Genomic DNA, 57671 nt, shown 5'->3' on the forward strand with positions numbered 1-57671 from the left:
CACTGATCTGCGGTGGACACACACACCGGCGTTGGACACAGGCCGTTGTAGGAGCGGGTTTACCCGCGAAGAGGCCCTAGAAGCTAGCACACCACTCACGCCACGCACCCTATTGGTGCGAGATGATCAAAAAACGCATCGTAAGGGTGCACTTTTACCCGCTAACCCAACGCCAAATGCCCGCAAACGCCCCCTTTTATCCCACCCTCGCCATTTTCGGGCACTGGCATGCAATTTGCTCCCTTGTGAGGCAGGTAAGCTTGGCCGACTATCCGCGCCCGGCAACACCCTTTTTCCAGGGCAGCGGCCCACCGCGCTCTAGACCATCCGGAGGACAACATGTCGAAGTCGGTTCAACTCATCAAAGATCATGACGTCAAGTGGATTGATCTGCGTTTCACGGACACCAAAGGCATTCAGCACCACGTGACCATGCCGTCGCGTGATGCGCTGGACGAAGACTTCTTCGAAGTCGGCAAGATGTTCGACGGTTCCTCCATCGCTGGCTGGAAAGGCATCGAAGCTTCCGACATGATCCTGATGCCGGTCGACGAAACCGCCGTTCTGGACCCGTTCACCGAAGAACCAACCCTGATCATCACCTGCGACATCGTCGACCCGTCGAGCATGCAGGGCTACGATCGCGACCCACGCGCCATCGCCAAGCGCGCTGAAGAGTACCTGAAGAGCACCGGCATCGGTGACACCGTATTCGCCGGCCCAGAGCCTGAGTTCTTCATCTTCGACGAAGTGAAGTTCCACTCGGACATCTCCGGTTCGATGTTCAAGATCTTCTCCGAGCAGGGCTCGTGGATGACCGGCGCTGACGTGGAAGGCGGCAACAAAGGCCACCGCCCGGGCGTGAAAGGCGGCTACTTCCCGGTTCCGCCGTTCGACCACGACCACGAAATCCGTACTGCCATGTGCAACGCTCTGGAAGAAATGGGCCAGACCGTTGAAGTTCACCACCACGAAGTGGCGACTGCCGGCCAGAACGAAATCGGCGTCAAGTTCAACACCCTGGTGAAGAAGGCTGACGAAGTACAAGCGCTGAAATACGTCGTGCACAACGTTGCCGACGCTTACGGCCGTACCGCCACCTTCATGCCGAAGCCACTTTACGGCGACAACGGCTCGGGCATGCACGTGCACATGTCGATCTGGAAAGACGGCAAGAACACCTTCTCGGGTGAAGGCTATGCCGGCCTGTCCGACACCGCCCTGTACTTCATTGGCGGTATCATCAAGCACGGTAAGGCCCTGAACGGCTTCACCAACCCGTCGACCAACTCGTACAAGCGTCTGGTCCCAGGCTTCGAAGCCCCGGTAATGCTGGCCTACTCGGCTCGCAACCGTTCCGCCTCGATCCGTATTCCTTACGTTGGCAGCCCGAAAGCCCGCCGTATCGAAGCACGCTTCCCGGACCCATCGGCCAACCCGTACCTGGCCTTCGCGGCCCTGCTGATGGCTGGCCTGGACGGCATCCAGAACAAGATCCACCCAGGCGACGCGGCCGACAAGAACCTGTACGACCTGCCGCCAGAAGAAGCCAAGAACATCCCGCAAGTGTGCGGCAGCCTGAAAGAAGCTCTGGAAGAGCTGGATAAAGGCCGTGCGTTCCTGACCAAGGGCGGCGTGTTCTCCGATGACTTCATCGATGCCTTCATCGAGCTGAAGAGCGAAGAAGAAATCAAGGTCCGTACCTTCGTACACCCGCTGGAATACGAGCTGTACTACAGCTGCTGATCTGATTGGCGCCTCGCGCCGATGACATGATCACAACGGCCTCCCTCGGGAGGCCGTTTTTGTTTTCATACATGCGAATCAGAACGCCCCTACAAGCAGCAGTTGGTCAACTGCGCACAATCCATTCTCCCTCTGTATGGAGAACACCATGCGCCTGGCCATCACGTCACTTTGCTTGCCGTTTGCCTTGATCGGCTGTATCGCTCCTGAAGCCTCCCAGCCTGAATTCAACCCACTCCTATCCAACATCGAGTACCGACTGGACCTGGCCAGCTCGGTTGCACTGCACAAGTGGGAACACAACCTTGCCGTAGCAGCGCCCGAGCGCGAGCGCGAAGTCCTTGCCCTGGTGCGCCAGCAGGCTGCCGACCATGACCTCAGCCCTGAACGCGCCGCAGCTTTCTTCAGCGACCAGATCGAGGCCAACAAGCTGATGCAATACACCTTGCTCGATCGCTGGGTCACGCTAGAGCAGAGGCCATCAGCAGCCGTCCTTGATTTGGTCGACCAACTGCGACCTCGTCTGGACAAGCTTCAGGCAACGCTTCTGTTCGAGTTGGGGCGCTTTGACCGGCACCCTCCAAAGGACTGCGCGCGTAAACTCGCCAACGCCCTGCACGCCCGCACCAATGACCCGATACGCCACCTTGTCCTGGTCCGGGCGACCGCACAGCTGTGCCCGAAACACTAGATGCGTCAATGCTCTATATTGGTGCATAACAACACCAAACGCTCCGCCATGCACCCCAAAACAGGTCGTGCGGAGCGCCCGCTCAGCACATTTTGATCCGATTAAGCGCAAATCCAGGCCTTTCTCAGCTATTTCCGCTTCTTTTCGGAGCCTTGGTTTGTTTCTTGCATTTTTTGCAGGAAGAGAGTCTCGCATCAGCGGATCCACAGCACGCCCGGTTCTGGCCCCAAGTGCCAGGCAAGCGCCAAACGAGGTCAACGACGCCTTATGACCATCAGCGATGCACAGCACCGTCTGCTTCTGGACAACCTGACCACCGCCACGTTGCTGCTCAACGCCGAGCTGCGCCTGGAGTACATGAACCCGGCCGCAGAAATGCTGCTGGCCGTCAGTGGCCAGCGCAGCCATGGGCAATTCATCAGCGAGCTGTTCACCGAATCGACCGAGGCGCTCAGTTCGCTGCGCCAGGCGGTCGAGCAGGCGCACCCGTTCACCAAGCGTGAAGCGCAGCTTACATCGCTGACCGGGCAGACCATCACCGTCGACTACGCGGTAACGCCGATACTGCATCAAGGCCAGACCCTGCTGTTGCTCGAGGTGCACCCGCGGGACCGTCTGCTGCGCATCACCAAGGAAGAGGCCCAACTGAGCAAGCAGGAAACCACCAAGATGCTGGTGCGCGGCCTGGCCCACGAAATCAAGAACCCCCTTGGCGGCATCCGCGGAGCGGCCCAGCTACTGGCCCGCGAACTGCCCGAGGAAGGGCTGCGCGACTACACCAATGTGATCATCGAAGAGGCCGACCGCTTGCGTAACCTGGTCGACCGCATGCTGGGCTCCAACAAGCTGCCGTCGCTGGCCATGACCAATATTCACGAAGTGCTGGAGCGGGTGTGCAGCCTGGTCGATGCCGAAAGCCAAGGGTGCATCACTTTGGTGCGCGATTACGACCCAAGCCTGCCGGACGTGCTGATCGACCGAGAACAGATGATTCAGGCCGTACTCAACATCGTGCGCAACGCCATGCAGGCGATCAGCTCACAGAATGAGCTGCGCCTGGGTCGCATCACCTTGCGCAGCCGTGCCCTGCGCCAGTTCACCATCGGTCACGTGCGTCACCGCCTGGTAGCGCGGGTAGAAATCATCGACAACGGCCCGGGCATCCCGCCGGAACTGCAGGACACCCTCTTCTATCCCATGGTCAGTGGCCGCCCGGACGGTACCGGGCTGGGCCTGGCCATTACCCAGAACATCATCAGCCAGCACCAGGGCCTGATCGAGTGTGAAAGCCACGCTGGCCATACCGCCTTCTCGATTTACCTGCCTCTGGAACAAGGAGCCACCGCCTCATGAGCCGAAGTGAAACCGTATGGATCGTCGACGATGATCGCTCCATCCGCTGGGTCCTGGAAAAAGCCCTGCAACAGGAAGGCATGACCACCCAGAGCTTCGACAGCGCAGACGGTGTCATGGGACGCCTGGCACGCCAGCAACCCGACGTGATCATTTCCGACATTCGCATGCCTGGCACCAGCGGCCTCGACCTGCTGGCGCAGATCCGCGAGCAACACCCGCGCCTGCCGGTCATCATCATGACCGCCCACTCCGACCTGGACAGCGCCGTGGCCTCGTACCAAGGCGGTGCCTTCGAGTACCTGCCCAAGCCATTCGACGTCGACGAAGCGGTATCGCTGGTCAAGCGCGCCAACCAGCACGCCCAGGAGCAGCAAGGCCTGGATGTGCCACAGAACCTGGCGCGCACCCCGGAAATCATTGGTGAAGCCCCGGCGATGCAGGAGGTGTTCCGCGCCATCGGCCGCCTCAGCCACTCCAACATCACCGTGCTGATCAATGGCGAGTCCGGCACCGGCAAAGAACTGGTGGCCCACGCCCTGCACCGGCACAGCCCACGCGCAGCATCGCCGTTCATTGCCCTGAACATGGCCGCCATCCCCAAGGACTTGATGGAGTCGGAGCTGTTCGGCCATGAGAAAGGCGCCTTCACAGGTGCTGCCAACTTGCGTCGCGGCCGTTTCGAGCAGGCCGATGGTGGCACGCTGTTCCTCGACGAAATCGGGGACATGCCTGCCGACACCCAGACCCGCCTGCTGCGTGTGCTGGCCGATGGCGAGTTCTACCGCGTGGGCGGCCATGTGCCGGTCAAGGTCGACGTGCGCATCATCGCCGCCACCCACCAGAACCTGGAGTCACTGGTGCAGGCCGGTAAGTTCCGTGAGGACTTGTTCCACCGCCTGAACGTGATCCGTATCCATATTCCGCGCCTGGCCGACCGCCGCGAGGATATCCCCGCCCTCGCCCGCCACTTCCTTGCCCGGGCGGCCCAGGAGCTGGCAGTCGAGCCGAAGATCCTCAAGCCGGAGACTGAAGAGTTCATCCGCAACCTGCCATGGCCGGGCAATGTGCGGCAGATGGAGAACACCTGCCGCTGGATCACCGTGATGGCCTCCAGCCGCGAAGTGCTGATCGGCGACCTGCCACCCGAACTGCTGAACCTGCCACAAGACGCCGCGCCGGTAACCAACTGGGAGCAGGCCCTGCGCCAGTGGGCCGACCAGGCATTGGCGCGCGGGCAGACCAGCCTGCTGGACAGTGCAGTGCCGAGCTTTGAACGGATCATGATCGAAACGGCACTCAAGCACACCGCCGGCCGCCGTCGCGATGCCGCGCTGTTGCTGGGTTGGGGGCGCAATACCCTGACGCGCAAGATCAAGGAGCTGGGGATGAATGTGGCCGGGGGGGATGATGAGGAAGGTGATGACCACTGAGCTCTGAATTAGCTTTTTAGATTGCTGGGGCTGCTTTGCAGCCCATCGCGACACAAGGCCGCTCCCACAGGATCACCTCTGCCCCCTGGCTGATGCGATCCTGTGGGAGCGGCCTTGTGTCGCGATGGGGCGCAAAGCGGCCCCAGTCATTTCAGCCTTCTGAATGCACCGTTCCTGTGCCGGCTGCACCTCTCGAAGGCACAAATCCCCTCAAAATCCGGCCAAATCACCCGCTAAGCCCAGTATTCACGGCTTTTGCAAAACTGGCACGCCCCCTGCAATAAGCAATACATCTCCAGTTTCGGGGGCCCTGGTACAGGCAGGCCGGGTGAACCCCTCTTTTATTTGCAGCACCGCCGCTTTTGGGGACCTCGGTACAGGCAGGCCGGGACATCCCCCCTTTATACGCAGCACCCCTTTTGGGGACCCTGGTACAGGCAGGCCGGGATATCCCCTCTTTTATTCGTGCAGTTTCACTTGCACCCGCCAGCGCCCAGCGTCCTCTGCACCGGCCCATTCGCCGTGCAGGGGGCGCGCGGCCACCACCGTCAACAACAAACCTTCCTTGCTGTGCTGTACCCGCCAGCTCACCGGCTTGCCCTGCAGGCTGAGCTGCCCTTGCTGAGCCTTGCCCTGGGCCTGAAACAGCAACGCCACCGTCCCTTCCACGTTCTCGCCATGCAGCTTGGGCTCTTCGTTGAACCACAGCTCCAGGCCATCCTGCGTCGCTTGCACCTGCTGCAGCTCACGCTCGTCCGGCGTAGTCAGGCGACCGATCATCAGCCCTACCATCAAGCCAACGATCGCCAACGACAGCATCACCCGTGGGAAGGCCTTCGAACGCACGTCCGGTTCAGGGGTAGAATGCCCGTCATCTTCACGTTTGGAGCCGTGCATGTTTCACGTCATCCTTTTTCAACCAGAAATTCCGCCGAATACCGGCAACATCATTCGTCTATGCGCCAACAGCGGCTGTGCCCTGCACCTGATCGAACCCATCAGTTTCGAACTGGATGACAAGCGCCTGCGCCGCGCAGGGCTGGACTACCACGAGTATGCCACGCTCAAGCGCCACGAGAGCTTGGCCGGATGCCTGGAAAGCCTTGGCAACCCACGGTTGTTCGCCTTTACCACCAAGGGCTCGCACCCGTTCCACGAAGTGGCCTTCCAGCCGGGCGACGCCTTCTTGTTCGGGCCAGAGAGCCGCGGGTTGCCGGCCGAGGTGCTGGATAGCCTGCCGGCCGAGCATCGCCTGCGCCTACCGATGCGGCCAGGGTGCCGTAGCCTGAACCTGTCCAATACCGTGGCGGTGACGGTGTATGAGGCGTGGCGGCAGAACGGGTTTGCCGGGAGCTGATGTGTTGCCTGTGCGGGCCTCTTCGCGGGTAAACCCGCTCCTACGCAGGCCGAGAGAACGGCGCAATCCCCTGTAGCGGGTTTACCCGCGAAGAGGCCCGCGCCGGCAACAAAAAAGCGCCCCGAGAGGCGCTTTCTTGATACCGGCAGTAATTACTGCACAGTAGGCGCTTCACCCGCTTCCTGCATACGCTGCATTTCTTGCGCGTACAGGGCGTCGAAGTTGACCGGCGACAGCATCAGCGCCGGGAACGAACCGCGGGTCACCAGGCTGTCCAGGGCCTCACGGGCATAAGGGAACAGGATGTTCGGGCAGAACGCACCCAGGGTGTGGCTCATCGAAGGCGCATCGAGGTTGGCGATCAGGAAGATACCGGCCTGCTGCACTTCAGCAATGAAGGCCACTTCATCACCGTTCTTGACGGTAACCGACAGGGTCAGCACGACCTCGTGGAAGTCACCTTCCAGGGATTTCTGCTTGGTGTTCAGGTCCAGGGCAACGCTCGGTTCCCAGGTCTGACGGAAGATCTGCGGGCTTTTCGGGGCCTCGAACGACAGGTCGCGCACATAGATGCGCTGCAGGGAGAACTGAGGGCTGTTGTCTTCTGCAGCAGCGCCGTTGGTCTGTTGGTCAGTCATGTCAGATCCTTATCCTAATGTTTTTGAATGCAGTGCAAATCAGGCCGCCAGCAACGCGTCGAGCTTGCCCGCGCGCTCCAGGGCATAGAGGTCATCGCATCCACCGACATGGGTACTGCCGATCCAGATCTGCGGCACCGACGTACGGCCGGCTTTCTGACTCATCTCGGCGCGAACCTGCGGTTTGCCGTCGACCTTGATTTCCTCGAAGGCCACGCCCTTGCTCTCGAGCAGGTACTTGGCACGCATGCAGTAGGGGCAGTAGTCGCTGGAATAGACGATGACAGGCTTCATATCACTTCACCAGGGGCAGGTTATCGGCTTTCCAGCTGGAAACGCCACCGCTCAGTTTGGCGGCGTTGTAACCAGCTTTGAGCAGCTCGCGGCAAATGGTGCCGGACTGCTGGCCCATCGCGTCGACGACGATCAAGGTCTTTTCTTTATGCTTGCCCAGCTCGGTCATGCGGTTGGCCAGCTTGTCCTGCGGGATGTTCACCGCGCCGACGATGTGACCGGCGGAGTATTCCTTGGCCGGGCGAATATCGATCACCAGGGCCTTCTCGGCATTGACCAGGGCTGTCAGTTGGCCATTAGTCAGGCTCTGGCCACCACGACGGATTTCATTGACGAGCAGCAGGACCAGCAGAATGAGGAAGATCGCAACCAGGATGTAGTGATCTGTCGCGAATTGAATCAGGTGAGCAACCATCAGCGGTGTTCCAGGCGATTGAAAATGCCGGCCAGTATACACAGCCCCTTGGTGCCACCAAAGCCCGACGGGCCGGCCACAAAACCACCTTCATGTTGCTACCACAGGTGCGCCGGTCGGTGGAATGGGACGAATTTTAGCCGCAGGTGGCGTATTTGCCCTAAAATGCGTGTCTTTATCATCTTTGAACAACCGTGAGTTTGATTGATGACGAGCACGCCCAAACCCCTGGTCCTGATTATCCTGGATGGCTTCGGCCATAGCGATATCCCCGAACACAACGCCATCTTTGCCGCCAATAAACCGGTCTATGACCGCCTGTGCGCCACCCAGCCGCACGGCCTCATTTCCGGCTCGGGCATGGATGTCGGCCTGCCGGACGGGCAAATGGGCAACTCGGAAGTCGGTCATATGAACCTCGGCGCAGGTCGCGTCGTGTATCAGGACTTCACGCGGGTGACCAAGGCCATCCGCGACGGCGAGTTCTTCGAAAACCCGGTACTGACCGGTGCTGTGGACAAGGCAGTCGGTGCTGGCAAAGCCGTGCACATCCTCGGCCTGCTGTCCGATGGTGGCGTACACAGCCACCAGGACCACTTGGTGGCCATGGCCAAACTGGCCGCCCAGCGTGGCGCTGAAAAGATCTACCTGCACGCCTTCCTCGATGGCCGGGACACCCCGCCACGCAGCGCGCAGTCGTCCATCGAACTGCTCGACGCCACCTTCGCCAAACTGGGCAAGGGCCGCATTGCCAGCCTGATCGGCCGCTACTACGCCATGGACCGCGACAATCGCTGGGACCGCGTCAGCGCCGCCTACAACCTCATCGTCGACAGCACTGCCGAGTACACCGCTGACACGGCCCTGGCAGGCCTTGAAGCGGCTTACGCCCGCGACGAAAGCGACGAGTTCGTCAAGGCCACGCGCATTGGCGAAGCCGTCAAGGTCGAAGATGGCGATGCCGTGATTTTCATGAACTTCCGCGCCGACCGCGCTCGCGAACTGTCGCGTGCATTCGTAGAGCCAGACTTTACGGAATTCGCCCGTGCGCGCCTGCCGAAGATGGCGGCGTACATCGGCCTGACCCAGTATTCGGCGAAGATCCCGGCACCGGCAGCCTTTGCCCCGTCCAGCCTGAACAACGTGCTGGGCGAATACCTGGCGAAAAACGGCAAGACCCAGCTGCGCATCGCCGAAACCGAGAAATACGCCCACGTCACCTTCTTCTTCTCGGGTGGCCGTGAAGAGCCGTTCGAAGGCGAAGAACGCATCCTGATCCCGTCGCCGAAGGTCGCCACCTATGACCTGCAACCGGAAATGAGCGCACCAGAGGTGACCGATCGCATCGTCGAAGCTATCGAACAGCAGCGCTTCGACGTCATCGTGGTCAACTACGCCAACGGCGACATGGTCGGCCACACCGGCGTGTTCGAGGCGGCGGTCAAGGCCGTCGAAGCACTGGATACCTGTGTAGGGCGCATTGTCGATGCACTGGACAAGGTCGGCGGCGAGGCCCTGATCACCGCTGACCACGGCAACGTCGAGCAGATGGAAGACGAGTGCACCGGCCAGGCGCACACCGCGCACACGACCGAGCCGGTACCGTTCATCTATGTGGGCAAGCGCAACGTGAAAGTGCGTGAAGGCGGCGTGCTGGCAGACGTGGCGCCGACCATGCTGAAGCTGCTTGGGCTGGAAAAGCCGGTGGAAATGACCGGTACCTCGATTCTGGACGACGCCTGAATGTCGAAAGGGGCTGCGTTGCAGCCCCAATTGCACATGAATTCCAGACAAACGCCCCCCTGCATCCGCAGCGAGGCGTTTTTTTTGCCTGCCCAGGCGGGCATACTAGGCCAGTCTCCATCCTTGGTACGCCAAACCCCATGCTTCGCGCCCTGATCCTCCTAGCCCTGTCTTGCCTGCTCAGCCCGGCCTTCGCCGATGAGCGTGCGCAGACCCAGCAGCAACTGGATGCCACCCGCCAGGACATTGCCGAGCTCAAGAAAACGCTGAGCAAGCTCCAGGAAGAAAAGGCAGGTGTGCAAAAAGACCTCAAAGCCACCGAAACCGACATCGGCAACCTCGAAAAGCAGGTGGAGGCCCTGCAGCAAGAACTAAAAAAGACTGAAGGCGAGCTGGAGCGCCTTGATACCGAGAAAAAAAAACTCCAGAGCGCCCGCGTTGAACAACAACGACTGATCGCCATTCAGGCCCGTTCGGCTTACCAGAACAACGGTCGCGAGGAATACCTCAAGCTGCTGCTCAACCAGCAGAACCCCGAGAAATTCGCCCGCACCCTCACCTATTACGACTACCTGAGCAAGGCGCGCCTGGAGCAATTGCGCACCTTCAACGAGACCTTGCGCCAACTGGCCAACGTCGAACAGGAAATTTCCAGCCAGCAACAACAACTGCTGGCCCAACGCACCGACCTCGACAGCCGCCGCCAGGCCCTGGAAACCGAGCGCGCCAAGCGCCAGCAGGTACTGGCAAAGCTCAACAGCGATGTAAAAGACCGCGATCAGAAGCTGCAAGCGCGCGAACAGGACCAGGCCGACCTGGCCAAAGTCCTGAAGACCATCGAGGAAACCCTCGCCCGCCAGGCGCGTGAAGCTGAAGAGGCACGCAAGAAGGCCCTGCTGGCACAGCAGGAAGCAGAAAAACGCCGCCAGCAGGAAGCGCTGGCCGCCGCCGCTGCCCGCGACCGGGCCCGTGAGCCCGCAGAGCCAGTGGAACCGCCGAAAAAGGCCCGCACCACCCTCGGGCCGATGGTTTCCAGCGATGGCGCGAACTACGGCGGCGCATTTTCTGCTGCGCGGGGCAAACTTCCATGGCCAGTCAATGGTCGATTGCTGGCACGCTTCGGTGATGCCCGCGGTAGCGACGCTCGTGCCAAGTGGGACGGGGTTATGATTAGCGCCAACCCAGGCACCCAGGTACGTGCCGTGCACGGCGGGCGTGTGGTATTCGCGGACTGGTTGCGCGGCGCCGGGCTTCTGGTCATTCTCGACCATGGCAACGGTTACCTGAGCCTGTACGGCCACAACCAGAGCCTGCTCAAGAATGCCGGTGATATCGTCAAGGCCGGTGAAGCCATTTCCACCGTTGGCGACAGCGGTGGCCAGGACGCGGCAGGCTTGTATTTCGCTATCCGCCAGCAAGGCCGGCCTGCCGACCCTTCGCAGTGGTGCCGGGGCTAGGCTCTGTACGAAAAGTCTTGAGACGCAGGTCAGGCAAGGCGAAAACAGCCGAGGAACGGCCGGGGTCGCGCCCGACTGTACTGGAGTACATGAGCATTCCGAGGCTGTTTTCAACGCAGCATGAACAAGTATCAAGGCTTTTCGTACAAAGCCTAGTCACATTTCTACGGCGCAGCCTGAGTGCTGCGCCGATGCTCCCCAGGGAGCGCTTACAGGATCAGGAGTTCGTTCGACATGCTGCACTCGCCTCGTCTCACCCAGCTGGCCCTGTCCATCGCCCTGGCGGTCGGCGCGCCCCTGGCCACCGCCGCAGAGCCGGCCAAGGCCGCCGCAGTGCCAGCCACCGAGGTGACCGCCAAGGCGCCACTGCCGCTGGAAGAACTGCGCACCTTCGCCGAGGTCCTGGACCGCATCAAGGCCGCCTACGTCGAACCCGTAGACGACAAGACCCTGCTGGAAAACGCCATCAAGGGCATGCTCAGCAACCTTGACCCGCATTCGGCCTACCTTGGCCCCGAGGACTTCCAGGAGCTGCAGGAAAGCACCAGCGGCGAGTTCGGCGGGCTGGGTATTGAAGTAGGCCAGGAAGACGGCTTCATCAAGGTGGTTTCGCCAATCGACGACACCCCAGCCTCGCGGGCCGGCGTGCAGGCTGGTGACTTGATCGTCAAGATCAACGGCGCCCCGACCCGCGGCCAGACCATGACCGAGGCGGTCGACAAGATGCGCGGCAAGGTCGGCGAGAAAATCACCCTGACCTTGGTACGCGACGGCGGCAACCCGTTCGACGTGAACCTGACCCGTGCAGTCATTCAGGTCAAGAGCGTGAAGAGCCAGCTGCTGGAGAACGATTACGGCTACATCCGTATCACCCAGTTCCAGGTCAAGACCGGTGACGAAGTGGGCAAGGCCCTGGCCAAGCTGCGCAAGGACAACGGCAAGAAGCTGCGCGGGGTGGTGCTGGACCTGCGCAACAACCCAGGCGGCGTGTTGCAGTCGGCAGTGGAAGTGGCCGACCACTTCCTGACCAAAGGTCTGATCGTCTACACCAAGGGCCGCATCGCCAACTCCGAGCTGCGTTTCTCGGCCGACCCGGCCGATGCCAGCGCAGGCGTGCCGCTGGTGGTACTGATCAACGGTGGCAGTGCATCGGCATCGGAAATTGTCGCCGGCGCCCTGCAGGACCAGAAGCGCGCCGTGCTGATGGGCACCGACAGTTTCGGCAAAGGCTCGGTGCAGACCGTGCTGCCACTGGCCAACGACCGCGCCCTGAAGCTCACCACTGCGCTGTACTACACCCCCAACGGCCGCTCGATCCAGGCTCAGGGCATTGTCCCGGACATCGAGGTGCGCCCGGCCAAGCTCACCGCCGAAGCCGACACTGAAAACTTCAAGGAAGCCGACCTGCAGGGCCACCTGGGCAACGGCAACGGCGGCGCCGACCGCCCGACCGGCAGCAGCAAGCGCAAGGAGCGCCCGCAGGATGACGACTTCCAGCTGAGCCAGGCACTGAGCCTGCTCAAGGGCCTGAACATCACCAAGGGCGACTGATCCACCCTATGCGTTATCTGCTGTGTCTGTTGTTTTGCCTGATGGCCGGAATCGCGCAAGCGGCGCCGGCCAACAAGGCCTACATGAGCATCATCATCGACGACCTGGGCCAGAGCCCCGAGCGTGACAGCCGTACCCTGGCCCTGCCCGGGCCGGTGACCATGGCGATCATGCCCGACACCCCGCATGCCACCGACTTTGCCCGCCAGGCGCACAAGGCCGGCAAGACGGTGATCCTGCACATGCCCATGGACCCGGCCACCGGGCCCTATGCCTGGCACCCGGGCATCGCCATCGAAGAACTGGCGCGGCGCCTGGACGCAGCATTGGTCAAGGTGCCCTACGCCGCCGGCATCAACAACCACATGGGCAGCCGCATGACCGCACAGCGTGAACCCATGGCGTGGTTGATGGGCGAGCTGCAGCGGCGCCATCTGTTCTTTGTCGACAGCCGCACCAGTGCCGCCACGGTCGCCGCAGCCGAGGCTCAAGCACACGATGTCGCGCATGTGTCACGGGATGTATTTCTGGATGACGTGCGCACGCCGGAAGCCATCGACGCTCAGCTGCAACAGGGTATTGCACTGGCCCGCAAGCAAGGCTCGGCCGTATTGATCGGCCACCCCTACCCGCAGACACTAGCGGTACTGGAAAGTCAAATTCCACGGCTCAAGCAATTGGGGATCGAACTGGTCACGCTGCAACAGATGATCGCCACACGTGGCAACCAGGCCATGCCTGCACACGGCAAACATGGCCGTTACAGCAACCGCTAACATTCGCTGATCGCGGCGCTGGGCCACCCGGGCGAATGTTCAGAGGTTGAACGGAATGACATCCTTGGCCTGTGCATAGGTCAGGTTACCCCGATAAATGCTCAGTACCTGCCCCTCGCTCGCCGCCTTCATTTGCTCGCGATACCCCATCTTGCGCTGGCTCCACAGCTTGAGATGGCCTTTGCCAAACGCCGTCGGCGCCGCCTGCGAGTCGGCAAAATGGAAATGCGCGGCCCACAAGGGTTTACCTCGACTCTCACCGGGCGCACGCAACAGGCTGATCCGGTACTCGTCCAGATAGCCATCGGAAACCACCTGCCGAGGCCCGACATATTCCACGGCGAGCAGCCCCTGTTGATGGAGAAAATTGAGCCCTCTGGAACCTGGATAGCGCGTCTTGCTGTAAAGCGCTACCAAACAGTCGCGGCGGGCCTGACGCAACTGAATCAGCGCATCGTCCATGCCCGCCAGCAGCGCGTGCTCGGCGTTGGCATCGCTGAGCTGTTCACGCAGCTCGGCCACTTCGTTGATCTGGCCGTCCAGCATCGACATCAGGCCCATGTCGTCAGCATCCTTGGCAACCAGGGCTCTGGCTTGAGCGATGACATTTTCGTTCTGTGCCAGCATGGCCTCGGCCAGCTCCCGGTTGTTCCTTTCGGACTCCGGCGTAGAAGTCCGCGATGGCTGTTCCGGTTCGCCCGCGGCTACCTCTTCAACCCAGGTGTTTCCCTGTTTCTGGAAGCGATGCAGCGCGCTCTTGTTGAAAGCCGCTACAACTTGCAGCACAGCCTGCCCCTCGACCACCGATTCGCTGCCAATGACTATCTGACCAGCCCGCGTATGGGCCACCTGCAGGCTCTTTCGTGAATAAACCGCACGACGTGTGCCACGGACCTGCCCGTCCGCCTGCTCGCGCATGGCCTCGACCAACGCCTCACCGGCTATGGTTTTCAGTTCCACCATCTGTTGCTTGTAGGCCTCAAGGCGCTGGACATCGATGAGCTTGCTGCCGAGTGTCTTGATCCGTTCGGCGTTGAGAATCGCCGCGAGGTATTCGTCCCACGCACTTTGCAGCACCTCGATTCGTTCGGCGACAGGCAAGTCACAGAACATCAGCAGATGATGCGTTTGTGCGGCCACCCGCAGACGCTGACTGGCGAGCGCATGGCGGAAGATCATGTAGTGCTGGGTAGGCGTGCCTTTGTGCCACTGCAGGGCCAGCTCGACCAGGCCCATGGCCTGGAAAAAACGGATGTTGATCGTGGTCGTCTTACGGCTCGCGATAATGCTCGAGACGGTCAGAGTGGAATTGATGTAAGGCACTTGCATGTCGATATCGGTGATGGCCAACAGGCGATCCAGCTGGCTGGAGACATTGATGATCCTGGGCTGCTCTTCAAGCAACTTCTCCAACATCGTCCGGAACCTGACATACAACTCGGCCTGTTTCTCTGGCGGTGCGTCATTGAGCGCATTGGTGAGTTGGTCGTATTCCCTGAACCCTCCCAAGGCCAGGAGCTCATCAATGAAGAACATGCCAAAGCTGATCAGGTTCTTGCGGACCTGGCCCAAGAGTATCCGTTGATCTCTCACGCTGCCGACGTGCGTCGAGGCGCTCGACTTGTCAAGCACGTAGGTAATGTTGCGTTCGGCCTCGAGATAATCAAGGAACAATCTCTCGTTCAAGGGCAGGCGCTGGTTGCGCAACGTATTCGTCTGCTCTTGCAACTGCTGGAACTTGAGCTTGAACAACGCGGTAGCCTGCTCGAATTGCGCACGTTCGTCTGGGTCGGTGGGTGGCGCCTTTTGCAACCGATCCTCGACTTTTTTAACCGGATCACGCAAACCGACAATCTGCTCGCTCAACGCGTTGAAATCCTTCGTGGCAGCCTCCGCGGTCAAGATAAGCCGCTCTATCTCGGCCTGAGCCTTGGCGATCGGCCCGCTAAGCTTCTTGCGCAGTCGCTCGCGGGCCAACTCGCCGGAGCGATCATTGCCACCGTGCAAGCGCGAATTATTGAGGTGCCAGACATCGCCGTCGCGCATCAGGTAGGGCCCAACCGTGCCGTCCGAACCGATGATGCGAAACGCTGCGTTATCAAGGCTGACTCGGTAGACATTACCGTCCAGAGACACATAGAAATCATCCCCAATCCGCACCAGCCCCGCAGCCACGCCCTGCGTCTGCGGTTTACGCCCCTCCAGCGAAACGCTGGCCGCCAACGCCCGCATTTGGCCGCGCTGGGCACTCGACAGGCCGTTGAGCCCCCCAGCCCCACGCCAGGAAAAGTCGAGGTGGGTGTTGGCCATCGCCTGCAGGCTGTCGACCGAGACGCTGGGCTCCCGCGTCGCGGTGGAAAGGTTCGCCAGCTCGATCCCATCGCCTGCAGCTGGCCCCTGGAGCAGCGATGGCGGCAGGTCGCCAGAGACGGGCGGGGCTGCCAGCTTCGGCGTCTGCAGGTGTATCAGCGCCAGCAAGGTGTTGTTCAGCACATCGACCATCGCCTGGATGCGCTCGTCGAAATGTGAACTGGCCAGGCCATGCACATCGTTGATCAAGCTGCGCATGCCGATATAGAGCCAGGCAACCGAGGTGAGCGGCCCCGGTAACACCGGAAACACAACATTCAGCAGTTCCCAGGAAAATGCCGTGACCAGCCGCCAGCGCACCTCGCTGTTGCTCATGGCGCTGCGATCCGCCAGCTCCAGCAACATCCGGCCCTTGGCTTCGAACATCTGCCGATCCACGTCCCGCGCCCAGAATTGCAGCGCCAACTGAACAGGCTGCGGTTTCTCCGGGAGGGTGTAAGGGTCGAGCAGCCATTGGGGCAGGTGCGGCTCCCGGAAGCCGCCATTATCGTAGACCGCGCGCTGAGCTTGCTCGATCCACAGCAGCACACTGTCCTGCAACGCCCCCGGGCGGCTGATCGCATCCAACAGTGCCTGAGCGCTGCCGAACTGAATCAGCGCCTTTTCGGTGTACAGCGGGCAGTACAACAGATGAACACCCAACTCGATGATTTCGATCACGTAGAAACCATGCGCCACGTCGACCCTCTCTGATGTCGGCGAGCGTTTGAACGCAAGCGGTGCAATCCGCACAGCGGCTGCACCTTCTTGGCCGCTACGGCAGAATTCTGCCAGGGCGCCGTAAGCGAACTTGTCGAGCCGTTTGACGGCACGCGCCCGCGCAGCATCGAACATCAGTGTGATACGCCAGCGTATGGCAAATGCCGAGATGTGTTCGGCCCGGCTCGCCGAGCGATCGATCATCGACTGTACATGACGTGGATAACTGCCGCCGATGTCGACTCGCTGTACCAGCTCACGGACGTAATCAATGGTCATCCACTTCATGATCAGCTGGTTTTCACGGTGCGCGATGTGTGTCACCACCCCTCCTGCGGTGGCATCCAGGCGGCCGATCGCCAACTGCGTCAAAGTCAGCTTCTTGTCGCCGGTCTTCTGGCCGAAGCCCAGCCCGTGACCGTCACTGACAAAGCGCTCGACAGTGAGGATAAGGTCATCAGGAAAGTAATTGGCGTCCACCGGGTGGTCATGCAGCATCTCCTCGCGCAGGCGCGTCGCCGCATAGGTGTGCAAGTCCGGCAGACCGTCCTGAATGCCCTGGGCTGGGGTGCGCTGTTGCAGTAGCGACAAGTCGAGCATGGCTTGTAGGTAGGCGGTCTGGCTATCCGTATCGGCTCGCGACAGGCCCTTGGGGAGCGCCAAGCCCAGCCCACCGGAGCCATAGTCACTGAACTCGGCAAAAAAGGACGCGGGGTCGCAGGCCAAATGGCAGTAATGCTCCAGTTGGTCGACGCTGTCGATCGCACTCCAGCGCAGGCGGGCCACGCGCTCGAGCAAGATTTCCAGCAACAAGGCGCTGTACAGGGCGAAAGCGTCGCCCTCCACAGTCAGGCCTTGCCAGCTCAACTCATCAAACCGGTAACGTCCCGCCATCTGCATTTGCAACGCCGAGCCGAACGCAGCCTGGGCGTCGAAACTGCGGACCAAGCCTTCGGGAGAACACCAGAGTGTCAGTTCGCGAACTTCACTGGAGGCGGTAATCAGCAAACCGGGCAACAGCTCATGGAACGTGTCTTTACCCTCACGTAACGCCACCCGCACCAGCTGCACATCGAGCCCGGTACGGTTGCCCATCATCAGGTCACGCAGCAGCTTGCGTTGTTCGTCGTCCAGCGCTTCGTCCTTCAGGCCGTCGAGCAGGTTGGCGCGCAACAACTGCTGCAACCACAGGTCCCGGTCGATCGTGGCGTCGCCGTTCCAATAGTCGATCTGCGCTTGCTGGAAGTGCCAAAGCAGCATCGGCAGCAACGCGTTGAGGCCATCGGTCAGGCGCGCGGGCTCGATCAAATCGCCCTCAGCAGTTTCGAAGCTCGACTCGATGGCGAAAAAGCGCCTGGGCGGGTTCAGGCTAAGGCGGTAGTCACCCGCTGGGGTGAGGTCCAGTGGTTTAGCCTCAAGCAGGGCCTGCAGCACAACATCCACCAGCGGCTGAGGGTGCCAGACACCATCCGGCTGCATGGACATCAGGTACAGCGGTGCAGCCGAGGTCATTTCAGGGCGATGCACGCCAACCAGAGGATAGTGCTCCAGGATCACCTTCATGATCTGTTCACCTGCGACCTGCCGGAATGCAGGACGGCTGGCGAACTGGGCGGCGACTGCGTGATTGAGGTTGTGCGCGTGAGTGGCGGGCATGACCAGGACTCGTTGTGGAATGAACCACAAAGCGTCCTGGAGATGTTATCGAATGAGGTGCTACATATTGCTGCTGGCAAGCCGCGACACCTGGCAGTGCGGCGGCCTGCCGGGAAGTCAGCTATAGACGCGGCCAAGCACCTGGCGATGGCTCTCGAACTGATCGAGCACATCACGCACGATCTGGTCTGGGGCAAAGCCCATCAGGTCGTACTCCTGACTGCCGTCATGCAGGTAGACCTCGGCGCGGTAGAAGCGCTGGCGCAGTTCAGGCTCACCCTCGACCGGCGCCTCGCTCGACGCGGCCATATAGCCGTCAAGGCTCACTTCGTAGACGAAAGGGTTGCCTTCTTCCATCATCACCCGCAAGCCCATCAGGTTGCGCGACTGGCCAACGCGGGTTTCCACCTCGAAGCCCTGCGTCTGCAGCTGTGCAGCGGCTTCTTTCAACGCCGGGCTGACCTGCTTGTCCATGAAACGCTGCACCACGGCCTGGGTCGGCTGCAGTTCCAGCTGGGTCAGGCGCTCGCTAAAGCCGCGACGGCCACGGGCGGCCAGTTCGGCGCGCTCCTGCTCGATCACCACGTCCTGCTTCATGGCCTTGTACAGGCCGAACATGAACAGCACCAGCACCACCGAGAATGGCAGGCCCGCCAGCACGACCATGGTCTGCATGGCTTCGAAGTTACCGGCAAACAGCAGGCCGATCGTGACCAGGGTGATCACCACGGACCAGAACACCACCATCCAGTGCGGGGCATCCTCGTCGACCTTGCCGCCTGTGCACGACAGGTTGGCCATCATCACCGCGCCGGAGTCGGCCGGTGTGAGGAACAGCACGAAACCGACGAACACTGCCACACCAATGACGATCTTGGCTGCCGGGAAGTATTCCAGCAGCTGGTAGATCGACATCGATGGCTGTTCCAGCGCAGTCTTGCCCAGCTCCACGGCGCCCTGGTTGATCACCAGGTCCAGTGCGGTGTTGCCGAAGATCGACAGCCAGGCCAGGGTGAAGCCCAGCGGGATCAGCAGCACACCCATCACCAGTTGGCGCACGGTGCGGCCCTTGGAAATACGCGCAATGAACATGCCGACGAATGGGCCCCAGGAGATCCACCAGGCCCAGTAGAACACGGTCCACAGGCCCAGCCAGCGCTCCGACTTGCCGGCTTCGCCTTCATACACATAGAGGTCGAAGGTTTTCAGCACGATGCCGTTCAGGTAGTCGCCGACGTTCTGCACGAAGCCGTTGAGTAGGTGCAGGGTTTCGCCGCCCAGCAGCACGAAGATCAACAGGCCGCTGAACAGCATGATGTTCAGGTTGGACAGGCGGCGAATGCCGTTTTCCACACCCGATACCGCTGCCACGGTAGCCACGCCAGCCATGACCAGGATCACCACCAGCAGGTTGGTCTTGCTGTGGTCCATGCCGAACAGGTATTCCAGCCCGGACGACACCTGCATCGCGCCGATGCCCAGGTTGGTCACCAGGCCCAGCAGGGTGACGAACATGCCGAAGATGTCGACAGCGTTGCCGGCAGCGCCCTTGACCCAACGCTCGCCCACCAGCGGGTACAGCGCCGAGCGCAGTGCCAGCGGCTGGTTGTGGCGGTAGGCAAAGTAACCCACCGCCAGGCCCACCAGGGCATAGATCGCCCAGCCGTGCAGGCCCCAGTGCAGGAAGGTCAGCTGCAGACCCTGGCGCGCGGCCTCGAGGCTGGCCGGGGTGCCCTCCGGTGGGTTGAAGTAGTGGTCCAGGGGCTCGGAGGCGCCGAAGTACAGCAGCGAAATACCGATACCGGACGAGAACAGCATGCCGGCCCAGGCGCCGTAGCTGAAGTCAGGCTGGTCGTCCTTGCCACCCAGCTTGAGGCTGCCGTAGTCGGAGAAAGCCAGGTAGACGACGAACAGCAGGTATCCGCAGATGACCAGCATGTAGTACCAGCCAAAGGTGCGCGTCAGCCACTTCTGGGCCACGCCCAGCACCTGGCCGGCGGTTTCGGGTACAGCGATCAGCAAGGCAGTCAGAACAAGGATCATCAGCGCGGAGGTGAAGAACACCACGCGGTTGACCCGTACCCTCTCGGCGGGGGGCTTGGTAAGTGAGGCAGAACTCATTGCACGAATGCTCCGGGCAGTGCGGCTGTGGAGGCTAATCAGTCTTTCCCGAGCAATTGGTGGAATATCCCCACTGCATCAGGTGTTATAAAAGAACCCTGGAAACCGTGATCCCGAATCGATACGTTGCCAAAAACAGACAGGTGGCCTGCTGAAAATGCCACGCCTCAACGGAGGTGCGCGCATTCGTCACAGATCACCCCGCCCGCTCCAAGGGCCTGTCGCAGGGCCAATGGCCGTACGGCAGAATCTGCATTTCGCATCGCTCATGCCCGTCAACACCTTGTATTCCGGGGGTTACGCGATTTCCTGGGGTGTCAATCCGTGCCGTCTCGACCGCCTGAAAAACTGTCAATGGCACAAATTGTCGCAGAGCTTATTCTTTATTGATTGAACGTTCAATCAAAACAAAATAGACTGGCCTTCGCCGAGTCAGCCGCCTGTCGTCTGCTCGCAGGCCTGAGGAGATAGCAAGATGCCCAAGGTCGGTATGCAACCCATCCGGCGCCAGCAGTTGATCGAAGCCACATTGCAGGCGGTCGATCAGGTCGGACTGGGGGACGCCAGCATTGCGCTGATTGCCCGTTTGGCCGGTGTGTCGAACGGCATCATCAGTCACTACTTTCGGGACAAGAACGGCCTGATCGCAGCGACGATGGGTTACATCATGAGCATGCTCAACGAAGGCGTCAGAGCACGTCGCCAGGCCCTGAAAGACGACAGCCCGCGCGCCCACCTGAAAGTGATCATCGAGGGCAACTTCGATGCCAGCCAGGTAAACGGCCCGGCAATGAAAACCTGGTTGGCCTTCTGGGCTTCCAGCATGCACCAGCCCGATTTGCACAGGTTGCAGCGGATCAACGACCACCGCTTGTATTCCAACCTGTGCTGCCAGTTCCGCCGCGCCCTGCCGCTCTACCATGCGCGCAAGGCAGCCCGCGGCCTGGCAGCCCTGATCGACGGTCTGTGGCTGCGTGGCGCCCTGTCGGGTGATGCATTCGACACCGATCAGGCAATACGGATTGCTTACGAATACATGGATCTACAACTGGCTAAGCAGCACACCCTGGGCACCAACGACCAGGCCGCTGAACAAGCGCGCACGGCACTTGCCAACCCGGCAGGAGCGTGACGCGCAAGCCAAACCACACACTGCACTTGCGAGGACACTATGGCCCGTTTCGGAACGCAAAAACTCTACATTGATGGCGCTTACGTCGACGCTGGCAGCGATGCCACGTTCGAAGCCATCAACCCGGCTACCGGCGAAGTCCTCGCCCACGTGCAACGTGCTACCGAGGCTGACGTCGAGAAAGCCGTCGAAAGCGCCGAGCGTGGCCAGAAAGTCTGGGCTGCGATGACTGCCATGCAGCGTTCGCGCATCCTGCGCCGCGCCGTCGACATCCTGCGCGAGCGCAACGACGAACTGGCCATGCTGGAAACCCTGGACACCGGCAAGTCGTACTCCGAAACCCGCTACGTCGACATCGTCACCGGTGCCGACGTGCTGGAGTACTACGCAGGCCTGGTACCGGCCATCGAAGGCGAGCAGATCCCGCTGCGCGAATCGTCCTTCGTTTACACCCGCCGCGAGCCGCTGGGCGTAACCGTGGGTATCGGTGCCTGGAACTACCCGATCCAGATCGCCCTGTGGAAATCTGCCCCGGCCCTGGCCGCTGGCAACGCGATGATCTTCAAACCGTCGGAAGTCACCTCGTTGACCACCCTGAAACTGGCCGAGATCTACACCGAAGCCGGCCTGCCAAACGGCGTGTTCAACGTTCTGACCGGCAGCGGCCGCGAAGTCGGCACCTGGCTGACCGAGCACCCGCGCATCGAAAAAGTGTCTTTCACCGGCGGTACCACCACCGGCAAGAAAGTCATGGCCAGCGCCTCCAGCTCTTCGCTGAAGGAAGTGACCATGGAACTGGGCGGCAAGTCGCCATTGATCATCTGCGCCGACGCCGACCTGGACAAGGCCGCTGATATCGCCATGATGGCCAACTTCTACAGCTCGGGCCAGGTGTGCACCAACGGCACCCGCGTGTTCATCCCGGCTGAAATGAAGGCGGCCTTCGAAGCCAAGATCGCCGAGCGCGTTGCCCGCATCCGCGTTGGCAACCCGGAAGACGAAAACACCAACTTCGGCCCGCTGGTCAGCTTCCAGCACATGGAAAGCGTGCTGGGCTACATCGCCAAGGGCAAGGAAGAAGGTGCCCGCGTGCTGTGCGGTGGCGAGCGCCTGACTGCCGGTGACTTCGCCAAAGGTGCCTTCGTTGCGCCGACCGTGTTCACCGACTGCACCGACGACATGACCATCGTCAAGGAAGAGATCTTCGGCCCGGTGATGAGCATCCTCACCTACGAAACCGAAGAAGAAGTGATCCGCCGTGCCAACGACACCGACTACGGCCTGGCCGCCGGCGTCTGCACCAACGACATCACCCGCGCCCACCGCATCATCCACAAGCTCGAAGCCGGTATCTGCTGGATCAACGCCTGGGGTGAATCGCCGGCCGAAATGCCGGTAGGTGGCTACAAGCAGTCGGGCGTCGGCCGTGAAAACGGCGTCAGCTCGCTGGCTCAATACACTCGCATCAAGTCGGTCCAGGTCGAGCTGGGCGGCTACAACTCGGTTTTCTGAACCCTGTCTAGCCTCGCCCGTGCCACCGCGCACGGGCGTACCCGCTCCCCGATCACCGCCAACACGAGGGCACTTTCATGTCCCAAGAATTCGATTACATCATCGTCGGTGCCGGCTCGGCCGGTAACACCCTGGCGACCCGCCTGACCGAAGACGCCGGCGTCACCGTATTGCTGCTGGAAGCCGGTGGCCCCGACTACCGCTTCGACTTCCGCACCCAGATGCCAGCCGCCCTGGCCTTCCCGCTGCAAGGCCGCCGCTACAACTGGGCCTACGAGACCGACCCGGAACCTTACATGGACGGCCGCCGTATGGAATGTGGCCGTGGCAAGGGCCTGGGTGGCTCGTCGCTGATCAACGGCATGTGCTACATCCGCGGCAACGCCATGGACTTCGACGGCTGGGCAGAACTGCCAGGCCTGGAAGACTGGACCTACCTCGACTGCCTGCCGTACTTCCGCAAAGCCGAAACCCGTGATATCGGCCCTAACGACTACCACGGTGGTGACGGCCCGGTCAGTGTCGCCACGCCAAAGGCTGGCAACAACCCGCTGTTCCACGCCATGGTTGAAGCGGGTGTGCAAGCCGGTTACCCGCGTACCGAAGACCTCAACGGCTACCAACAGGAAGGCTTCGGCCCGATGGACCGTTCGGTGACCAAGAACGGCCGCCGCTCCAGCACCGCCCGTGGCTACCTGGACCAGGCCAAGAAACGCCCGAACCTGACCATCGTCACCCACGCCCTGACCGACCGCGTGCTGTTCGACGGCAAGCGCGCCGTAGGCGTAACCTACCTGGTCGGCGACAGCGAAGAACGCGTGGAAGCCCGCGCCCGCAAGGAAGTGATCGTCAGCTCTGGCGCCATCGCTTCGCCGCAGCTGCTGCAGCGCTCCGGCGTCGGCCCGCGCGCCCTGCTGGAAAGCCTCGACATCCCGGTTGTGCACGACCTTCCGGGCGTTGGTGAAAACCTTCAGGACCACCTGGAACTGTACCTGCAGTACGCCTGCACCCAGCCGGTATCGCTGTACCCATCGCTGCTGTGGTGGAACCAGCCGGCCATCGGTGCCGAGTGGTTGTTCAATGGCACCGGCATCGGCGCCAGCAACCAGTTCGAGGCCGGTGGTTTCATTCGTACCCGCCCTGAGTTCAAGTGGCCGAACATCCAGTACCACTTCCTGCCGGTTGCGATTAACTACAACGGCTCCAATGGCGTGAAGGAACATGGCTTCCAGGCGCACATGGGCTCCATGCGCTCGCCTGCCCGTGGCCGCATCCAGGCCAAGTCGAAAGACCCGCGCCAGCACCCGAGCATTCTGTTCAACTACATGTCCACCGAGCAGGACTGGCAGGAATTCCGTGACGGCATTCGCCTGACCCGTGAAATCATGGCCCAGCCGGCGCTGGACCCGTACCGTGGCCGCGAAATCAGCCCGGGCGCCCACGTGCAAACCGACGAAGAACTGGACAAGTTCATCCGCGAGCACGCCGAAACTGCCTTCCACCCGTCCTGCTCGTGCAAGATGGGCACCGACGACATGGCGGTGGTCGACGGCGAAGGCCGTGTGCACGGCATGAAGGGCCTGCGCGTGGTCGATGCCTCGATCATGCCGCTGATCATCACCGGCAACCTCAACGCCACCACGATCATGATCGCCGAGAAGATTTCGGACAAGATCCGTGGCCGCAAGCCACTGCCGCGCAGCACCGCCAAGTACTACGTGGCGGGCGATGCGCCAGTGAAAGGCAAGCCGATGCGTGAAGTGAAGCAGGGCTGAGGCCTTGATCAGGGGCCGCTCAGCGGCCCCTTTCACGTGCGCTCAGGAGGGCAGCGCAAAGAATGTGCGCATCAACGAATCATCCTCCGTGCCCAGCCGCATCGCCAGTGCCTGGCGATCGAACAGCGTGCCTGTGCGCATATCACGCACTGCCTTCCCGCTTGGCGCCTGCGCCAGTGCCTTCAGGCACACCTCGGTAAAGCGATAATTGTGCCCTTGAACGGCCGTCACCTTTTCCACTTGCAGGTAGCGCCCGGGCATCATCAAAGACTCCGCCTCATCCGGTCGCCTTGAAAAGGGCCCGATAGGCGTCGCCTGCATATCCTCGCCCGGCTCCAACACATAAACCAACGCGTTTTCATCAAAAACATCCCTGCCACTGATTTGAGCCTGCGGGTCGTTGAAAACCTCCCAGAGGGCATAGGGGTTTTCAGTGAATGACGTGAAGTCGGTGGTCACCAGCACGTCACCCACTTCAATGGCGCCCTCACCAACTGCCTGAAAACCCGTGCCCCGCAGGCTGGAGGCAGCCCGATACAGCCTCACTTGATTAGTCACGCCGATTTGCCCAAGTGCGTGAGCAAGCGCATGGCTGCGCTGGATATGCGCGGCGCGCGTGCCCTCTAGCGGCATACCCCGCCACAGGTTGTTGTAGCGCTCCGGCGAGCTGGTGTACTCGGCAATGGCGGGCGAGCCAAAGCCGTGCTCATCGCGAAAGACGGGGTAGGGTTCACTGAAGGCATCCAGATACTCGCCATTGGGGCCCAAGGCATCGAGATCAGCCCACGGTACCGCGCCCAACAGAGCTTGCTGGCGGGCCAGCGCCTGATCCGACACCGCCAGCAATTCATCCGCCGCCGGGGCCATGTAAAGCCCCCAGTCGACCTTGGCGGCAGAGGCTTGCGCCTGGCCAGCCACCCGCGGGGGGACGTGGCCATCGGTAAACAGCTCGCTGGCTCGCAGCATGGCTATATCAAGCAGGATGAACAGGATATCCGTCAGTACTGACCACCATGCCGCCGTGCGCCAGGCCTGCTTGCCATTGATTGCCCTGTCCAGATGCAGCGCCAGGCTGGCGGTGCCCAGACCGAGCGATGCCAATATCACTGGCCAGCCAAACGGCGCCATCGGTGCTAGCACGAAGCTCGCCGCTTGCACGCCCGCCAGCCACTCCGCCTTTCGCAGCTGGGCATTGGTGGTGAGCCGTTCGTGAGCGTCGCGGGTCAGATCATCCATCACCGCATCACGTAGACGAACGAACAGGTCCCCTTCAATGGACTGCCCCAAGATGGCGGTGTCACCTCGCGACTGTGCGAGCAACTTGAAGTAATTGCGTAGTCGCGGGCGTAGCGACTGCGCCAGTACCCCGTCCCCGACGAACAGCCTGACCAGCCGCTCTCGCCCCACCGTCGTGGCGGCCTGGTCAGCCATCCACTCCTGAAACGCATGACGATCGTCGAACACCTGCACCACAGCCTGAACATCGGCAAGGTAGAGGCACAACCTGCCAGTCTTCAGCTTGCGCAAGAACATCAGCTTGGCGCTGATACCGCCGATGACAAGCGCGTTCCACCCAGATTGAGCACTCCCTTCCCGGGCCAGTCGCAAGGCTTTTACGGTAGTCGGCAGTGCGGGTGCAGCGAGCGTCACCCCCATTAGTTCCTGGCGCTCAGGTTCGCTCAACCCAGATTGGCCCACAGCAGCAATGAAGCGGGCGCGGGCCAGGACACAATAGTCTTCGCCATGCCGTGACCGAAACGTGCTCAGCGCCTCGGTGTAGCGCCCTGCAAAGTCCAACCGCCAGAACGCCGTCAGTACTTGCTGAGGGTCGAGCCGCACTTCGTTGCGTTCGTCGTAAACTGCGTGGCTGGCATCCACCCTGTAGAAGCCACCATAAATACTCAACTCGTCAGCACTGGCCTGCTGCTGCGGGCTGAATCGCTGGATGACCAGTTCGGTAAAGCTCAAAGAGCGTCGTGGCGGCCCACTGTGGCGCCAGCCGGTGAAGCTCAACGCACTGCTGGCCGCCGACTGGAACTCGTGCCAATAAAGGCCGTCCGGATCCAGCCAGTACCCCAGTTGGCGGCGAAGCACATGGCCCGCCGCCTGGCGCGCCAAACTGTGCAAATCAGGAAATTGCCCGAGCAGGCGCTGGGCCACCTGGGCGAGAGAAATGGTTTCTTTGACATTCATGTCACTTGGCTGCCTGACAGTGGGCAAACCATTACAGCCGCAAGCCGCAGCGACGATGCGGTATCGCTTTACAGCCTGCGTCGGCCTCAGGTTAGAATCGATTGGCACGCGACCTGCTAGCTTTTGCTGGAAAATGCGCTACCACGTCCCTTCCCCGCTGTCTCGGAGTACCTGCCTTTGGATGCAAGCACCATCAACAGCCTGTTCCTGATCGGCGCATTGCTGGTGGGTGCAAGTATCCTGGTCAGCTCGCTATCGTCGCGCCTGGGCATCCCTATTCTGGTCATCATCCTCGCCGTCGGCATGCTCGCCGGTGTCGATGGTGGCGGCATCATCTTCAACAATTACCCAACCGCCTACCTGGTGGGCAACCTGGCACTGGCCGTCATCCTGCTTGACGGTGGCCTGCGTACGCGGGTGGCAAGCTTCCGCGTGGCGCTGTGGCCGGCGCTGTCGCTGGCCACGGTCGGGGTGATGATCACCACCGCCCTCACCGGCCTGATCGCCGCCTGGCTGTTCAACCTGAGCCTGATTCAGGGCTTGCTGATCGGTGCTATTGTCGGCTCCACCGACGCCGCTGCAGTGTTCTCGCTGCTCGGCGGCAAAGGCCTGAACGAGCGGGTTTCCGCTACCCTCGAGATCGAGTCGGGCAGCAACGACCCGATGGCGGTGTTCCTCACTGTCACCTTGATCGACATGATCGCCAGCGGCGAGACCGGCCTGCACTGGAGCCTGCTGGGCCACTTGCTGCGTGAGTTCGGTATCGGCACGCTGCTGGGCCTGGGCGGCGGCTGGCTGATGTTGCAACTGGTAAACCGTATCAATCTGGCCGGCGGCCTGTACCCCATTCTGGTAGTGGCCGGCGGCCTGGTAATGTTCTCGCTGACCAACGCCCTGCATGGTAGCGGCTTTCTCGCTGTTTACCTGTGCGGCCTGGTGCTGGGCAACAAGCCTATCCGCAGCCGCCACGGCATCCTGCACATGCTCGACGGCATGGCCTGGCTGGCGCAGATCGGCATGTTCCTGGTGCTGGGGTTGCTGGTCACGCCGCACGACCTGCTGCCTATCGCCCTGCCGGCACTGGGCCTGGCGCTGTGGATGATCCTGGTGGCGCGGCCACTGTCGGTGGTCGCGGCCCTGCTGCCGTTCAAGGCTTTTCACGGCCGCGAAAAGGGCTTCATTTCGTGGGTCGGCCTGCGCGGCGCGGTACCGATCATTCTGGCGGTGTTCCCGCTGATGGCGGGCCTGCCAGACGCCCAGCTGTTCTTCAACCTGGCGTTCTTCATCGTGCTGGTGTCACTGCTGGTGCAGGGCACCAGCCTGCCGTGGATGGCCAAACTGCTGAAAGTGACCGTACCGCCAGACCCGGCGCCGATTTCCCGCTCCGCCCTTGAGGTGCACATCACCAGCGAGTGGGAGATGTTCGTCTACCGCCTGGGCGCCGAAAAGTGGTGCATTGGTGCCGCCCTGCGCGAGCTGAAAATGCCCGAAGGCACACGGATTGCCGCGCTGTTCCGTGGCGAGCAACTGCTGCACCCGTCGGGCAGCACCGTGCTGGAAGTGGGCGACATGCTCTGCGTGATCGGCCACGAGCACAACCTGCCGGCCCTCGGCAAATTGTTCAGCCAGGCGCCACAGCGTGGCCTGGACCTGCGTTTCTTCGGCGACTTCGTGCTCGAAGGCGATGCCGAACTGGGGGCGGTGGCAGCGTTGTATGGCCTGAAGCTCGATGGCCTCGACGCAAAAATGCCGTTGGCGCAGTTCATCCGACAGAAGGTCGGAGGCGCTCCAGTAGTAGGGGACCAGGTCGAATGGCATGGCACGATCTGGACCGTGGCAACCATGGACGGGAACAAGATCCAGAAAGTAGGCGTCAGATTCCCCGAAGGAACGCGACCCGGACCAGGATTGTTCCTCTAAACTTCGTTTCAGCCGGATCCACAAGTAGTCTGCCTATGTCCCTGCGCGTGTACCTTCGCACAGCCCTGCTCGGGTTGTGCCTGTCCCTTTCTTTTGCGGCTAGCGCGGCAGAAGCCCCGACCACCGCCAGTGTCCAGAACAGCCTCGACAAGATCGCCGAGCGCAAGCTGCCCGAGGCAGACCAGAAGGCGCTGCAGCAGGTGCTTGAACAAACGTTGAGCCTGCTTGCTGCCAAGGAAGACAACGAAAAGAAACTGGCTGCACTCAAGCAGCAGCTGAGCAGCGCCCCCAAGGAGACCAGCGACAGCCAGAAGGAGTTGGCCAGGCTCAAGGAAACCAAGGCACAACCGGTGGCACAGCGCTACGCCAACCTCACCGTGCCACAGCTTGAACAGATGCTCAGCGAACGCAACACGCTGCAGGGCGAGCTGCAAAAGGCGTTGTCTGAAGCCAACAGCCTGATCATCAACTCGCAAACCCGCCCCGAGCGCGCCCAGGCCGAGATCAGCAGCAGCCAGACCCGCACCCAGCAGATCAACAACATCCTCAAAACCGGCAAGGACGGTGGCAAAGCCATCAATGCCGACCAGCGCAACCAGCTCAACGCCGAGTTGGCCTCGCTCAACGCGCTGACCCTGCTGCGCCGCCAGGAACTGGCCGGCAACAGCCTGCTGCAAGACCTCGGCAATGCGCGTCACGACCTGCTGGTCGAGCGCGCTGCGCGCCTGGAGCAGGAAATCCAGGACCTGCAGACGCTGATCAACGCCAAACGCCTGGCCCAGTCCCAGGAAGCCGTCACCCAGCAGTCGATTGAGGCTCAGAAGGCCGGCGGCAGCAGCCTGCTGGCCACTGAAAGCGCGATCAACCTCAAGCTTTCCGACTACCTGCTCAAGAGCACCGACCGCCTTAACGAACTGACCCAGCAGAACCTGCGCACCAAACAGCAACTCGACAGCCTGACCCAGGCCGACCAGGCGCTTGACGAGCAGATCAACGTGCTCAAGGGAAGCCTGCTGCTGTCGAAGATTCTCTACAAGCAGAAACAGACCCTGCCGCACCTGAAGGTCGACCGCGACCTGGCCGACCAGATCGCCGACACCCGCCTGTACCAGTTCGAAGTCAACCAGCAGCGCGAGCAGATGAGCAGCCCGGTCACCTACGTCGACAAGCTGCTGGCGGCGCAACCGCAGGAAGATGTGACCCCGCAGCTGCGCAAGGCCCTGTTGGAAGTGGCCATCACCCGCAGCGACCTGTTGGAGCGGCTGAACCGCGAGCTGTCGGCGCTGCTCAACGAATCGATCACCCTGCAGCTCAACCAGAAGCAGCTGCTGGGCACCGCGCAGAGCCTGCGCACCACCCTCGACGAGCAAATGTTCTGGATCCCCAGCAACAAGCCGCTGGATTGGGACTGGCTGCAATACGTGCCGGAGCGCCTGGCCGACCAGGTCGCCAACCTGCCGTGGGGCTCCAGCCTGAAAGAGCTGGCCGATGGCCTGAGCCAGCGCCCGTTGCTGTTCCTGCCGCTGCTGTTGGTGATCGGCGCGCTGTTGTGGCGGCGCAAATACCTTTACCAACGATTAGGCAAAGTGCACCAGGATATCGGCCACTTCCGCCGTGACAGCCAATGGCACACGCCCCAGGCAATCCTAATCAACATTCTGCTGGCGATGCCGGTCAGCCTTGGTCTGGCGCTGTGCAGCTACGCCCTGCAGATCGACGCCCGCGGGCAGAATGCCAACCTGGGCGCCGCACTCTGGCAGCTGGCCCAGGCCTGGCTGGTGTTCTATACCGCCTACCGTATCCTCGCACCCGGTGGCGTGGCGGAAGTCCACTTCCGCTGGCACAAACCGCAGGTCGAGTTCCTGCGCGGCTGGGTTCGCCGCCTGGGCACCGTGGTGCTGGCACTGGTCGGCGTGGTGGCGGTGGCCGAGCACCAGCCTTCGGCATTGGCAGACGACGTGTTGGGCATCGGCGTGGTGCTGACCTGCTATGCGCTGATGGCCTGGCTGCTCAGCCGCCTGCTGCTCAGCAGCCCGGCACACCGTGACACCTCGCTGTTCCGCAGGGCGGTGGGGGTAGCGTTCACCGCCCTGCCCATCGCCCTGTTCGTCGCCGTGTGCTTCGGCTACTACTACACGGCACTGAAGCTTACCGACCGACTCATCTACACCCTGTACCTGCTGCTGTTCTGGCTGGTGATCGAGGCTGCCTTCGTGCGCGGCCTGTCGGTGGCTGCACGACGCCTGGCCTACCAGCGTGCGTTGACCAAACGTGCGGCAGCCAAGGAAGGGCTGGATGGCGAAGTCATCACCGAAGAGCCAACGCTGGATATCGAACAGGTCAACCAGCAGTCGCTGCGCCTGATCCGCCTGGCCCTGCTCGGCGGCTTCATCGCCGGCCTGTATTGGGTATGGGCCGACCTGATCTCGGTGTTCGCCTACCTCAACAATTTCGTCCTCTACGAATACACCAGCGGCACCGGCGCCGCCGCCAGCATGGTACCGATCAGCCTCGGCGACCTGCTCGGCGCGCTGGTGATCGTCGGCATCACCTTCGCCCTGGCCGGCAACTTGCCAGGCTTGCTGGAAGTACTGGTGCTGTCTCGCCTGAACCTGGCCCAGGGCAGTGCCTACGCCACCACCACGCTGTTGTCGTACACCATCGTCGGCATCGGCATCGTCAGCACCCTGTCGACCCTGGGGGTGAGCTGGGACAAGCTGCAATGGCTGGTGGCTGCGCTGTCAGTAGGGCTGGGCTTCGGCATGCAGGAAATCTTCGCCAACTTCATCTCCGGCATCATGATCCTGTTCGAGCGCCCGGTACGGATTGGCGACACCATCACCATCGGCAACCTGTCGGGCACGGTAAGCAAGATCCGCATCCGTGCCACCACCATCACCGACTTCGACCGCAAGGACATCATCGTCCCCAACAAGACCTTCATCACTGGCCAACTGATCAACTGGTCGCTGACCGATACGGTCACCCGGGTGACGCTGAAGCTGGGCATCGACTATGGCTCAGACCTCGACCTGGTGCGCGACCTGCTGCTCAAGGGCGCGCATGAGAACCCACGTGTGCTCAAGGATCCGGAACCGATCGTGTACTTCCTCAACTTCGGCGAGAGCTCGCTGGACCACGAACTGCGCATGCACGTGCGCGACCTGGGCGACCGCAACCCGACGCTGGACGAGATCAACCGCTACATCAACCGCGAGTTCAAGGCCCACAACATCAAGATCTCGGTACGCCAGGTAGAGGTATTCCTGATGGACGCCAAGGGCAGCAAACAGCAATTGATTCCGATGGAACAGCCGAAATTGGATGGCACTGCTTCGGCCTGAATGGGCTCGAATGCTTTATTCTGTGCAAGATGGCTGCGAGGGCTTTGCCCTCGTTCGCGGGTAAACCCGCTCCTACATCGGGCGCTGGCCGCTGTGGGGGCGGGTTCACCCGCGAGGGGCCGCCAAGCGGCCCCATTGGCACCGATTCCAAGGAGCAGTCCCGTGAAAGCCCTCGACCAACTCACCTTCGACAACCGCTTCGCCCGCCTGGGCGATGCGTTCTCCACCCAGGTGCTGCCCGAGCCCATTGCAGACCCGCGCCTGGTGGTAGCGAGCGAGTCGGCCATGGCCTTGCTCGACCTCGACCCCGCCCAGGCCGAGCTGCCGGTGTTCGCCGAACTGTTCAGCGGCCACAAACTGTGGGAAGAGGCCGACCCTCGGGCGATGGTTTATTCCGGCCACCAGTTCGGCTCGTACAACCCACGTCTGGGCGACGGCCGTGGCTTGCTACTGGCCGAAGTGCTCAACGACGTAGGCGAACACTGGGACCTGCACCTCAAGGGCGCCGGCCAGACACCCTACTCCCGCATGGGTGACGGCCGCGCCGTGCTGCGCTCGTCGATTCGCGAGTTCCTCGCCTCCGAAGCCCTGCACGCTCTGGGCATCGCTACCAGCCGGGCACTGTGCGTGATCGGTTCCAGCACCCCGGTGTGGCGCGAAACCCGTGAAAGCGCGGCCATGCTGACGCGCCTGGCGCAGAGCCATGTGCGTTTCGGTCATTTCGAGTACTTCTACTACACCAAGCAACCCGAGCAGCAGCGCGTGTTGATCGACCACGTGCTGGAACAGCACTATCCCGAATGCCGTGACGCCGAGCAGCCTTACCTGGCCATGTTCCGCACCATCGTCGAGCGCAATGCCGAACTGATCGCCCGCTGGCAGGCGTATGGCTTCTGCCACGGCGTGATGAACACCGACAACATGTCGATCCTCGGCATCACCTTCGATTTTGGCCCCTACGCGTTCCTGGATGACTTCGACGCCAACTTCATCTGCAACCACTCCGACGATCGAGGCCGCTACAGCTACGCCAACCAAGTGCCCATCGCCCACTGGAACCTCAGCGCGCTGGCCCAGGCACTGACCACCGTGATCGAAGTTGAGCCACTGAAGGAAGCGTTGGGCCTGTTCCTGCCGCTGTACCAGGCCCATTACCTGGACCTGATGCGCCGGCGCCTGGGGCTGACCACTGCCGAAGATGATGACATGGCGCTGGTCGAGCGCCTGCTGCAGTGCATGCAACGCGGTGGCGTGGATTACAGCCTGTTCTTCCGCAAACTGGGTGAGCAGCCGGTGGCTGAGGCGCTGAAGGTGGCGCGCGATGACTTTATCGACCTGGCCGGTTTCGATGCCTGGGGCGCAGACTACCTGGCCCGCTGTAGGCGTGAACCCGGCAATGCCGAAGGCCGCCGTGAGCGGATGCATGCGGTGAACCCGCTGTACGTGCTGCGCAACTACCTGGCGCAGAAAGCCATCGAAGCGGCCGAGGCGGGTGATTACAGTGAAGTTCGACGGCTGCACCAAGTCCTGACCAGGCCGTTCGAGGAACAGCCCGGGATGCAGGCCTACGCCGAGCGACCGCCGGAGTGGGGCAAGCACCTGGAAATCAGCTGCTCTTCCTGATTAGCGCCGAATCCTGTGGGAGCGGGCTTGCCCGCGAAGCAGGCAACGTGATGGATTGCACCGGCTTCGCCGGTGTTCGCGGGCACGCCCGCTCCCACAAGGAAACCGTGAACCCAACACCGGAGATGAAATGACCGACCCACTGGTAATCCCCTGCCCCCACTGCAACGGCCTCAACCGCCTGCCCGCCGAGCGCCTGGGCGATGCGCCGAAATGCGGTCGCTGCAAACAGGACGTGCTGTTGAGCACCCCTTTCGAGCTCACCGAAGCCAGCTATGCCAGCCAGATCAAAGGCGACCTGCCGCTGCTGGTCGACATCTGGGCCGACTGGTGCGGCCCGTGCAAGTCATTCGCCCCCACCTTCGAAGAGGCCTCCCGCAAGCTTGCTGGCCGCTGCCGCCTGGCCAAGCTCGACAGCGAAGCCAACCGTAACCTCGCAGGGCAACTGGGCATACGCTCGATCCCCAGCCTGCTGCTGTTCAAGAACGGCCGCGAAATCAGCCGCCAGGCCGGGGCGTTTCCACTCCAGTCCCTGCTGGAGTGGCTGCGTAACCACGGGGTTTAAGCATTCTCCTCAAGCAGCGAATGCAACTCGACAAACTGCAGAGTCAGCTTGTGCCGCGGCTCCAGGTGAATCAGCGGCAGGCTGGCGTGGTGCGATTCGCGCATTTTCACCGAACTGCCCAAGTACACCGGCAGCACCGGTAACCCTTCGGCCAGCAGCTCGTCGAGCATCTGCTGCGGCAGGCTGGCACGTGACTGGAACTGGTTGACCACAATGCCTTCGACCACCAGGTCTTCGTTGTGGTCTTCCTTGAGGTCTTCGATCTCGGCCAGCAGGCCATACAGGGCCTGGCGCGAAAAGCTGTCGCAGTCGAAGGGGATCAGCACGCGATCGGCAGCGATCAGCGCAGAAACCGCATAGAAATTAAGCGCCGGCGGGGTATCGATGTAGATACGCTCGTAATCCTGGTCCAGCTCGTCGAGCAACTTGCGCAGCTTGTTGATCTTGTGTTTTGCCTCCAGCTTTGGCTGCAGGTCGGCCAGCTCGGCAGTGGCGGTGACCACATGCAGGTTGTCGAATGGGGTTTCGTAGATATCGACCTTGTTCTTCTTACTGAACGGCCCGCTGGAAAGGCTTTGCTTGAAGAAGTCGGCGATGCCCATGGGGATGTCCTCGCCGGTCAGGCCGGTGAGGTATTGGGTCGAGTTCGCCTGGGCATCCAGGTCGATCAACAAGGTCCGGTAGCCTTCATTGGCACTGACCGCCGCCAGGTTGCAGGCAATGCTCGACTTGCCCACGCCACCTTTCTGATTGAACACCACGCGCCGCATGATTGACCTCCGTGTATCAACGAATGCCCGAGTATGTGGCGGCAGTGGGGCAATGACCAGTGCCATTTGACCGGCATCACGCCTGACCGACCACCTGCCCTGTCAACAACTCGGCAAATGCCTTGGCCATGACCGAATGGCCGCGCTCACGCTGCACCAGCCACACCGCCGACATCGCCTCTTCATCGAGCAAGGTGCGGTACACCACACCTTCTATACGCATGCGCTGGAACGACGCCGGCAGCACCGACACCCCCAGCCCCGCCGAGACCAGGCCGATGATGGTCATCGCTTCCCCTGCCTCTTGCGCAAAATGGGGGCTGAAACCCGCATGCCGTGCCAGGCTCAGCAATTGTGCATGCAAGCCGCTGCCATAACTGCGCGGGAAGAACACGAAGGGCTCAGGGGCCAACGCCGCCATGTAGACGCCTTGCTCAGTGCCCTCAGCCAGCGGATGCGAAGCATTGATCACCGCCACCAACGGTTCTCGGAACAACTCGGTGGCCACCAACCCCTCCGGCAGCGGCATCGGCCGCATCAACCCCACCTCGATGGTCTCGTCGAATACCCCTTCGGCAACATCACGGCTGCTCATTTCCTTGAGGTTCAGGTGCACCGCCGGAAAGCGCTGACGGAAGGCATGAATGGCCTTGGGGATTTTCGAGGTGAATGGGGCCGAGGAGGTGAAACCGATTTTCATCTCGCCCAGCTCGCCCAACTGCGCACGCCGGGCTACATCCGCGGCCTTCTCCACCTGCGCCAATACCTGGCGCGCTTCCTCGAGGAACAATCGCCCGGCCTCGCTCAGTTCGACACGACGATTGGTACGGTCGAACAACCGGGCCCCCAACTCCTGCTCCAGAGCCTGGATCTGCTGACTCAAGGGCGGCTGGGAAATACCCAGCTGCTGAGCGGCGCGGCCAAAGTGCAGCTCTTCGGCCACAGCAATGAAGTAACGCAGATGACGCAATTCCATGATCTGCTCCAAACAAGTCGCCAAACATCTCAAATAGGTCGAACAATATATTGGATCTAATCGTTAGCCAGCTATATGCTTTTTTCATTGCGCCAGAGGTACCCGCCCGTGAAAACTGCAGTAGCCCCCCTCCTCCTTGAGCCACAACCTGCCATCCTGACCGAAATGTGGATCGAAAAAGGCACACCCGCTTTCATGAAAACCGTGCTGGCCTTGTTCAGCGGCGGTTTCGCCACCTTCGCCTTGCTGTACTGCGTACAGCCAATGATGCCTCTGCTATCCAACGAGTTTTCCATCAACGCGGCGCAGAGCAGCCTGGTACTGTCGGTGTCCACCGCCATGCTGGCGTTCGGCCTGCTGATCACCGGCCCCATTTCTGACCGCATCGGGCGCAAACCCGTGATGGTGTTCGCGCTGGTCTGCGCCGCCCTGTCCACCTTGGCCAGCGCAGTGATGCCCAGCTGGGAGCTGGTACTGGCCACCCGCGCCTTGGTCGGCCTGTCGCTGAGCGGCTTGGCGGCAGTGGCGATGACCTACCTGAGCGAAGAGATTCACCCGCAACACATTGGCCTGGCCATGGGCCTGTACATCGGCGGCAACGCGATTGGCGGCATGAGCGGGCGGCTCATCACGGGCGTACTGATCGACTTCGTCAGCTGGCACACGGCGATGCTGACCATTGGCGGCCTGGCCCTGATGGCCGCGCTGGTGTTCTGGAAGGTGCTGCCGGAATCACGCAATTTCCGCGCACAGACGATGAACCCACGCAGCCTGCTGGACGGTTTTGTCATGCACTTCAAGGATGCAGGCCTGCCCTGGCTGTTCCTTGAAGCCTTCCTGCTGATGGGCGCCTTCGTCACATTGTTCAACTACATCGGCTACCGCCTGCTGGCCGAGCCCTACCACATGAACCAGGCGCTGGTCGGCTTGCTGTCGGTGGTTTACCTGTCGGGAATCTACAGTTCGGCACAGGTCGGCGCCCTGGCGGACAAACTGGGCCGGCGCAAGGTGTTCTGGGCCAGTATCGTGGTAATGGCGGGTGGCTTGCTGATGACATTGGCCAGTCCGCTGGTGATGGTGATCGTGGGCATGCTGGTGTTCACCTTCGGCTTCTTTGGTGCGCACTCGGTGGCCAGCAGCTGGATCGGCCGCCGGGCGCTGAAGGCCAAGGGGCAGGCGTCGTCGCTGTACCTGTTCTGCTACTACGCTGGCTCCAGCGTGGCCGGTACGGCGGGCGGGGTGTTCTGGCACCAGTGGGGCTGGAACGGGATTGGGCTGTTCATTGGCAGCTTGCTGGCGGTGGCATTGCTGGTGGCATTGCACCTGAGCAAGTTACCACCCAAATCGGTGTGAGGCATTCGCGGGCATGCCCGCGAACAAGCCCTTGGATTAGTTGATGATCTCAACCATATCCACATCAACCTCGCGGCTCATCAGGTGTTTCTCCACCTCACCGGTCAGCTTGACCTTGGTCTTTTCGTTGAACGGCGTCGGCGGCAAGTCTTCATCATCAATTTCTACGCTGATGGTGCCGGTGTTGTCCTTGAATTCGTACTTGTCGTCGTTGTTGATCTTCTTGGTCACGAAGCCCTGCAGCACCACCGGGGTGTCATCGGCGGCATCGTTGGCCGTGGCAACGGTGGTAACCGGCTGGGCACCGGGGCCGGTATAGCCCGCAGCCAAGGCGGCAGTGCTGAACAGCGGGGCAAGGATCAGGGCGAGGTAGCGAGCTTTCATGGTGGCAGGTCCTGTTTCGTTTTCGATGGGAACAGCCTACCCAAGCTGGCTGAAGCGAATCTTAATCGGCTCAGGCTCCATCCAGCTCCAGTGCCAGCTGCGCTTGCAACTGTTCGCCGATCACCTGCAACTGCAAACTGCGGAACTGCACGCCATCACGTTCCAGCGCGTGCAGCCAAACCAGCAGTTTCGCAGGCTCGCCCTCCAGGCTGACGTCCACCTGAGCGGCATGCGTCTGCAGACCGGTGATTCGCAGCCCAGCAGCCAGCGCTCGCTCGTTCAGCCCTGCGGGCGTCAGTGCCTGCACAGCGTCCAGGGCCATGGCCGGGCCTGCCGAAACCCTCTGCAGGTGCCCGGCCAGTTCCAGGGCTCGCGCATGATCAAGCTCGGCCTGCTGCAAGCGCTGCTTGCCGGGGTTCCAGGCAACTTGCCAGAGAACGACCAAGGTTAGGCTCCAGAGAGTGGCCACAATCACTCCCCGCCGGGCGCCGGGTATCGATTGCCATTGGCGTAGCCAGGCCTGCCCAAACCACCGCATCATCGAGCCCCCAGCCAAGTCAGGGTCGCCCGCACGCCTTGCCCGGCCTGGCGCGCCTGGTCCATCAGCACCGCAGGCGCCTGTTGACGCAAGCGCTCAAGGTCAGCGAACCCTTGCGCTACCACTTCCATGCGCCACCCTTCGGTGGGGCTGAACACAGCCCGTTCAACGGTGATGTTCCCGGCTTCAACCAACCGCTCGCTGAAGACTGCCAGTTCGTCGACAGTGGTCACTGCCTGGGGACGGAACTCCAGCGCCCTGACCTGCGCAACCAGGTTGCCAGTGACAGGCTGCCCAGGCGCCCAGCGCTGAAATACCTGAACGTTCTCGGCATCCAGCTGTGCCGTGCGTTGCATCAACCACGCGATGCGCAGATGATCCGCCAGGCACACCATTGCCAATGCCAGCAGCACCCCGCCCGCCAAGGCGGGCCAAGGCAAGGCCGATCCGCGTCTCCGGAATGCCCCCTGGCGCAGGTCCAGGGCCGTGGCTCGCCCTTGCACCAGGGTGTGGACGGCGCTATCGACAGTTTGGTTGCAGAGCGCCTCCCCTGCATGAGCAAGCTCAGCCTGCCATGCCATCGGCGGCAACTGCTGCGCCAGGACCTCGGCGGCCTGCGGACTGGCGACCAGACATAGGCCATTCGGGCCGCCCAGCAGCCAGCGGCCCTCGAACCACAATGCGCAGGGCTGCCCGGCCCCCAACAAGTCGGCATCGGCGTAAATGCCAAGCGGGTCGATACCCTGGGCTTGCAGCAGCGCCACCAGGTTGGCCATGACCTGAAGCTCTATCACCAACGCGCGGCGATGCCCTTGTGTACAGGGCGGACCAAACACCAAGTGCAACGTTTCCAGCGGCGCTGCCAACTGATCCTCGGCGGCGTACGCCAGTGTTTCCGGTTTCGGCCGTTTACCCGGTACCGGGCCGATCTCACAGCTGCCCAGCATTTCCATGGGCACCACCACGATCACTGGGCCGAACAGGGTCGAGGCCAGCTCACCCAGGCGCGCCTTGCTCAGGGTGCCGTCCCCCGAACGCAACCACACCGGCCACTGCGCATCAGCTGCCGCAATGCCTTCGGGCAACAGGTACAACCAGCTCTCACTCATCTGCACTTCGCTCCCGCCTTGCCGAAAACACACGCCGCACCACACGAACCTGGTGCGTGTTCAAATCGATCTCCAGATCGCTGTACAAGTACATGCGCCGACCTGCCAGCTCCGCCTGGACCTCCAGGCGAAACCAGCGGCTGCTCACTGCCAGCCCACGCCTGTCCAGGCCCTGGCCCTCCAGCTGGGGCTGGGCAAGAAAGCGCTCCACGGTGGGGTATCCCGCCTCGGGGCGCGCCCTTGCGAGCTCCGCGGCTACCGTCGGTGACAGCTCGGCGAACGCCGCCAGCAAGCGCGCCGGGGCCGTATTGATGTTGAGCCGCGCCTCCTTGGGCAATACCACCACCCACGGCTGCAACCGCGTCATCACCTCGGCGGTTACCCCCGGCAATGCGCGCAACTGCGTTGGGTCGAGCATCGGCTGGCCAACGAGCCCGTCCAATGCCGGTGGCTCCAGCTGCAATGAATGGCACAGGCGTTCCCAGCGCTCGAGCAGCAACGGGTCGGGGGCCTTTCCGGCCATCAGGGCTCCCAGGTTCAGCCGACCCGAAAGGTCTTCCAACTGCAGGCTTACCCGCCCTTGCTCGAGGTTCAACGCCCGGGGCTGGGCCCAGGCTTGCCGATCATGGGTGACCTGCAAGACCTCGCCCAGCTCGCGGCGCAGGCTCACCAGACCCTGCTGCTCGCCTGCCTGGGCCAGGCGCATTAAACGCGTACCCTCGATCTGCCGGGTAACCCCGCCAACCAACAGTTGATGGCTGTGCAACATGCCGGCTACCAGCATCGTGAGCAGCGCCATGACCAGCAGCACGGTAACCAATGCGAGCCCCCTTTGCCGTTGCCACCTCACTGGCTGGCGCCCCCCAGTGGCAGTACCCGCCGAACCTGCCCAAACCGCTTGGTCGACAGCGTCACCTCCAGCGCCTGTGGGGGCACCGGCCGCCGCTGGGTCATGGGCCAGCGTGCCTGCCAGCCGCTTCCGGGCACATGCACCCGCCAATGCAGCTCGCGTACACCTTCGAGCAAGCGCTGCGGCCGAGGCTGGTCTTGCCCCTGCGTGCGCCGTTGACGCCACAGCACGCCTTCCTCGAGCCAGTACTCGACAACCCTCAACTCGCTGCGCTTGAGCGCCTGGTTGTCTTGCTCCCTGGCCAACCAATGCGCCCGTGCGCCGTGCAGCAGTACACCGTAACCGCCCTTGCCGAGGCTCGCAGGCTGATAACCCAGCAGGGCATCGCGTTGCATCAGGCTCATGGCCCTGCCCAACGCTCGCAGCTCATTGGCCTGCATCTGACGTGCGCTTTCGGCACGCATGAACACATCGAGCACGCGCGCGCTGCCCACCGCCAGCGAGGCAAAGATGGCGATCGCCAGCAGCAGCTCGATCAAGGTGAAGCCCCGCTGACCGGTCAACCTGCCTGGCCTAGCGTGGCGCATCGACCAGCCCCAACCACCCCGTGGCCTGGTGCAGTACTTGGCGGTCCGAAGCAAGGCCTACCCGTACGTGTACTTCCAGCAGGGCACCCTCACCCAGGCGGCGGCGGGTTTCCTGCAGGGTCCAGCGACGCTGGCCGAACATGACATCCAGGGTGCGCTCGCCAGGACCCGGTGCAGGTTGCAGGCGCATCTCCATCAAATGGTTGTCCGCGACCCAGCTGGCGAGCAAGCGCTTCTCAAGCCCCTGCGATTGCACCAGTACATGCTGGCTGGCCGAGGTAACCGCCACGGCCAGTACCGCGAAGATCACCAACGCCACCAACACTTCCAGCAAGGTGAAGCCGCGTTCAGCGCAGGAAACTGGGGTCATTGATGCCATCACTCGACACAGAAACAAGGCGTACATCGTTCACCCCGAAATGAAGGGCAAACGGCGTGTGCTCGTCGTTGCCATACATCACCAGTTGCGGTGCCCTCCCAGGCACACCGGGAGGCACCGGAACCCCATCGATCTCCACGTGCAGGTCCAGGTCGATATCTCGATGCTTGCCCGCAATCTCCCAGTGGTGTCCGGCGGCTCTAAGCAGTTGATAGCCCCGGGCATCAATGCGGATACCCAGTGCCAATCCTTCCAGCACCGCCTGGTGCCGCGCGTGCTGTACCAACTGGAAGAAAAGGTTGGCTTCCTGATTGGCCATACGTTGCGGGTCACGCCCGAACATGACACCTGCCATGCTCATCACGATGCCCAGCAGCAGCATGACCAACAGCAGCTCCAGCAGCGTAAAGCCTCGAGAGCGGCGCTGTTTCATTCAGGCCAGTTACCGATATCGGCATCCATCTCCTCACCACCCGGCTGACCATCGGCCCCCAGGGAGTAAAGGTCATAGCCTTGGGCCGAACGGGTGCCTGGGCTTGCAAACCGGTAAGGCGAGCCCCAGGGGTCGATGGGTGTACTCTTGAGGTAGCCTTGGGCACTCCATTGACGCGGGAGTGGCGCTACGGTTGGTCGCGTCACCAAGGCTTCCAGGCCTTGCGAGGTGGTCGGGTAGCGGCCGTTATCCAGACGGTAGATTTCCAACGCGGTAGAGATCGACTGGATATCGGTGCGGGCTGCAGTCAGCTTGGCATGGTCAGGACGGCTCATCACGTTGGGCAGCACCAGCGCACCAAGCACTCCAAGAATGATCACCACCACCATGATTTCGATGAGGGTGAAGCCGCGTTGCGCGCGGCGTGCTGAACGTTTGGACATATCAGTTGACCAGTTGGTTGAGGTTGAGAATCGGCAGCAGGATGGCGAGCACGATGAACAGCACGATGCCGCCCATCACCAGCAACATCAGGGGCTCGCACAGGCTCACCAGCAACGAGATGCGCCCCGCCAGTTGCTTGGCCTGAAGGTCTGCGGCACGTTCAAGCATGGTGTCCAGCTCACCGGCGCGTTCGCCACTGGCGATCATGTGCAGCATCAGCGGCGGCAAGGTGTCGCTGCGTGCCAGGCAATTGGCCAGCGAGCTGCCCTCGCCCAGCTCGCGGGCGGCCTGCAGCAAACGCTCGCGCAGGATCTGGTTGCCGATCACCGCTGCGCCGATGTTCATTGCCTCGACCAGGGCTACCCCGCTGCGCCCCAGGATGGCCAAGGTACTGATGAACCGTGCCGCTTCACTGGCGCGGACAAACTCGCCATAGCCCGGCAGGCGCAGTGAAAAGCCATGCCATTGCCTGCGCAGTGCGGGCTGGCGAAGTGCCCAGGCAAACAGCGCAGCGGCTACCACCAACAGCGCCAGCGCTGCCAAGCCGTAATGTTGGGTGGCATCGCTCATGGCGATCAGCACTTGCGTTGCCAGCGGCAGCTGCGCCTGGTCGCGCGAAAAGGCTTGCACCACATCGGGCACCACATAACCGAGCAGAAACCCCACCACCAGTAACGAAACAACCAGGAGGATCACCGGGTAAACCATGGCCAGCTGTACTTTCTGGCGCAGGGCCTGCTGGTTCTCGCCATGCTCGGCCAAGCGCTCGAGTACGCCCGCCAGGTGGCCGGAGCGTTCGGCGGCGGCCACGGTGGCCCGGTAAACCATGGGGAACGCCTGAGGGTAGTGCGCAAGAGCCTGGGCCAGGGCGAGGCCTTCGGCAACCCGCTCAACAACACCTCCCAGCACCAGCCGTACCTGGCGCTGGGTGCTCTGGCCGGCGACTGCCTGCAAGGCCTCGATCAACGGCACCCCGGCATGCAGCAGCGTCGCCAACTGGCGGGTCAGCAACGAGCGTTGGGCCAGGCTCATGCCTTTACCTGTGCGCCAGCCGGCCATTGGCGATGTCCCTACGGGGGCCAGCTTCAGCACCAGCAAGCCTTGCTCGCGCAAGGTTTGCCGGGCCTGACGCGCCCCCGATGCCTCCAGCGTTCCTCGCTGGCGCGCCCCCTGCGCATCCTGGGCCTGGTAGCGGAACATCGGCATGTCAGCCCTGCCCCGTCACACGCAGCAGCTCTGCCAGGCTGGTCTGCCCCAGGCAGACACGCTGGACGCCATGCTGGAACAAGCTTGGTGTGGCCGCGCGGATCACTTCGGACATGTCAGCCACGGACGCACGGGCGTGGATCGCCTGGGCCAATGCGGGCGTCACCACCACCATCTCGTGCAAGGCCAGGCGCCCGCTGTAACCCTGCAGGCATTCGCTACAGCCCTGCGCTTCGTAGAGCTGCGACGGCAACCCGGCGGGGTGGCCCAAAGCGCTGGCCGTAGCCTCGTCCACCTCATAGACGACCTTGCAGTGGTCGCAGAGCCGCCGCACCAGGCGCTGGGCCATCACCCCGGCCAGCGATGAGGCAAGCAAACAGGTATCGATGCCCATGTCGGCAAGGCGCGTGATGGCCCCCAGCGCACTGTTGGTATGCAGGGTGGACAGCACCAGGTGGCCGGTCAGCGAGGCCTGCACCGCGATGTCCGCAGTCTCCCGGTCACGGATTTCGCCCACCATGACCACGTCCGGGTCCTGGCGCAGGATGGCGCGCAGGCCACGGGCGAAGGTCATGTCGACCTTGGTGTTCACCTGGGTCTGGCCGATGCCGGGCAGGTGATACTCGATCGGGTCCTCGACGGTGAGGATATTGCGGGATACCTGGTTTAGGTATGACAGCGCGGTATACAGTGTCGTGGTCTTGCCGGACCCGGTGGGCCCGGTGACCAGAAAAATGCCGTGCGGTTTTTCCAGCATGTGCATGAAGCCCGCTCGCACCGAGCTGTGCATCTGCATGTGATCGATGTCGAGGCGTACTGCCTGCTTGTCCAGTAAGCGCAGCACGACCCGCTCGCCATGGGCAGCAGGCAAGGTCGACACCCGCACGTCCACTTCATGGCCGGCAAGACGCAGGCTGATCCGGCCATCCTGGGGCACACGCTTTTCGGCGATATCCAGGCGCGCCATGACCTTGATGCGCGAAACCAGCAGGGCAGACAGCTCCCGGGGCGGCGTCAGTACTTCGCGCATGACGCCGTCGATGCGCATGCGCACGCGCAGCTGCTGCTCGAAGGTTTCCAGGTGGATATCCGAGGCCCGCGATCTCACCGCCTCGCTGAACAAAGCGTTGAGCAAGCGAATGATCGGCGCGTCGTCCTGTTGCTCAAGCAGGTCGCAGGTCTGCGGCAAGGCTTCGGCCAACCGCGACAGGTCGATTTCCTGGTCAAGGCCCTGGACCACCGCCTGCGCGGCATCCTGGCCTGGGCCGTAGCATTGGGCCAGGCGCTCGGCAAAGTGGGCATCGCTCACGCGACGCAGAGGCCAGGTACTCCCCACTAGCCTGCAGGCCTCGGCCATGGCCGCCAGTGATGCGCCTTCACGCATCAGCAAAGCATGCTCGGCTGCCTGGTGGTCGAGCAGGATGCCGTGACGTCGGGCAAAGCTGAACGGCAGGGCGATGCTCATGGGCGCGGCCGGTGCGCGTCAGGCAGACGCCGCGTATCGAACATCCGCCGGGCATCTTCCGGCAAGGTCGAATCATCCGCATTGCGCAACCCTTCGTAGGCACGCCCCCCCGCCTCGACCCGCTCGGCCTGGCTGCGCAAGATGGTCGGGCGCAGGAACACCATAAGGTTGGTTTTTTCCTGGGAGTCGCTGCGCCACCGGAACAAGCCACCCACCCAGGGAATACGGCTGAGCAGCGGCACGCCGCGCTCTACCTGGCGCACGCTGTCCTTGATCAGGCCACCAATCACGATGATCTCGCCATCGGAGGCCAGGATGGTGCTCTTGAGCGTGCGCTTGTTGGTGATCAGATCATTCTCGGCCGCGCTGGGCGCAATTTCCGAGCTTTCCTGCTCGACCTCGAGGCGCAGGCTGTTGCCTTCGTTGATGTGCGGGCGCACCTTCAGGCTGATACCGATGTCCTTGCGCTCGACCGTGGTGAAGGGGTTTTCCGAACCACTGCCGGGGGTCACGTAAGAGCCTGTCTTGAACGGCACGTTCTGCCCAACCAGGATCTGCGCCTCCTGGTTATCCAGCGTCAGCAGGCTAGGCGTGGACAACAGATTACTGCGGCTGTTGCTGGCCAAAGCCGATACCAAGGCGGCAAAACGATCAGAGCCGATGGCCAGGGCGGCGCCCCCCGGCAGCTTGGCCTCTTTGCCCAGCAGGTCGGCCAATGTAGCGCCGCTTTCGCTGTAGGTAATGCCACCTTTGAGGCCACCCTTGTCCATGCCCCATTGCACGCCCAGTGCCTCCTCGATGCTGCCGCTGACTTCAACGATTGCCGCATGAATAAGCACCTGCGCCCGCGGCTGGTCCAGTTGCAGGATGATCTGTTCCACACTGGCCAACGTTTGCGGCTCGCCCAGCAGCACCAGCGCGTTCTGGCTGGCATCGGCCTTGACGATGGCTTCGCCGGTAATGTCGACGCCCGGAGTGTTTGTGCCCGGCGTGCCATCCAGGCGTTTGCCCACCTCGCCCAGCACTTCGGCAAGCTGCTCGGCATTGCTGTGTTGCAGGCGCACCACCCGCCAGTTCTGCGAGGTAGCGGGTGCTGGTACATCCAGCGAGCGTGTCAGTTGCGCCATGCGTTGCCTGGACTTGGCCGGGCCAAGGATCAGCAGGCGGTTACCGCCCGTATCAACCAGCACCCGCACGCCGCTGTCGGGCCCTCCGGCGGCTGCTTCGACCACCGGGAACACCGCATCGGCCCGGGCTTGGCGCAAGCTCACCAGCTCATGGTCATGCCGCTGGCCGCTGTCGAGTTGCAGAACCAGGTGCTCCAGGCGGTCAAGGTTGGCTGCGGAGTCGGTCACCACCAAGGCATTGGCCGAACTGGACGGCCCAATGTAGCCACTGCTGGAAACCAACGGCCGTAACAGCCCGGCCAGGTCAGCAGCCACACTGCCCGACAGGTTGAAAACACGCGTCGTGAACGCTGCCGGTATCGCCTCCACCTGCTGGTTGGCCCAGGCCTTGGCCTCACTGGCCGGCAGCACCAGCAAACGGTCGCCGTCGTTCACAGCGGCAAAGCCCTGGGCATTGAGCACCGAGTAGAACAGCCGGCGGATCCCTTCGCGGTCCAGCGCTTCGCTGGAAAGGACTGTGATACGGCCTTGCACGCGCGGGTCGAGGATGATCGTCTGGTCAAGGATCGCGCCCACTTCGCGTACCACCTCGCGTACATCGGCATCGCTCATCGCCAGCTGCCAGGTGGGCGCCTCGGCCAGCGCCAGGGAACAGTTCAGGGTAAGACAGGCGCCGAACGAGGCGACGCGCAGATATCGCTTGAGAGTCATTGCACCTCCCGCAACAGGCGGGATGAAGGGTCGGGAGTGTGGTGCGGGCGAACGGCAGCACCTGCAGGCAGGAACACGGTTGGAGCGGGCGCGGACATCGACACGACTTCCTCGCGGCCTCCGGACCACAACACGATGGAACGCACATCGATGCGGCGCAGCACGCCGCGGCCCGGTATGCGGTCACCGACGCGGTAGATAGCCTCACCGCCATGGCTTTTCACCAAGGCGCGAGCCTCGCCCTGGCTGGAAACAAAACTGGCCTTGAGGGCGACATCCGCTTGGCCCGACTGCTGCGGGCGCGTTGCCTGGAAGCCGAACGCCAACGCCACGGTGGCCGCCGGCAACGGTTTTGCCGGCAGCTGGGGTGTCTCCACCGGCACTGCCGGAACCGCCGGCGGGGCAGCGACGGGATAAGTCCTTTCCCGCCATGACAGCCAGGCAAGCGTTGCCACCACGCACGCCAGCCAGATCAAATGCGAAGTGCGCTTCATCCGGGTCAGGGCAGCATCCGCCTTAGCACGCGTCGCCCGCTCAGCTCATGCAACACCACGGCAGCGATATGCAGCGCTACCCCCGTGGCCAGCAGCAGGCAAGCAGCAATGTGAATGTAGAACCAGACGCGGTGCCAGAACGGCTCGCTCAGCAGTGGCGCGATGGAGAACCAACCGAACACCTCTATGGCCCTGTCCATCATCAGCAGGCCGGACGCCAATACGATCGCCGTGGTCCAGTACAAGCCCTCGTGCACGACATGCGCAATGCGCTGGCCCTTTGGATCATCGTGCAGGCTTCGTGGCTTGAGACGGGTCAGACGCAACAGCCAGCGCAGCAGGAATACAGGAATGAACAACGTAGTCATGGCGACGTTGATGAAGGCGACTCGGTGAAGCGTGGCGGGGGTGACATCCATGTGCGCCACGTAAAAACCGCTGATCAGCGCCCAAAGGATGACCATTGCAGAGACCCAGTGCAGGAGGATCTGCTGCCAGCAATACTTTTGTACTTGCATTTGGAGTACTCGAAGAGCCTGGCCCCCTCAAGGGGCCAGGTTTGATGCCTTATTTCTCGATCCAGGCCATGTTCCAGTGAGAGCCAGTGCCTGGCTCGAACTGGCCAGCGGCTGCGGAGTACTGCACGCAATAACCCGAGGCAGGGAATGGCTGGCACTCGTAGACCTTGCCATTCTTGGGCTGCAGTACTTTGGTACCCGCTTTGTAGTTCGAGAGCGATTCAGGGAAGACAAAGTCATAGGAGGCATCGCCCGCCGCTTTGAGCTGCAGCGTCTTCTGATCCTGCAGCAGCACCCGATCAAGCTTGTCCACGCCCACGACCTTGAGGGTGTGCATACCTTCACCACTCACAACATTCAGCGCGAACGGTTCCGTACCGTTAACGTTCTGGCGCGAGTAAGAGACCTGCTTGTTGTTGCTGTCGAACAGCCGCGCCGTCACGGTCAAGGCCTTGTTGGTCATGACAGAGAAATCCACGCCACCTGTGCCGTCCACGATCGTGTACTCGGGTTTCACATCGTGCAGGTGCATCGTGGTCGGATCGCCAGCGGCGGTTTCAAAGTCCAGAATGTAGTTGGTCAGGCCGCTTTCGGCTTTGGCGAAGATGCTGTTGGAGCCCTGCACGGGCTCGATGTTGCCGTCCGTGTCCATCTGACCGGCACGTACCAGCGTCTGGGTTTCATTGATCTGCCTGGCCAGCTTGTAGGCCCAGTTGGCAGCGATGCCCTCTTCGGCGCTATCGACCGTGATGCTCACATGGTGCGACGTACGCTCGCCATTGGCATCGAATGCGCGTGCGGTGACTTTATCGCCAACTTCAAGGTCACGATTGGCACTGATTTCAGCCAGGCGCGGCCACTCAGGGGCTGGGCCGCCATCGAGCTGAATATCGACGTCAGCAACGCTATGGAAAGCCTTGTCGGTATCGCCAACTTTCCAGACGCCAAGAATCACGTGCTGGCCCGTGCGGTCAGTCGGCAATGTGCAGCTGTGCTTCGGGTTGGTACCTGTACCAGCAGCGGGTATCTGATGCTTGCCATCTACCACGCAGAACGGGGTGGCATCGAAAGCGGCACGCGTCAACGCTGCGTTGGGGTTCCAATCCGCCTTGGTAATGAAGTACTCCCACGAGGTAACCGGATGCGGGGCTTCATAATGCCAGTCGAATTGCATGTTACGGTCAGTGACCGGGGTCAGGTGCCAGCGGTTGGCCGATTGCTCATCCAGGGCGCCGAAGTCGCCACGCGCACCGCCACTGGCAATTTTTCCATCAACAGGGCCAGCACCTGGGAAACGCCCTATCGCCTCACCGACCGACCACGGTTCGTACTGAGCGCCACCACAGTTGGTGTTGAGATTTTTCTGGTTCGCATGGCAGAGCGCCGCGCGAGAAGGTGGATCTGCCAGGTTGCCATGCGCATTGGCCATTTGAGCTTGTAAAGCTGTGCCTGCAATCGCCATCCACACACCGGTGGCGACAACGCTTTTTCGCAGGGTCTTTGTTGTATTCATCACGAACTCCGAACGCATTGCTGGTGAAATGCGCAAGGGCGCATTTACTGGAAGCGAATGCGCCTTCTGCGCAAGGGGAGTCCGGACTTTAGAGAAAAGCAGTTTGCCTATATGTAGGAATAAACCTGTCTAGCTCCCCGATTCGCAACCTTTGCGCTCGGGGAGCTTCGAATCAGCCGTGATACTGCGCAGAAAGCTCGTGAACGGCATTGATGAATACGCCGGCATGCTCCGGGTCGACTTCCGGGGTAATGCCGTGGCCAAGGTTGAACACATGACCGGTGCCATGGCCGTAGCTGGCCAGGATGCGCGCCACTTCCTTGCGAATGGCCTCGGGCTTGGCGTAAAGCACGGTCGGATCCATGTTGCCTTGCAAGGCTACTTTGTCCCCCACGCGGCGGCGGGCGTCGCCAATCTCGCAGGTCCAGTCCAGGCCCAGTGCGTCGGCACCTGCGTCGGCGATGCTTTCCAGCCACAAACCACCATTCTTGGTGAACAGGATCACCGGCACCTTGCGCCCCTCGTGCTCGCGGATCAGGCCGCTGACGATCTTGCGCATGTAGGCCAGTGAGAACTCCTGGTAGGCCGCCGCCGACAGGTTGCCGCCCCAGGTGTCGAAGATCTGCACGGCCTGGGCGCCGGCCAGGATCTGACCGTTAAGGTAGCTGGTGACCGACTGGGCCAGCTTGTCCAGCAGCAGGTGCAGGGCTTGCGGATTGTCGTAGGCCATGGCCTTGGTCTTGCGGAAGTCCTTCGACGAGCCGCCTTCGACCATGTAGGTGGCCAGGGTCCACGGGCTGCCGGAGAAGCCGATCAACGGCACACGGCCATTGAGCTCACGGCGAATGGTGCTGACCGCATCCATCACGTAGCCGAGGTCTTTCTGTGGGTCCGGGACTGGCAGCGCTTCGATGTCGGCGGGGGTGCTGATGACCTTCTTGAAACGCGGGCCTTCGCCGGTTTCGAAGTACAGGCCCAGGCCCATGGCATCGGGAATGGTAAGGATGTCCGAGAACAGGATCGCTGCGTCCAGCGGGTAGCGGTCCAGCGGCTGCAGGGTGACCTCGCAGGCGAACTGCGGGTTCATGCACAGGCTCATGAAGTCACCGGCCTTGGCGCGGCTGGCGCGGTACTCCGGCAGGTAGCGGCCGGCCTGGCGCATCATCCACACCGGGGTGACGTCTACGGGTTGCTTGAGCAGTGCACGCAGGAAACGATCGTTCTTCAGGGCAGTCATGTCGGCATCCGGAAAAATAGTGCGGGCATTTTCTCAGACACCAGCGCAAAAGGCACGGCCATGACCATGTGTTTTGTCTATTGGATGCCACAGATCAAGCGTTTTTGTATACAAAAGCTTCGCGGGCATGCCCGCTACCACGGGTTCTACGCTTAACCCTGTGGGAGCGGGCATGCCCGCGAACAGGCCGAAAATCAGACTTCGAGGTAGTCCAGGATACCCTCGGCGGCCGTACGCCCTTCGAAGATCGCAGTCACCACCAAGTCCGAACCGCGCACCATGTCGCCACCGGCAAACACTTTCGGGTTGCTGGTCTGGTGCTTGAACTTGCCCTTCTCCGGGGCAACCACACGGCCCTGGCTGTCCAGCTGAATGCCATGCTGCTCAAACCACGGCGCCGGGCTCGGGCGGAAGCCGAAGGCGATTACCACGGCGTCTGCCGGCAGGATCTCTTCGGAGCCCGGGATTGGCTCAGGGCTGCGGCGCCCACGGGCATCAGGCTCGCCCAGGCGAGTCTCGACCACTTTGACGCCTTCGACCTTGTCCTCACCCACAATGGCGATGGGCTGGCGGTTGTAGAGGAACTTCACACCCTCTTCCTTGGCGTTCTTCACCTCTTTGCGCGAACCCGGCATGTTGGCTTCGTCACGACGATAAGCACAGGTCACTGCCTTGGCACCCTGACGGATCGAGGTACGGTTGCAGTCCATCGCGGTGTCACCACCACCCAGCACCACCACTTTCTTGCCCTGCATGTCGACGAAGTCTTCCGGCGACTTCTCGAAGCCCAGGTTGCGGTTGACGTTGGCGATCAGGAAGTCCAGTGCGTCATGCACGCCCGGCAGGTCTTCACCCGGGAAGCCGCCCTTCATGTAGGTGTAGGTACCCATGCCCATGAACACCGCGTCGTACTCGGCGAGCAGCTGTTCCATGGTCACGTCCTTGCCCACCTCGGTGTTCAGGCGGAACTCGATGCCCATGCCGGTGAACACTTCACGGCGGTTGCTGAGCACGGTCTTTTCCAGCTTGAACTCGGGGATACCGAAAGTCAGCAGGCCACCGATCTCAGGGTTTTTGTCGAACACCACCGGGGTTACCCCGGCGCGCACCAGCACATCGGCGCAGCCCAGGCCAGCCGGGCCTGCGCCGATGATGGCGACGCGCTTGCCGGTGGGCTTGACCTTGGACATGTCCGGGCGCCAGCCCATGGCGAAGGCGGTGTCGGTGATGTACTTCTCCACCGAGCCGATGGTCACCGCGCCGAAACCGTCGTTCAGGGTGCAGGCACCCTCGCACAGGCGGTCTTGCGGGCAAACACGGCCGCATACTTCCGGCAGGGTGTTGGTCTGGTGCGACAGTTCCGCCGCGGCCAGGATGTTGCCTTCGGAGACCAGCTTCAACCAGTTGGGGATGAAGTTGTGTACCGGGCACTTCCACTCGCAATACGGGTTACCGCAGCCCAGGCAGCGGTGCGCCTGCTCCACGGACTGCTGCGGCTTGAACGGTTCGTAGATTTCCACGAACTCCTTCTTGCGCTGGCGCAGCAGCTTTTTTTTCGGGTCCTTTCGGCCCACTTCGATGAACTGGAAGTCGTTGTTCAGACGTTCAGCCATTTTTCAAAACCTCTTTACAGCAGCTGCAAGCTACACGCTGCAAGCCGCAAGACGATCACTTAAGCCGGGCAAACCTCTCACTGCCATTACGTGCAGCTTGAGGCTTGCCACTTGCAGCTGTTTTTACTGCGGGTTGGCACGGGTGCTGGACAGCAGCTGCTTCAGGTTGGCTGCCTTCGGCTTGACCAGCCAGAAGCGCCGCACGTAGTCGTCCAGGTTCTCCGAGAGCTCACGCCCCCACTCGCTGCCGGTCTCATCCACATACTCGGCAAGGACACGCGCCAGGTGGCTACGGTAGGCCTCCATCGCTTCGCCACTGATACGCTGGATTTCCACCAACTCGTGGTTGAGCTTGTCGACGAAGCTATTGTCCATGTCGAGCACGTAGGCAAAGCCGCCAGTCATGCCAGAACCGAAGTTGTAACCGGTCTTGCCCAGAACGCAGACAAAGCCGCCGGTCATGTATTCACAGCAGTGATCGCCAGTGCCCTCGACAACAGCATGGGCGCCGGAGTTACGCACAGCGAAGCGCTCGCCCGCAGTACCTGCGGCAAACAGCTTGCCGCCAGTGGCACCGTACAGGCAGGTGTTGCCGACGATGGCGCTGTGCTGGGTTTCGAACGGGCTGCCGGCTGGCGGCACGATGGTGACCTTGCCACCGGTCATGCCTTTGCCGACGTAATCGTTGGCGTCGCCTTCCAGGTGCAGGTTCAGGCCACCGGCGTTCCACACGCCAAAGCTCTGGCCCGCAGTCCCCTTGAAGCGGAAGGTGATCGGCGCCGCGGCCATGCCCTGGTTGCCATGCAGGCGGGCGATTTCGCCCGACACACGCGCACCGATGGAGCGGTCGCAGTTGCAGATGTCGAGGCTGAACTCGCCACCCGCCTGGTCGCGGATGGCCGGCATGGCCATATCAACCATCTTCTCGGCCAACTCGCCCAGGTCGAACGGCGGGTTCTTGTCGACTTCGCAGAACTGCGGTTTGTCCGCCGGAATGTGCGAGCTGCCCAGCAGCGGCGACAGGTCCAGGTACTGCTGGCGTTCGGTGTCACCTGGCAGCACTTCGAGCAGGTCGGTACGGCCGATCAACTCGCCAAGGCTGCGCACACCCAGCTTGGCCAACCACTCGCGGGTTTCTTCGGCGACAAAGGTGAAGAAGTTGATCACCATGTCGACGGTGCCGATGTAGTGGTCCTTGCGCAGCTTGTCGTTCTGGGTGGCCACGCCGGTGGCGCAGTTGTTCAGGTGGCAGATGCGCAGGTACTTGCAGCCCAGGGCAATCATTGGCGCGGTACCAAAGCCGAAGCTTTCGGCGCCGAGAATGGCCGCCTTGATCACGTCCAGGCCGGTTTTCAGGCCGCCGTCGGTCTGCACCCGCACCTTGCCACGCAGGTCGTTGCCGCGCAGGGTCTGGTGGGTTTCCGCAAGGCCCAGCTCCCAAGGGGCGCCGGCGTATTTGATCGAGGTCAGCGGCGAAGCACCGGTACCACCGTCGTAACCGGAGATGGTGATCAGGTCGGCATAGGCCTTGGCCACACCCGCGGCGATGGTGCCCACGCCCGCTTCGGCTACCAACTTGACCGATACCAGCGCCTGTGGGTTGACCTGCTTGAGGTCGTAGATCAGCTGCGCCAGATCTTCGATCGAGTAGATGTCATGGTGGGGCGGTGGCGAGATCAAGGTCACGCCCGGTACCGCATAACGCAGCTTGGCGATCAGGCCGTTGACCTTTCCGCCCGGCAACTGGCCGCCCTCACCCGGCTTGGCGCCCTGGGCAACCTTGATCTGCAGCACTTCGGCGTTGACCAGATACTCCGGGGTCACACCAAAACGGCCGGTGGCCACCTGCTTGATCTTCGAGCTCTTGATGGTGCCATAGCGCGACGGGTCTTCGCCGCCTTCACCCGAGTTGGAGCGCGCGCCCAGGCGGTTCATGGCCTCGGCCAGCGCTTCGTGGGCTTCCGGCGACAGTGCACCCAGCGAGATACCCGCCGAGTCGAAACGCTTGAGAATCGCCTCCAGCGGCTCGATCTGCTCCAGCGCCAGCGGCTGGTCGGCCACTTTCACCTTGAGCAAGTCACGAATCATCGACACCGGGCGCTGGTCCACCAGCGTGGTGTATTCCTTGAACTTGGCGTAGTCACCCTGCTGCACGGCGGCTTGCAGGGTGTTGACCACATCCGGGTTGTAAGCGTGGTATTCGCCACCGTGGACGAACTTCAGCAGGCCACCTTGCTGGATCGGCTTACGCGCGCTCCAGGCTTCGGCCGCCAGCAGCTTCTGGTCGTTCTCCAGGTCTTCGAAGCGCGCACCCTTGATGCGGCTGGACACGCCCTTGAAGCTCAGGCCGACCACTTCCTCGGCCAGGCCAATGGCTTCGAACAGCTGTGCACCGCGGTACGAGGCGATGGTGGAGATACCCATCTTCGACAGGATCTTCAGCAGGCCCTTGGAGATACCTTTGCGGTAGTACTTGAACACTTCGTCCAGGTCGCCCAGCACTTCACCGGTACGGATCAGGTCAGCCAGTACTTCATACGCCAGGTACGGGTAAACGGCCGAGGCACCGAAGCCCAGCAGCACGGCGAAATGATGCGGATCACGGGCGGTAGCGGTTTCAACCAGGATGTTGCTGTCGCAGCGCAGGCCCTGTTCGGTCAGGCGGTGGTGCACTGCACCAACGGCCAGCGAAGCATGCACCGGCAGCTTGCCCGGGGCGATATAACGATCGCTCAGCACCAGCTGGGTCTTGCCCCCACGCACAGCCTCTTCGGCCTGGTCGGCAATGTTGCGGATGGCCGCTTCCAGGCCAACGCCCTGCTCATAGTTGAGGTCGATCAGCTGGCGGTCGAAGCCTTCGCGCTCCAGGTTCATCAGCGAACGCCACTTGGCGGGCGAGATGACCGGCGAGCTGAGAATGACCCGCGAAGCGTGCTCCGGGGACTCCTGGAAGATGTTGCGCTCAGCACCCAGGCAGATTTCCAGCGACATCACGATCGCTTCGCGCAGCGGGTCGATCGGCGGGTTGGTTACCTGAGCGAACTGCTGGCGGAAGAAGTCGTACGGCGAGCGCACGCGCTGCGACAGCACGGCCATCGGCGTGTCGTCACCCATCGAGCCAACGGCTTCCTGGCCCTGCTCACCCAACGGGCGCAGTACCTGGTCACGCTCTTCGAAGGTGACCTGGAACATCTTCATGTATTGCTTGAGCTGGTCAGCGTCGTAGCTGGCCACACCCTGGTCGTCGGTCAGCGTCGCCTGGATACGCGTAGCGTGCTGGCGCAACCAGCGCTTGTACGGGTGCCGCGACTTCAGGCGGTTGTCGATGGCGTCGGTGTCGAGGATCTGGCCGGTTTCGGTGTCCACGGCAAGGATCTGGCCCGGGCCGACACGGCCCTTGGCCAGCACTTCCTCAGGCTGATAGCCCCATACGCCGATTTCCGAGGCAATGGTGATGTAACCATTGGTGGTGGTCACCCAGCGCGCCGGGCGCAGGCCGTTGCGGTCAAGCAGGCACACCGCGTGGCGGCCTTCGGTCATGACGATACCGGCCGGGCCATCCCACGGCTCCATGTGCATGGAGTTGTATTCGTAGAAGGCGCGCAGGTCGGCGTCCATGGTCTCGACGTTCTGCCACGCTGGCGGTACCAGCATGCGCACGCCGCGGAACAGGTCGATGCCACCGGTGACCATCAGTTCCAGCATGTTGTCCATGCTCGACGAGTCGGAACCGACGCGGTTGACCAGCGGGCCGAGCTCTTCGAGGTCGGGGATCTGGTCATTGGCGAACTTGGTGCGACGAGCAACGGCCCAGTTACGATTGCCGGTGATGGTGTTGATCTCGCCGTTATGGGCGAGGAAGCGGAACGGCTGCGCCAGCGGCCATTTCGGCAGGGTGTTGGTGGAGAAGCGCTGGTGGAACACGCAGATCGCGGTTTGCAGGCGCTCGTCACCCAGGTCTGGATAAAACGCCGCGAGATCGCGCGGCATCATCAGGCCTTTGTAGATGATGGTCTTGTGGGAGAAGCTGCAGATGTAGTGGTCGGCGTCGTGGGCGTTGGCCACCGACGAACGACGACGGGCACTGAACAGCTTGATGGCAAATTCCTGGTCGCTCAGGCCTTCACCGCCAATGAACACCTGCTCGATCTGCGGCAGGCGCTCCAGGGCCAGGCGGCCGAGTACGCGGGTGTCGATCGGCACCTTGCGCCAGCCGACCAGTTTCAGGCCAGCGGCGAGGATCTCGCGGTCCATGTTGGCGCGGGCAGCTTCGGCTTTGACCGGGTCCTGGTTGAAGAACACCATGCCGACGGCGTACTGCTTGGGCAGCTCGACAGCGAAGTGCTCCTGGGCCATGGCACGCAGGAATTGATCGGGCTTCTGCATGAGCAGACCGCAACCGTCACCGGTCTTGCCGTCGGCATTGATGCCGCCGCGGTGGGTCATGCATGTCAGCGCCTGCATGGCAGTTTGCAGAAGGTGGTGGCTCGGCTCACCCGTCATATGGGCGATCAGGCCAAAACCACAGTTGTCCTTGAATTCTTCGGGATGGTACAGACCTGTTTTCATAGACACATTCTCACCAGGTTCACCTCTCAACGGAGGTAAATCTCTTTTTTAACAACCACTTACCATCCACGCCGATCAAACGCCAGCTTTTTTGCGGTGGTCATGGAAAACCATTGTTGCACAGCGACAGCGACGCCCACAAATTTTCATGTCTCGTCATTGAAAATTTATGTCGCAATTTTGAATGTTTTTGCGCCATGCGCCGTGATAGCAGCTTGGCTCGAGTCTGAAGCGTTTCAGCCATGACTGCAACTAAGGGCTTGTGGCCGGCAGTCCGGGACAGAAAAGCCTGCCGCGCTCGGGCGCAGCAGGCTAGTCGAAAGCTAGAATTCGCTTAGCTACTGGGCGGCGGGGTGATGCCGCCCGGAAGGTATCAGCGGGCCGTGGCCAGCTCTTGTTGGACGCTGCCGACGGTACGTGGCCAAGGTTTACCAGCCTGGACCTTCGCTGGCAAGTTCTTGATTGCCGCAACCGCTGCGTCGCGGTTGGCGAAACTGCCGTAAGTCACGACGTACAGAGGCTTGCCCTGTAGGTTTTTCTTGAAGTAGCGATAGTCGCCACCCTGGGCCTTGACGTAAGCCTGGGCCGACGCCTCGGAGCTGGTACCAAGGATCTGCACCACATAATTGCCCGGCTTCTGTCCGGCATACCAGCCACTGTTGCCAGCGCCAGCGGCGGCTGGTTTTTCCGCAGCTTTGGCAGCCGGCTTGGCCACGGCGACCTGGGTCGGCGCCGGTGCTGGCTTGGCCGGCGCAACCGGCTTGGCGGGCTGGGTTGCAACAGGCTTGGGCGCAGGCGCAACCGACTGCACGGGCTGGGCAGGCGCAGGCGCCGGGCCAGCCGGCACACCTTGTGGCGGAGCGATGGTGGTCACGGTAGGTGGCGGGTTGCCAGGCTGCAGCGCGGTGTCGACAGCCGGGCCTCCCTCTTCACCCTCGCCCATGCCTGCGGCTTGGGCCAGCGGCTCGCGCATCACCGGCTGCGACTGGCCAACCAGTGGCAGCGGCATTGGCTGGGACGAGCCAGAGAAC

General features: G+C 62.2%; 44 protein-coding genes and 1 pseudogene (1 of these 45 running past the window's edge). 17 read left to right on the top strand and 28 right to left on the bottom strand.

Features of this window, described 5'->3' with window-relative positions; genetic code table 11:
• The first annotated feature begins 339 nt into the window (after positions 1 to 339).
• From glnA to ntrC, 4 genes are all read left to right on the top strand, one after another.
• Positions 340 to 1746, top strand: a complete 1407-nt coding sequence (glnA, locus tag AC3WLP_RS20530; RefSeq protein ID WP_003249219.1) for a type I glutamate--ammonia ligase — start codon at positions 340 to 342, stop codon at positions 1744 to 1746.
• A gap of 148 nt (positions 1747 to 1894) precedes the next feature.
• Positions 1895 to 2437: a gamma subclass chorismate mutase AroQ gene (aroQ, locus tag AC3WLP_RS20535; protein WP_012053934.1), complete on the top strand. Its 543-nt coding sequence runs from the start codon at positions 1895 to 1897 to the stop codon at positions 2435 to 2437.
• A gap of 267 nt (positions 2438 to 2704) precedes the next feature.
• Complete coding sequence (gene glnL, locus AC3WLP_RS20540) at positions 2705 to 3790, top strand: nitrogen regulation protein NR(II) (protein WP_003249215.1); 1086 nt, start codon at positions 2705 to 2707, stop codon at positions 3788 to 3790.
• Complete coding sequence (gene ntrC, locus AC3WLP_RS20545; protein WP_003249213.1) at positions 3787 to 5223, top strand: nitrogen regulation protein NR(I); 1437 nt, start codon at positions 3787 to 3789, stop codon at positions 5221 to 5223. Before glnL ends, ntrC begins: the two co-directional genes overlap by 4 nt.
• 459 nt (positions 5224 to 5682) lie before the next feature.
• On the opposite strand, the gene AC3WLP_RS20550 is transcribed toward ntrC, so the two are convergent.
• The gene (locus AC3WLP_RS20550; RefSeq protein WP_003249211.1) at positions 5683 to 6120 is read right to left on the bottom strand and encodes a hypothetical protein; all 438 of its coding nucleotides are present in this window, start codon (positions 6118 to 6120) and stop codon (positions 5683 to 5685) included.
• Between AC3WLP_RS20550 and trmL the strand changes: the two genes are divergently transcribed.
• On the top strand, positions 6119 to 6580 hold the full coding sequence (trmL, locus tag AC3WLP_RS20555; protein WP_003249209.1) for a tRNA (uridine(34)/cytosine(34)/5-carboxymethylaminomethyluridine(34)-2'-O)-methyltransferase TrmL: 462 nt from the start codon (positions 6119 to 6121) through the stop codon (positions 6578 to 6580). The genes AC3WLP_RS20550 and trmL overlap by 2 nt on opposite strands.
• A 152-nt stretch (positions 6581 to 6732) precedes the next feature.
• Here the strand turns inward: trmL and secB are convergent, their stop codons facing one another.
• From secB to AC3WLP_RS20570, 3 genes are read right to left on the bottom strand one after another with little or no spacing between them, the layout of a single operon-like run.
• Positions 6733 to 7218 carry a protein-export chaperone SecB gene (secB, locus tag AC3WLP_RS20560; RefSeq protein WP_003249206.1) on the bottom strand — a complete coding sequence of 162 codons (486 nt, stop codon included), beginning with the start codon at positions 7216 to 7218 and terminating at the stop codon, positions 6733 to 6735.
• Positions 7219 to 7257: 39 nt separating this feature from the next.
• Positions 7258 to 7512, bottom strand: coding sequence for a glutaredoxin 3 (grxC, locus tag AC3WLP_RS20565; RefSeq protein WP_003249204.1), 255 nt, complete (start codon positions 7510 to 7512; stop codon positions 7258 to 7260).
• Position 7513: 1 nt separating this feature from the next.
• The gene (locus AC3WLP_RS20570; protein ID WP_012053935.1) at positions 7514 to 7927 is read right to left on the bottom strand and encodes a rhodanese-like domain-containing protein; all 414 of its coding nucleotides are present in this window, start codon (positions 7925 to 7927) and stop codon (positions 7514 to 7516) included.
• A gap of 207 nt (positions 7928 to 8134) precedes the next feature.
• Between AC3WLP_RS20570 and gpmI the strand changes: the two genes are divergently transcribed.
• The 4 genes from gpmI (at position 8135) to AC3WLP_RS20590 (ending at position 13454) form a co-directional block, all read left to right on the top strand.
• Positions 8135 to 9670, top strand: coding sequence for a 2,3-bisphosphoglycerate-independent phosphoglycerate mutase (gpmI, locus tag AC3WLP_RS20575; RefSeq protein WP_088512565.1), 1536 nt, complete (start codon positions 8135 to 8137; stop codon positions 9668 to 9670).
• A gap of 140 nt (positions 9671 to 9810) precedes the next feature.
• Positions 9811 to 11127, top strand: coding sequence for a murein hydrolase activator EnvC family protein (locus AC3WLP_RS20580; RefSeq protein WP_012053937.1), 1317 nt, complete (start codon positions 9811 to 9813; stop codon positions 11125 to 11127).
• A 234-nt stretch (positions 11128 to 11361) separates the two neighbouring features.
• Entirely contained in the window at positions 11362 to 12678 is a 1317-nt protein-coding gene (locus AC3WLP_RS20585; protein WP_004576741.1) for a S41 family peptidase, read from the top strand.
• Positions 12679 to 12686: 8 nt separating this feature from the next.
• A complete protein-coding gene (locus AC3WLP_RS20590; protein WP_003249191.1) occupies positions 12687 to 13454 on the top strand; it encodes a divergent polysaccharide deacetylase family protein in 768 nt (255 codons plus the stop codon).
• 39 nt (positions 13455 to 13493) lie between these two features.
• On the opposite strand, the gene AC3WLP_RS20595 is transcribed toward AC3WLP_RS20590, so the two are convergent.
• The 3 genes and pseudogenes from AC3WLP_RS20595 to AC3WLP_RS20605 all read right to left on the bottom strand — a co-directional run bounded on the left by AC3WLP_RS20595 (position 13494) and on the right by AC3WLP_RS20605 (position 20243).
• The gene (locus tag AC3WLP_RS20595; protein WP_088512566.1) at positions 13494 to 18179 is read right to left on the bottom strand and encodes a dermonecrotic toxin domain-containing protein; all 4686 of its coding nucleotides are present in this window, start codon (positions 18177 to 18179) and stop codon (positions 13494 to 13496) included.
• 117 nt (positions 18180 to 18296) lie between these two features.
• Positions 18297 to 18761 (bottom strand): hypothetical protein, encoded by a 465-nt coding sequence (locus AC3WLP_RS20600; RefSeq protein WP_173881252.1) that lies wholly within the window; start codon positions 18759 to 18761, stop codon positions 18297 to 18299.
• Positions 18709 to 20243, bottom strand: a pseudogene (locus tag AC3WLP_RS20605) (BCCT family transporter). The gene AC3WLP_RS20600 and the pseudogene AC3WLP_RS20605 overlap by 53 nt, the downstream one beginning before the upstream one ends.
• 532 nt (positions 20244 to 20775) lie before the next feature.
• Between AC3WLP_RS20605 and betI the strand changes: the two are divergent.
• The 3 genes from betI (at position 20776) to betA (ending at position 24719) form a co-directional block, all read left to right on the top strand.
• On the top strand, positions 20776 to 21432 hold the full coding sequence (betI, locus tag AC3WLP_RS20610; RefSeq protein ID WP_003249185.1) for a transcriptional regulator BetI: 657 nt from the start codon (positions 20776 to 20778) through the stop codon (positions 21430 to 21432).
• Between the two features lie 39 nt (positions 21433 to 21471).
• A complete protein-coding gene (gene betB / locus AC3WLP_RS20615; protein WP_003249182.1) occupies positions 21472 to 22944 on the top strand; it encodes a betaine-aldehyde dehydrogenase in 1473 nt (490 codons plus the stop codon).
• 77 nt (positions 22945 to 23021) lie between these two features.
• Positions 23022 to 24719, top strand: coding sequence for a choline dehydrogenase (gene betA, locus AC3WLP_RS20620; RefSeq protein ID WP_012053940.1), 1698 nt, complete (start codon positions 23022 to 23024; stop codon positions 24717 to 24719).
• Positions 24720 to 24761: 42 nt separating this feature from the next.
• Here the strand turns inward: betA and AC3WLP_RS20625 are convergent, their stop codons facing one another.
• The gene (locus tag AC3WLP_RS20625; RefSeq protein WP_088512567.1) at positions 24762 to 26912 is read right to left on the bottom strand and encodes a dermonecrotic toxin domain-containing protein; all 2151 of its coding nucleotides are present in this window, start codon (positions 26910 to 26912) and stop codon (positions 24762 to 24764) included.
• A gap of 177 nt (positions 26913 to 27089) precedes the next feature.
• Between AC3WLP_RS20625 and AC3WLP_RS20630 the strand changes: the two genes are divergently transcribed.
• The 4 genes from AC3WLP_RS20630 to trxC all read left to right on the top strand — a co-directional run bounded on the left by AC3WLP_RS20630 (position 27090) and on the right by trxC (position 34364).
• Positions 27090 to 28832, top strand: coding sequence for a potassium/proton antiporter (locus tag AC3WLP_RS20630; RefSeq protein ID WP_088512568.1), 1743 nt, complete (start codon positions 27090 to 27092; stop codon positions 28830 to 28832).
• A 35-nt stretch (positions 28833 to 28867) separates the two neighbouring features.
• A complete protein-coding gene (mscK, locus tag AC3WLP_RS20635; protein ID WP_012053942.1) occupies positions 28868 to 32176 on the top strand; it encodes a mechanosensitive channel MscK in 3309 nt (1102 codons plus the stop codon).
• A gap of 162 nt (positions 32177 to 32338) precedes the next feature.
• Positions 32339 to 33799 carry a protein adenylyltransferase SelO gene (gene selO, locus AC3WLP_RS20640; RefSeq protein WP_012053943.1) on the top strand — a complete coding sequence of 487 codons (1461 nt, stop codon included), beginning with the start codon at positions 32339 to 32341 and terminating at the stop codon, positions 33797 to 33799.
• Between the two features lie 130 nt (positions 33800 to 33929).
• Complete coding sequence (trxC, locus tag AC3WLP_RS20645; RefSeq protein ID WP_012053944.1) at positions 33930 to 34364, top strand: thioredoxin TrxC; 435 nt, start codon at positions 33930 to 33932, stop codon at positions 34362 to 34364.
• Here trxC and AC3WLP_RS20650 read toward each other — a convergent pair.
• Positions 34361 to 35134: a ParA family protein gene (locus AC3WLP_RS20650; protein ID WP_012053945.1), complete on the bottom strand. Its 774-nt coding sequence runs from the start codon at positions 35132 to 35134 to the stop codon at positions 34361 to 34363. The two genes, trxC and AC3WLP_RS20650, sit on opposite strands and share 4 nt — an antisense overlap.
• 76 nt (positions 35135 to 35210) lie before the next feature.
• Positions 35211 to 36110 carry a LysR family transcriptional regulator gene (locus AC3WLP_RS20655; protein ID WP_012053946.1) on the bottom strand — a complete coding sequence of 300 codons (900 nt, stop codon included), beginning with the start codon at positions 36108 to 36110 and terminating at the stop codon, positions 35211 to 35213.
• A gap of 165 nt (positions 36111 to 36275) precedes the next feature.
• Between AC3WLP_RS20655 and AC3WLP_RS20660 the strand changes: the two genes are divergently transcribed.
• Positions 36276 to 37463 (top strand): MFS transporter, encoded by a 1188-nt coding sequence (locus AC3WLP_RS20660; protein ID WP_231138402.1) that lies wholly within the window; start codon positions 36276 to 36278, stop codon positions 37461 to 37463.
• Between the two features lie 36 nt (positions 37464 to 37499).
• Here AC3WLP_RS20660 and AC3WLP_RS20665 read toward each other — a convergent pair whose 3' ends face one another.
• The 18 genes from AC3WLP_RS20665 to AC3WLP_RS20750 all read right to left on the bottom strand — a co-directional run.
• Entirely contained in the window at positions 37500 to 37847 is a 348-nt protein-coding gene (locus AC3WLP_RS20665; protein ID WP_014754709.1) for a NirD/YgiW/YdeI family stress tolerance protein, read from the bottom strand.
• 70 nt (positions 37848 to 37917) lie between these two features.
• On the bottom strand, positions 37918 to 38292 hold the full coding sequence (locus AC3WLP_RS20670) for a type II secretion system protein M (protein WP_041167261.1): 375 nt from the start codon (positions 38290 to 38292) through the stop codon (positions 37918 to 37920).
• 92 nt (positions 38293 to 38384) lie between these two features.
• On the bottom strand, positions 38385 to 39494 hold the full coding sequence (gspL, locus tag AC3WLP_RS20675; RefSeq protein WP_088512570.1) for a type II secretion system protein GspL: 1110 nt from the start codon (positions 39492 to 39494) through the stop codon (positions 38385 to 38387).
• Positions 39487 to 40305 (bottom strand): type II secretion system minor pseudopilin, encoded by an 819-nt coding sequence (locus AC3WLP_RS20680; RefSeq protein WP_231138401.1) that lies wholly within the window; start codon positions 40303 to 40305, stop codon positions 39487 to 39489. Before AC3WLP_RS20680 ends, gspL begins: the two co-directional genes overlap by 8 nt.
• A 35-nt stretch (positions 40306 to 40340) precedes the next feature.
• Positions 40341 to 40931, bottom strand: coding sequence for a type II secretion system protein GspJ (locus tag AC3WLP_RS20685; protein ID WP_041167263.1), 591 nt, complete (start codon positions 40929 to 40931; stop codon positions 40341 to 40343).
• Positions 40918 to 41301 carry a type II secretion system minor pseudopilin GspI gene (gene gspI, locus AC3WLP_RS20690; RefSeq protein ID WP_014754714.1) on the bottom strand — a complete coding sequence of 128 codons (384 nt, stop codon included), beginning with the start codon at positions 41299 to 41301 and terminating at the stop codon, positions 40918 to 40920. The genes AC3WLP_RS20685 and gspI overlap by 14 nt, the downstream gene beginning before the upstream one ends.
• Complete coding sequence (locus AC3WLP_RS20695; protein ID WP_014754715.1) at positions 41279 to 41743, bottom strand: prepilin-type N-terminal cleavage/methylation domain-containing protein; 465 nt, start codon at positions 41741 to 41743, stop codon at positions 41279 to 41281. Before AC3WLP_RS20695 ends, gspI begins: the two co-directional genes overlap by 23 nt.
• Positions 41740 to 42186, bottom strand: coding sequence for a type II secretion system major pseudopilin GspG (gspG, locus tag AC3WLP_RS20700; protein ID WP_014754716.1), 447 nt, complete (start codon positions 42184 to 42186; stop codon positions 41740 to 41742). Before gspG ends, AC3WLP_RS20695 begins: the two co-directional genes overlap by 4 nt.
• 1 nt (position 42187) lies before the next feature.
• On the bottom strand, positions 42188 to 43393 hold the full coding sequence (gspF, locus tag AC3WLP_RS20705; protein ID WP_014754717.1) for a type II secretion system inner membrane protein GspF: 1206 nt from the start codon (positions 43391 to 43393) through the stop codon (positions 42188 to 42190).
• Between the two features lies 1 nt (position 43394).
• The gene (gene gspE / locus AC3WLP_RS20710) at positions 43395 to 44858 is read right to left on the bottom strand and encodes a type II secretion system ATPase GspE (protein WP_088512572.1); all 1464 of its coding nucleotides are present in this window, start codon (positions 44856 to 44858) and stop codon (positions 43395 to 43397) included.
• Positions 44855 to 46696, bottom strand: coding sequence for a type II secretion system secretin GspD (gene gspD / locus AC3WLP_RS20715; protein ID WP_014754719.1), 1842 nt, complete (start codon positions 46694 to 46696; stop codon positions 44855 to 44857). The genes gspE and gspD overlap by 4 nt, the downstream gene beginning before the upstream one ends.
• The gene (locus tag AC3WLP_RS20720; protein ID WP_064590910.1) at positions 46693 to 47190 is read right to left on the bottom strand and encodes a hypothetical protein; all 498 of its coding nucleotides are present in this window, start codon (positions 47188 to 47190) and stop codon (positions 46693 to 46695) included. The genes gspD and AC3WLP_RS20720 overlap by 4 nt, the downstream gene beginning before the upstream one ends.
• A gap of 5 nt (positions 47191 to 47195) precedes the next feature.
• Positions 47196 to 47708, bottom strand: coding sequence for a cytochrome b (locus AC3WLP_RS20725; RefSeq protein ID WP_014754721.1), 513 nt, complete (start codon positions 47706 to 47708; stop codon positions 47196 to 47198).
• Between the two features lie 49 nt (positions 47709 to 47757).
• Positions 47758 to 49221 (bottom strand): N-acetylglucosamine-binding protein GbpA, encoded by a 1464-nt coding sequence (gbpA, locus tag AC3WLP_RS20730; RefSeq protein WP_256596077.1) that lies wholly within the window; start codon positions 49219 to 49221, stop codon positions 47758 to 47760.
• Between the two features lie 172 nt (positions 49222 to 49393).
• The gene (hemE, locus tag AC3WLP_RS20735; protein WP_017148005.1) at positions 49394 to 50458 is read right to left on the bottom strand and encodes a uroporphyrinogen decarboxylase; all 1065 of its coding nucleotides are present in this window, start codon (positions 50456 to 50458) and stop codon (positions 49394 to 49396) included.
• Between the two features lie 194 nt (positions 50459 to 50652).
• Positions 50653 to 52071: an FAD-dependent oxidoreductase gene (locus AC3WLP_RS20740; RefSeq protein WP_003249156.1), complete on the bottom strand. Its 1419-nt coding sequence runs from the start codon at positions 52069 to 52071 to the stop codon at positions 50653 to 50655.
• Between the two features lie 123 nt (positions 52072 to 52194).
• Positions 52195 to 56640, bottom strand: a complete 4446-nt coding sequence (gene gltB / locus AC3WLP_RS20745) for a glutamate synthase large subunit (protein ID WP_088512574.1) — start codon at positions 56638 to 56640, stop codon at positions 52195 to 52197.
• Positions 56641 to 57013: 373 nt separating this feature from the next.
• On the bottom strand, positions 57014 to 57671 hold the 3' portion of the coding sequence (locus AC3WLP_RS20750) for an SPOR domain-containing protein (RefSeq protein ID WP_019439128.1). 932 nt of this gene lie beyond the right edge of the window; 658 of the gene's 1590 nt are visible here — the last part of the coding sequence; the start codon falls outside the window, past its right edge; it ends in the stop codon at positions 57014 to 57016.

This window comes from Pseudomonas sp. FW305-E2, assembly GCF_058782925.1.

What these genes read in the sequence shown, in the direction of transcription:
- glnA (WP_003249219.1), top strand. Translation starts at nt 340, where the DNA reads ATGTCGAAGTCGGTTCAACTCATCAAAGATCATGACGTCAAGTGGATT.
- aroQ (WP_012053934.1), top strand. Translation starts at nt 1,895, where the DNA reads ATGCGCCTGGCCATCACGTCACTTTGCTTGCCGTTTGCCTTGATCGGC.
- glnL (WP_003249215.1), top strand. Translation starts at nt 2,705, where the DNA reads ATGACCATCAGCGATGCACAGCACCGTCTGCTTCTGGACAACCTGACC.
- ntrC (WP_003249213.1), top strand. Translation starts at nt 3,787, where the DNA reads ATGAGCCGAAGTGAAACCGTATGGATCGTCGACGATGATCGCTCCATC.
- trmL (WP_003249209.1), top strand. Translation starts at nt 6,119, where the DNA reads ATGTTTCACGTCATCCTTTTTCAACCAGAAATTCCGCCGAATACCGGC.
- AC3WLP_RS20550 (WP_003249211.1), bottom strand. Translation starts at nt 6,120, where the DNA reads ATGCACGGCTCCAAACGTGAAGATGACGGGCATTCTACCCCTGAACCG.
- secB (WP_003249206.1), bottom strand. Translation starts at nt 7,218, where the DNA reads ATGACTGACCAACAGACCAACGGCGCTGCTGCAGAAGACAACAGCCCT.
- grxC (WP_003249204.1), bottom strand. Translation starts at nt 7,512, where the DNA reads ATGAAGCCTGTCATCGTCTATTCCAGCGACTACTGCCCCTACTGCATG.
- AC3WLP_RS20570 (WP_012053935.1), bottom strand. Translation starts at nt 7,927, where the DNA reads ATGGTTGCTCACCTGATTCAATTCGCGACAGATCACTACATCCTGGTT.
- gpmI (WP_088512565.1), top strand. Translation starts at nt 8,135, where the DNA reads ATGACGAGCACGCCCAAACCCCTGGTCCTGATTATCCTGGATGGCTTC.
- AC3WLP_RS20580 (WP_012053937.1), top strand. Translation starts at nt 9,811, where the DNA reads ATGCTTCGCGCCCTGATCCTCCTAGCCCTGTCTTGCCTGCTCAGCCCG.
- AC3WLP_RS20585 (WP_004576741.1), top strand. Translation starts at nt 11,362, where the DNA reads ATGCTGCACTCGCCTCGTCTCACCCAGCTGGCCCTGTCCATCGCCCTG.
- AC3WLP_RS20590 (WP_003249191.1), top strand. Translation starts at nt 12,687, where the DNA reads ATGCGTTATCTGCTGTGTCTGTTGTTTTGCCTGATGGCCGGAATCGCG.
- AC3WLP_RS20595 (WP_088512566.1), bottom strand. Translation starts at nt 18,179, where the DNA reads ATGCCCGCCACTCACGCGCACAACCTCAATCACGCAGTCGCCGCCCAG.
- betI (WP_003249185.1), top strand. Translation starts at nt 20,776, where the DNA reads ATGCCCAAGGTCGGTATGCAACCCATCCGGCGCCAGCAGTTGATCGAA.
- betB (WP_003249182.1), top strand. Translation starts at nt 21,472, where the DNA reads ATGGCCCGTTTCGGAACGCAAAAACTCTACATTGATGGCGCTTACGTC.
- betA (WP_012053940.1), top strand. Translation starts at nt 23,022, where the DNA reads ATGTCCCAAGAATTCGATTACATCATCGTCGGTGCCGGCTCGGCCGGT.
- AC3WLP_RS20625 (WP_088512567.1), bottom strand. Translation starts at nt 26,912, where the DNA reads ATGAATGTCAAAGAAACCATTTCTCTCGCCCAGGTGGCCCAGCGCCTG.
- mscK (WP_012053942.1), top strand. Translation starts at nt 28,868, where the DNA reads ATGTCCCTGCGCGTGTACCTTCGCACAGCCCTGCTCGGGTTGTGCCTG.
- trxC (WP_012053944.1), top strand. Translation starts at nt 33,930, where the DNA reads ATGACCGACCCACTGGTAATCCCCTGCCCCCACTGCAACGGCCTCAAC.
- AC3WLP_RS20650 (WP_012053945.1), bottom strand. Translation starts at nt 35,134, where the DNA reads ATGCGGCGCGTGGTGTTCAATCAGAAAGGTGGCGTGGGCAAGTCGAGC.
- AC3WLP_RS20655 (WP_012053946.1), bottom strand. Translation starts at nt 36,110, where the DNA reads ATGGAATTGCGTCATCTGCGTTACTTCATTGCTGTGGCCGAAGAGCTG.
- AC3WLP_RS20660 (WP_231138402.1), top strand. Translation starts at nt 36,276, where the DNA reads ATGTGGATCGAAAAAGGCACACCCGCTTTCATGAAAACCGTGCTGGCC.
- AC3WLP_RS20665 (WP_014754709.1), bottom strand. Translation starts at nt 37,847, where the DNA reads ATGAAAGCTCGCTACCTCGCCCTGATCCTTGCCCCGCTGTTCAGCACT.
- gspL (WP_088512570.1), bottom strand. Translation starts at nt 39,494, where the DNA reads ATGAGTGAGAGCTGGTTGTACCTGTTGCCCGAAGGCATTGCGGCAGCT.
- AC3WLP_RS20685 (WP_041167263.1), bottom strand. Translation starts at nt 40,931, where the DNA reads ATGCGCCACGCTAGGCCAGGCAGGTTGACCGGTCAGCGGGGCTTCACC.
- gspI (WP_014754714.1), bottom strand. Translation starts at nt 41,301, where the DNA reads ATGACCCCAGTTTCCTGCGCTGAACGCGGCTTCACCTTGCTGGAAGTG.
- AC3WLP_RS20695 (WP_014754715.1), bottom strand. Translation starts at nt 41,743, where the DNA reads ATGAAACAGCGCCGCTCTCGAGGCTTTACGCTGCTGGAGCTGCTGTTG.
- gspG (WP_014754716.1), bottom strand. Translation starts at nt 42,186, where the DNA reads ATGTCCAAACGTTCAGCACGCCGCGCGCAACGCGGCTTCACCCTCATC.
- gspF (WP_014754717.1), bottom strand. Translation starts at nt 43,393, where the DNA reads ATGCCGATGTTCCGCTACCAGGCCCAGGATGCGCAGGGGGCGCGCCAG.
- gspE (WP_088512572.1), bottom strand. Translation starts at nt 44,858, where the DNA reads ATGAGCATCGCCCTGCCGTTCAGCTTTGCCCGACGTCACGGCATCCTG.
- gspD (WP_014754719.1), bottom strand. Translation starts at nt 46,696, where the DNA reads ATGACTCTCAAGCGATATCTGCGCGTCGCCTCGTTCGGCGCCTGTCTT.
- AC3WLP_RS20720 (WP_064590910.1), bottom strand. Translation starts at nt 47,190, where the DNA reads ATGAAGCGCACTTCGCATTTGATCTGGCTGGCGTGCGTGGTGGCAACG.
- AC3WLP_RS20725 (WP_014754721.1), bottom strand. Translation starts at nt 47,708, where the DNA reads ATGCAAGTACAAAAGTATTGCTGGCAGCAGATCCTCCTGCACTGGGTC.
- gbpA (WP_256596077.1), bottom strand. Translation starts at nt 49,221, where the DNA reads ATGAATACAACAAAGACCCTGCGAAAAAGCGTTGTCGCCACCGGTGTG.
- hemE (WP_017148005.1), bottom strand. Translation starts at nt 50,458, where the DNA reads ATGACTGCCCTGAAGAACGATCGTTTCCTGCGTGCACTGCTCAAGCAA.
- AC3WLP_RS20740 (WP_003249156.1), bottom strand. Translation starts at nt 52,071, where the DNA reads ATGGCTGAACGTCTGAACAACGACTTCCAGTTCATCGAAGTGGGCCGA.
- gltB (WP_088512574.1), bottom strand. Translation starts at nt 56,640, where the DNA reads ATGAAAACAGGTCTGTACCATCCCGAAGAATTCAAGGACAACTGTGGT.